The sequence below is a fragment of the Enterobacter sp. HK169 genome, from assembly GCF_001719105.1.
GTDB lineage: Bacteria > Pseudomonadota > Gammaproteobacteria > Enterobacterales > Enterobacteriaceae > Enterobacter > Enterobacter asburiae_B.
This window is the reverse complement of record NZ_CP017087.1, coordinates 2,167,694-2,223,554: the sequence shown is the minus strand read 5'-3', so window position 1 is coordinate 2,223,554 and position 55,861 is coordinate 2,167,694. Positions and strand designations below refer to the sequence as shown.

Sequence of the window (55,861 nt, the reverse complement as noted above, 5' to 3'; positions counted from 1 at the left end):
GAGCCTGGGGCTGGATAAGCCGCTGGTCACGCAGTACGTCCTGTGGCTGAAAAACGTCCTGCAGGGCGATCTCGGCTATTCGCTGATTTATCACCGCCCGGTGCTGGAGATGATCGGCGAACGCATTCCGGCCACGCTGGGGCTGATGGGCGCGTCGCTGATGATGGCGATCGTGCTGGCGATCCCGCTGGGCCTGCTGGCCGGGGCATTTAAGTACCGCTGGCTGGATCATCTGCTCAATTTATTCGCCTATATCGGCATTTCTGTTCCGATATTCTGGTTCGGCATCCTGCTCATCACCATTTTTGCCGTGCAGCTTAACTGGTTCCCCAGCATGGGGATGCGCACCATCGGCATGGAGGATAACGGGCTGGATCTGCTGCGTCACGGCGTGCTGCCGTGTATTGCCCTCACGTTCTACAACCTTTCCAGCTACGTGCGCTACATCCGCTCCAACACCATCTCTCAGCTCTCGGCCGACTACGTGCAGACCCAGCTTGCCTACGGCGCCACGCGTTCCAGTATTCTGTTCCGCCACGTGCTGAAAAACGTGCTGCTGCCGGTGATTACCCTGTTCGGCCTGTCGTTCGGAGAGCTGATTGTGGGGGCCTATGTGACGGAAAGCGTCTTCTCCTGGCCGGGGATGGGGCTGCTCGGGATCCAGTCGATCGCCTCGCTGGATTACCCGCTGATTATGGCGATCATCATGCTCTCGTCGATGATGCTGATCGTCGGAAACCTGATCGCCGACGTGCTTTATCGCTTCGCCGATCCCCGCATTCGTACGCTGAGGTAACCCGGATGAGCAGACGCTGGCAGCAGGTTCGTCACCAGCTGCGCCGCAACCGTCCGGCGCAGTTCTCTCTGTTTGTGCTTTTTATTTTCGTCGTCGCCGCGCTCTGTGCGGGGTTAAGCCCGTACGATCCGGATCGGATGTTGCTCGGCGCGCGCACGTTGCCGCCGGATGCCGCGCACTGGTTTGGCACCGACGAATACGGCCGCGACTACTTCACCCGCGCGCTGTATGGCGGCCAGATCTCCCTGATGGTCGGTTTTCTGGCGATGCTCTTTTCCACGCTTATCGGCACGGTGGTGGGAACGGTGAGCGGCTATTTTGGCGGCTGGCTGGATAACCTGATGATGCGCGCCGTGGATATCCTGATGGCCATTCCGGCCTTCTTCCTGCTGCTGGTGGTGAATGCTTACCTCAAGCCGGGCGTGGATAACATCATTCTGATTATCAGCCTACTGACGTGGATGAACATGTCGCGTCTGGTGCGTGCTGAAACCCTGTCGGTGAAAGAGCGCGAGTACGTGCTTTATGCCCGCGCGTCGGGAGAGCATCCGCTGCGCATCATCGTGCGCCACATTATTCCCGGCGTGCTGCCGACCATTATCGTGGCGGCCACGCTCAATATCGCCTCGGCCATTCTGATGGAGTCAACCCTCAGCTTCTTAGGGCTGGGCGTGCAGGCGCCCGCGGCGTCGTGGGGAAGCATGCTTAACAACGCGCAGTCTTATATTGGCGAAGCGTCGTGGCTGGCGATGTTCCCCGGCATTCTGATCCTGCTGACGGTGTTCAGCTTTAACGTGCTGGGCGATGTGTTCCGTACCGCCTTTGAGCCGGGAGCGAATCGCGATGAGTAACTTATTAGCGCTTGAGAACCTGCAAACCACGTTCCGCACCCGCGAGGGCGAGGTTCACGCGGTGCGCGGCGTGAGCTTTCAGGTTCAGCCGGGCGAACTCGTCGGCATCGTCGGCGAGTCGGGCTGCGGGAAAAGCGTCACCTGCAAGTCGATTATCCAGCTTCTGGGGAGCAACGGACGGATAACCGGCGGCAGCATCCGCTTCCAGAATGAGGATCTGGCGCAGAAAACGCCCGCGCAGATGCGCGCCATCCGCGGCAACGAGATCGCGATGATTTTTCAGGATCCGATGACCGCCCTGAACCCGGTGCTGACCATCGGCAAGCAGATGGCTGAGATCCTGATGCGCAACAAAGGACTCAGCAAAAAAGCGGCCAAAGCGGCGGCCATCGCCATGCTGGAACAGGTAGGCATTGCCGGGGCGGAACGGCGATACGACCAGTATCCCCACGAGTTCAGCGGCGGGATGCGACAGCGGGTGATGATCGCCATTGCGCTCTCCTGCAACCCTAAGCTGCTGATCGCCGATGAACCGACCACCGCGCTGGACGTGACCATTCAGGCGCAGATCCTGCGCCTGCTGAAAAGTCTGCAACAGCAGACCCGGACCGCGATTTTGCTGATCACCCACGATCTCGGCGTGGTGGCGCAGGTCTGCAGCCGCGTGGTGGTGATGTACGGCGGGCTGGTGATGGAGGAGGGGAGCGTAGAGGACATTTTTTATCGCCCTGCGCATCCTTACACCCAGGGGCTGCTGGCCTCGCTGCCGCGCCCGGATGAGGTCAATCAGCGTTTATCGTCGATCGAAGGTTCGCCGCCTGGCCTGCTTAACCCGCCGCCGGGCTGTCCGTTCGCGGAACGCTGCCCGAAACGCATGCCCCAGTGTGAAAGACAGCCCGCCTTTTACGCCGCCGGAGAGGGCCATCGCGCCGCCTGCTGGCTATGGGCCGACAAGGAGATTCAGGCATGAGTGAACAACTGGCGCCATTAGTGAGCGTGCGCGATCTGCGCAAACACTATCCGCTCAACGGCGGTTTGCTGCGTAAAGGCGTGGCCGTGAAGGCGGTTGACGGCGTGAGCTTTGATATCCAGCCCGGCGAGACGTTTGGCCTGGTGGGGGAGTCAGGCTGCGGAAAATCTACCCTCGGGCGCGCCATCCTGCGCCTTTTCGATATCACCTCGGGTGAGATCCACTTCGCCGGGCAGGCGATTGCCCACGCCCGTGAAAAAGAGCTTAAGCCGCTGCGTAAACGGATGCAGGCGATTTTTCAGGATCCTTACTCCTCGCTCAACCCCGGAATGACGGTGCGACAGCTGGTGGCCGAGCCGATGCAGATCCACGGCTACAGCCGCGAAGAACAGCGGGAACGTACGGAAACGCTGCTCTACAAAGTGGGGCTGAAGCACGAGCACCTTGAACGGTTCCCGCATGAGTTCAGCGGCGGCCAGCGTCAGCGCATCAGTATTGCCCGCGCGTTGTCCGTGCATCCTGAATTTGTGCTGTGCGATGAGCCGCTCTCGGCGCTGGACGTCTCGGTGCAGGCGCAGGTGGTGAATATTTTGCAGGATCTGCAGCAGGAGCTGGGGCTAACCTATCTGTTCATCGCCCACGATCTCTCCATGGTTCGCCATATCTCCAGCCGCATTGGGGTGATGTATCTCGGCAAACTGGTGGAGGTGGCCCCGGCGAATGAACTGTATCAACGTCCGGCGCACCCTTACACCCGCGCGCTGCTGGCGGCGGTTCCCCAGCCCGATCCGCGTATCCGCAATCTCGAAGACGCCACCCTGCGCGGCGACATTCCCGGCCCCACGTCCGCGCTGCCGGGCTGTAAGTTCTGCAGCCGCTGCCCGCACGCCATGCCGGTTTGCCAGACGCAGGAGCCTGCCATGCGGGAGATCGCGCCAGGGCATTTCGCGGCATGCTGGCTGTTTAACATGTAGTTAATGCGCCGCGCAGGTGTATGATAAATGTCCCTCTGTCAGGTTAATTACAACGTGCAGACGACGACAACCCTTAAAAAAATTGCCGCCTGCCTGTTTTAGGTTGGATACATGCGTAAAGGAAAGTTAAGCAGTGATGCGCCATTCGGGACATTGTTAGGCTATGCGCCCGGTGGCGTGGCGATTTACTCTTCAAATTACGGCAGTCTGGACCCGCGCAGCTACCCGCAAGATGCGGATTTTCGCAGCTATATCGGCAACGAATACATGGGCCACAAGTGGCAATGCGTTGAGTTTGCCCGCCGTTTCCTGTTTCTCAACTATGGCTTCGTGTTTACCGACGTCGGCATGGCGTGGGAAATCTTCTCCCTGCGCTTTTTGCGCCAGGTGGTGAACGATAACATTCTGCCTCTTCAGGCTTTTGCCAACGGCTCAAAACGCGCGCCGCGCGCCGGGGCGCTGCTGATCTGGCAAAAGGGCGGCGAGTTTCACGAGACCGGCCACGTGGCGGTGATCACCCAGCTTCTCGACGATAGGGTGCGAATTGCGGAGCAGAACGTGATTCACTCCCCGCTGCCGCTCGGGCAGCAGTGGACGCGCGAGCTGCGTCTGAGCGTGGAGAACGGGTGTTACACGATCCATGACACCTTCAATGACACGGAGATTCTCGGCTGGATGATCCAGACCGACGACGCGGAACACAGCATTCCCCAGCCGGAAATAGACGGCGAACTGCTGAAAATCAGCGGCGCGCGGCTGAAGAACAAACGTCAGTTCGACGGAAAATGGCTTAACGAAAATGATGCGCTGCAGCAGGCGTATATCCGCGCCAACGGCCATGTGATCAACAAAGATCCCTGCCAGTACTTCACCATTACCGAAAGCGCCGAGCAGGAGCTGATCAAGGCCACCAACGAACTGCACCTGATGTACCTGCACGCGACGGACAAGGTGCTGAAAGACGACAGCCTGCTGGCGCTTTTCGACATCCCGAAAATCCTCTGGCCGCGCCTGCGCCTCTCCTGGCAGTGGCGTCGCCACCATATGATCACCGGTCGTATGGATTTCTGCATGGATGAGCGCGGCATTAAGGTCTACGAGTACAACGCCGACTCCGCGTCCTGCCATACCGAGGGCGGGCTGATTCTCGAAGAGTGGGTGAAAAACGGCTATCGCGGCAACGGGCATAACCCGGCGGAAGGGCTGCTGGAAGAGCTGACCGGGGCGTGGAAGCACAGCCACGCGCGGCCGTTCGTCCACATCATGCAGGACAACGATGTCGAAGAGGATTACCACGCGCTCTTTATTCAGCGTTCGCTGATGCAGGCCGGGTTTGAAACCAAAATTCTGCACGGGCTCGAGGCGCTCAGCTGGGATGCTGCCGGACAGCTGATTGACGACGAAGGCCGTCACGTCAACTGCGTGTGGAAAACCTGGGCGTGGGAAACGGCGATAGAGCAGATCCGCGAAGTCAGCGAAACCGAATACGCCGCCGTGCCGATCCGCACCGGACATCCTAAGGGCGAGGTGCGCCTGATTGACGTCCTGCTGCGCCCGGAGGTGCTGGTCTTCGAACCGCTGTGGACCGTTATTCCCGGCAACAAGGCGATTCTCCCGGTTCTGTGGCAGCTGTTCCCGAATCACCGTTACCTGCTCGACACCGATTTTGAGGTTAACGATCTGCTGAAGCAGACCGGCTATGCCGTCAAGCCGATTGCTGGCCGCTGCGGCAGCAATATCGATCTCATCAGCGCCCAGGACGAACTGCTGGATAAATCCAGCGGCAAGTTTGTCGACCGTAAAAACATCTACCAGCAGCTGTGGTGCCTGCCGAAGGTCGACGGCAAGTACATACAGGTCTGTACCTTTACCGTGGGCGGGAACTACGGGGGAACCTGCCTGCGCGGCGATGACTCGCTGGTGGTGAAGAAAGAGAGCGATATAGAGCCGCTGATTGTAGTTAAAGATAAGTAGTTCACACCCGCCATAAAAAAGCCCCCGCAGAGTATCCTGCGGGGGCTTTTCGTTACTGTTCTTCCTCTTCCTGCTGCTCGTTGATCTTCAGATCGATGATGCGGCCAATCTGATCGTGGTACACCGTCAGCAGGTTGTACTGGCTCATCTCGGAGATGATCTGCGGTGAGACGTTAAAGCTGCGGGCCAGCTCCTCCTGGTGAAAATAGCCCGGCTGGCGCCGCCTCACGTTGGCGCGACGGCGGTTGTACTGATACCACAAAATCAGCAGCCAGCCGTTGATCGCGGCGAACAGCAGGTAGAGCAACACCGTATTAAAGGACGCGATAATCACGCCCCAGCGGTGGTCGCTCTCATCGGTTAGCTGCATCCACAGACGGGCATACAGGAAAAACAGAAATCCTCCCCACGCCACCAGCGTTAGCGCGGCATCAAAAAGACGCGGCAAGAGCCGATGCTCGGTCAAAATTAAGGTGTTTTCGTTCATTAAATGCTCCCTTTTCCCCGGTCCGGACTGATCCAGCGCGCGCGGGCGCGCTGGCGTTTAAGCATGACTTTTGGAAATGCGACGAGGGTGGTGAACAGGCCGATCATCCAGTACACCATCGGGAACCAGATCACCCAGAAAAGCGAGCTGGCCACTTTACGTTCATAGCGCCGCTCGATGTACAAGCTGACCAGGAACTGCAGCAGGCACATCACGCCCAGCAGCAGCCCGGTAAACTCCGGTGGAAAAAGGCTCTCCACGGTCAGCCTGGCGGGAACAGGCGCAACCTGGCTGAGGAGGAACAGCAGCACCGTCATCGCGTACGCGAAGGCCCACAGCGTTGACAGCGCGTACTCCATAAACAGCGGCCACATGCGGTGATGCTCCCAGCGGACAATCCTGCGAAGGTTGACCAGAAACACCTCCGCGCCCCCCTGGGCCCAGCGCAGACGCTGTTTCCACAGGCCCCTCAGCGTCTCCGGCATCAGGATCCAGCACAGCGCCCGCGGCTCAAAAAAGATATCCCAGTGGCGCAGCTGAAGCTTCCAGCTGATGTCGATGTCTTCGGTGATCATGTCCGGACTCCAGTACCCGACGTCCGCCAGCGCCTGTCGGCGAAACGCGGCGATGACGCCGGAGACGGTAAAGACCCGGCCATAGATCCGCTGCGTCCGCTTGATGAGCCCAATAATGGATGAGAACTCGCCCACCTGAATGCGGCCAATCAGCGTGGAGCGCGTGCGAATGCGCGGGTTCCCGGTAACCGCCCCGACGTGGGGGTACTGAATCAGCGGGGCCACCAGATAAGCGGCGGTATCGCGATCGAGCAGGGCGTCGCCGTCAATGCAGACCAGCAGATCGCCCCGCGCCGCCGCTGCCCCGGCTTTAAGCGCCAGCGCTTTCCCCTGATTTTCCGCGAGGTTAATCACCCGCAGGCGCGGCTGTTCCTGCGCCAGCGCCTGCAATACCTCCGCCGTGTTGTCAGACGAACCGTCGTTGATGGCGATAACTTCTATATTTTCATACCGCTGATCCAGCGCGGCGCTGATGGTCTCCCGGGCATTCCTTCCCTCGTTGAAGCAGGGGATAAGAATGGAGATGAGCGGCTCACCGGCGAGCGTCGGGGCGGGCGTGTCTTTATCCCACGACCAGTGGCGTTCAAGCTGAAACCAGAAATAGAGGCCGCCTGTTATCCAGAGTACCGACATGAACAGCGGCCAGAAGAACACGAAATCCAGAATCAGTTCGCCGGTAAAGAGGGCGGCCACGCCTAACGGCAACCCGAATACCAGACATAAAATAGAGAAGGCGATAATGCGATCAGTCATTGTCAGGGTACCAGTACGAAGAAAATTCAGGCCTGATGCGTGAGATATCAGGTTGATTGTTGAGGAAGTCGTCGGGGTAGTAACCGTAGTTTTTGACGCCGTTCAGCTGGAGCACGCGCATCCACTGCGCAAGCTGGCTGTCGGACACGGCGCGCTGCGGTTTCTGGTCCCAGTCCCTGGCCTGCAGCTCGAAAATGGTTTTATCAAGCGCGCCGGGGCGTGCGGCGACCGCGTTAACCAGACGCGTCAGCCAGGCATCGCTCTCGTCTGCCGGAACGGACTCCATCAGCGGCATGGCCATCGGCACCGTCCAGTCGTACTCCGCCAGAAAATCATCAAGATTCTGCGCGAACCACGCCTCGCTTTCGGGCTGCAGAATGGGTAGGGCGAACATATTGCGCGCGGTTTTTATCTGCGGGCCGCGGATATGCTTCACCGCCAGGCTCAGGGCGTGGGTAAACCCGATGAGAGTCTGGCTTTTCTGGCGCGTGGTGTTCTGACCGGCATCGTCCACGTCCGTCAGCGCCGCATCGTCATGGAACAAAACCCCGTTGAAGCTGGCATAGCGAGCCAGGTCTTCATAGATGTCCGTCACCTGCTGGCGCACCTGCGGGTCCCACGGGGAGAGCCGGATATAGGGCTCGGTGGCTTCGCGCCGCTGGCCGGTTTGACGATCCCGGCGCTGCACGCGCGGCAGGGAAGGATCGAGATCGAACGAGAGCACCGGCATCCACGCGAAGACTTTTACCCCGGCGCGGGTTTGCAGCTGCCAGGCGACAAAATTAAAGAGATCGGCCCGAACCGGCAGCCGACGGTTGGGGAAATAAAGCGCCGTGATCTTGCCGTCGCCCTGCGGGTCGGCAAACGCCTGCAGGAAAACATGGCTGATCTTCATGTCGTAAACCCGCTGGATCAGCCTGTTGATGTTTTGGGTCTGCTGGGCCGGATCGGGATCGTAAACGTAGTCGAGATCGACGTGCATGACGCGCACGGGATCGCGCTCCTGAACCTGGCTGACCGTGCTGGCAAACGCCTTGAGCGAGGGATTCCCGGCGATCAGCAGGCGGGGGATGTTGCCCAGATCCTGCACGTTCCCCAGCCCGTCCTCAAGGGTAAAGGCCAGCCGGTAACCCTGCTGTCTGGCGATAGCGAGCGAGGTACCGTTGGCGGCGCCGTAGGGCCAGACCCAGGCGCGCGGCGCCTTGCCCGTCACCTGCGTGATTTTTTCAGTCACTTTGCGAACGTCATCGCCGATCCGCTGGCTGAACTGCCGATCGGTTTCATAGCGGCCCGTCGCGCTGTCATACAAGCGGTTGGCGATGGCCGGCTCGCGGCTGCCCTGCGGGTTGGCCGGAATGCCGTAATGCGAGGCCCAGGTATGCGATCCGATCTCAATCAGCGGGGATTGGCTGAGCTCGCGCACCATGTCCCACGTTGCGAAGCGCTCGCGGGGCGTCATCAGGCCGCCAAAGTTAACTTTTTGATTTGCCGGCGTATCCACCCAGCTGCCCACCGGCGCCCACAGCGCAGGAACGTTCCATGCCTGAAGCAGCGGCCAGACGCGGGTGTAAAAGCTGCTGTAGCCGTCGTCAAAGCTGAGCAGAACGGCTTTTGGCGGCAGCGTTTTTTTCCCGTCATGCGCGTCAAGAATGTCCTGCACGCTGATGGCGTGGTAGCCGTTGTGCAGAAGCCAGCTAATCTGCTCGTTTAACGCGCTGGTGCGAACGGAGAGATAGCGCTGATCGGCGGCATCGTCTTCGACGTCGTGGTAGGCCAGGACCAGAAACTGGTTCTTCGGCCAGGGTTTACTCGCCTCCAGCTGCGGCCGATCTTTGGGCGCAATGAACGAGATCGCCTGCGCGCAGACATTTGCGCTGAGGCAGAGCCAGCTGAGGAGTATCAGGCTCACGGAAAAGCGTGTGTTCAGCATATTCATCCTTAAAAGCGTAAAGTCGCGTCAAACGTGACGGAGAGATTGCTCTCGCGTTTGCCGTCGTAAGGGCGTTTATCCCAGTTCAGCATCACGCCGGTATCAATGACGTTGTTCCACTGGACGCGCTGTCCGTAACCCAGCAGGGCGATGGCGCCAGCGGATTGATTTTTCTGCCAGTAGCTGCCGCCTCCCGCCACGAACTGCTGGCTCCAGAGGGTGTCGTAATGGCGGACCATTTCATGGTCAACGGCCAGGGCCGCCGTCACGGACAGATCCCGCGCCGGGTTGTAGTAGAGAGTGTCGCGCAGGCTGTTTTTACTGGCGGCGATCCCCGGCTCGAGATCCAGCGTCAGGGACGGGGTCTGCCAGAGACGCTCCTTGCCCGTGAGGGTGTATTCCTGGCGGCGGTTATGATCGGAGAAGCGGCTGAGGGCGGCGCTGAACTGGTACTCACGCCGCTCGTTTTGATACCAGCGCACTCCGCCTTCACCCCGGTTGGCGCTAATGCCGTTGCGTAACGCCCGAAGGGGCGTAGTGCGCGACAGGCGTTCCAGGCTGCCGCTGACCTGCCAGCTATCGTTCACAAAGTACGTTGTTGCGAGGCGAGCGCCCGGCTTGTTTTCGCCGTGATAGCGGTTGCTGGAAAGCTCGGCTTCGAGCTGGAGGTCGCGTGGTCGCCACTCGACGCCGCCCAAAAGGTGACGGCTGGTGCCTTTGCCTTCATCGAAATTACTCTGCGCGTAGCGGGTACCCGCAAACAGCCGCCAGCTGTCCGCTACGGGTGGGCCATAGATCGTGGCGTCCCAGCTCAGGTCGTGCGTCCCGCTGACGGGGCTATCGGAGTGCAAACCCTTGCTCGCGTTGAGGCGCAGCTCGGACATGTGGTGGACCGTCCTGAGCCTGTCGAGACGCCTGGCGCTGCGGTCGGCAGGCGCGCGGGCAAGCACGTCGTCGGCCAGTAAATCCATCTGTCGCCACTCCTGTAGATCCATTGCGACGTAAGCCTGCTGTTGCTCTAGCTCTGTATTGGACGGCTCCAGCGCCTCCGCCTTTTTCAGCGTTTGCTCGGCCGCACGCGGCAGGCCCCGCGCCTGAAGCAGGGTGGCGTAGTCAATCTGTAATCCCTGATTGCCCGGCGCCGTTGTCGCCAGACGGTGCGCCAGCGTTTCGGCTTCCGGCAGGGCATTCGTCGCCAGCAAATAGTTAAAGCGGAGCGACTGTCCGGTAAGCCATCGATCGTTCGGCTGAGGGGTTGGGGAGCCGAAATCGTAGCGGGTCCACGGGACGTTGCGGGTCTGGCGCTCAGCATATCGGCGGGCGGATTGATAATCTCCCGTATCCAGCCAGGCGTAGAAAAGCGCGTGCTCCTCGTCCTGCGGGTCGGAAGCGTATTGCGGATAGCGTTGCAGAAGCGCGAAGGCGGCGGCCGCGTTTTTCTCCTGAAGATATGCGGAGATGACCCAGCCGATTGCCCAGCCCGGCATCGGATGCTGCTCAGCCGTCAGCGCCTGATATTCACGGATGACCTGCGGGTAATCACCATGCGCATATAGCGCGCCAAGCCTGTCGATACGCGCCAGGACGACGTCTTCCGCCGCCTGCGGATCGTTTTGCCAGCGGGAAAGCAGGGCGTCGTAACGATTCAGCGCGGTTTGCGCAAGCTGCAGGCGCTCCTTTTCTGTTCTGCCGGGCACATCGGCGAGGCGAACCCGTTCGGCGGCGGCATTACGCTCAAGACGGCGACGCTCCGCGGGGGACAGCGTGACGCTTTGTGAAAGCTGCAGCGCGGGGGTGTTCACCCGGCTATCCGTTAGCGCGTCGATCAGCTCGCTGAGGAGCGCTTTATTCTCAGGTGCGATATTCAGCGCGCGCGTGTCTGCCAGAAGCCGATCCCAGCTTTTTCCCTGGCGTAACCAGACATACGAGAGCGTCTCAAGATGTGCCTGAGAAGGATTTTCCGCTACCAGCCGTTGGGCTTCCTGCAGGGCAAGCGTGTCCATGCGGGCATCGGCGAGAGTTTTTATGTAGCCGATACGATACTCGTCGTTGTCCGGCGCAAGGCTACGCGCCTCTTTCCAGCGCGCCAGGGCTGGCTGCCAGGCTTTTTTATTCCGCCAGGATTGCGCGACGGCAGCAACGCCGCGGGCGGGCAGCGGCATATAAATACCGTAACGCTGCCAGACCTGAATAACCTCGTCATCATGACCTGCCCAGGACGCAACCTGTAACCAGTCCGCAACGTGTTCTGGCGTCAGGGCATGCTGCTGCTGATAACGCTGAAGATAATCGAGAAACGGCGAGTAATTACCGTTACGCGCCTGTTGAATCTGTTGCTCATAAACGGATTCAGTCGCCTGAGCCAGAACAGGAAAGAGGAATAACAGAAACAATAATGTTGGGGCGCGATAAAAGAATAACGTATTGAAGCGAAGCGATCTTTCCATATCTATTTGCCATTTGTTTATCATGAATCCATTGCATAACACGGCCGCCTTTAAACTCAGGGTTAAAGGCCATAAATGAGAACATTAAATCTGAATGCAGTGATGTTACGGGATACTTACCTAAAGGTAATTATGGATCCTTATGTCAGTGGACTGGGTGAAAGCTAATGTACACCTGATATGTTGCCGGATAAATATGTTGAAATGGGGCTGTGTTGTTTTGAGATAATTCTGTATCGAGTGGTTTTTGGCGGTTTTATTGAAATGATTGTTTATTTGTAACTGATTGATGTATTGGTATTTTATTTATATTGTGACAGCTTTGTATATATTTTTAATGTGGTTTACCTGCCTCAATTAAAGTACTTTCTGGTGCATGTTTGGGAAGTTTCATGACAAAAACTCTTAATGTTTAGAGAAGTGACTTTTCTGCGATTGTTTTTTATTTATAATTAATGGCAGCCATTGAATGATAGTCTACAGGAAGTCTTACTCATCAATGTCTGTATTGAGGGATGTCCAAAGCCAGAATACATTTATCGTTAATATAACAGCGCTATAAAACGAAGGCGGACTTCTTTGCGAGGGATCGTGCTTGCTTTAATCTAAAAGGGATGGTTAGTGGCAACTTCAATTGTTTTAGTGACTCAGGATCGCTACCTTGTCAGAGGGATGCGGATATTTTTCCCGGATATTATCCTGCTCGACTCGATTGACAGAAACATATTTGATAACGGTGCAGATGAATATTCTGTATTGATTGATAGTCGTTCTCCGCTCCGTTTATATGATTACCTGATACGCCATCCGGCCAGAACGAAAAAAACAATCTGCTGCGTTATGCTCGATATGCGACACCGCGAGGAGAATCTGCTCAGTATGAAGTTATTTATGAACACGTCGCTGACCGCGCCGGATATGGCGTCGTTATTTAACCTGGTGCTCAATATGAAGGGCAGGCGCCTGACCACGAAGTGGCTGCTTAACTTACGGCTTAGCACGCACGAAGCGATCATGCTGCGGCTGCTGAGGGCAGGGATGCCGATGGAAGCCATTGCCGATGAGCTGAATACGTCGGTGAAAAGCCTCTATCGTAAACGAACGGCTCTCTCGGAACGCCTGGGGGCGGAGAACTTCAACGAGGCGTGTTTGTTTATCTTTAAAAACAAACTGCTGGACGCAGGTGGGAACGATCCCTGTGGTGGGGAGAAACCAAAAGCAAAAACCCGCCACGAGGGCGGGTTCTTTAAATAGTGGTGCCCGGACTCGGAATCGAACCAAGGACACGGGGATTTTCAATCCCCTGCTCTACCGACTGAGCTATCCGGGCAACGGGGCGCATTAAACCCGATCTGCCCCGTGGCGTCAACGAAAAATGTTGTTTTCGTTACAGACTGCGCAATCTCTCACCATTTCGCCGCATCCTTAAGCGAAAAAGTGCGTCCAGAGCGCGGAGAGCGGCATGGCGAGCAGCAGTGCGGGCAGCATGTTCACCACGGCAAACATCTTAATCCCACAGATGCGCAGCCCGGTCGCCAACAGCAGCAGGCCGCCGACGGCGGTAAAGTCTGCCATCATTGCCGGCGTGGTGAGCGGGAGAATCAACGTGGCGCAGGTGGCGAGCGCCAGCTGAATTAGCAGCATCGGCACGCAAATCGCGGCAACGGCAATGCCGAGCGTGGTGGCAAAAATAGTGGCCGTAAAGAAATCAAGAAACGCCTTCGCAATCAATATGCTTGGGTCGCCCGTCATCCCCTCCTGCATCGAACCGAAAATCCCGGTGCCGCTGGCGCAAAACAGAATAATGATGGCGACGTAGTTCTGAATAAACGACTCGTGCGTACCGTGTTTCGCCTTGCCGCCCGGTCGGGCAATCAGGTTTTTGGCTTTACTCACCGCGCTGTTAATGCCTTTTTCCAGATAGCAAAATTCGCCAATCAGCGCGCCGAGCAGGGTGGCCAGCACCATCACCGGCAGGTTGGCGCATTTGATCACTAAAAGAATACCGATCCCTAACGATGCCAGGCCGAATATTGAGGGCATGGAGGTGCGAATACGCTCCGGCAACCGCTGGCTCAGAACGGCGCCGAGTACGCCGCCCAGCAATACGGCGCCTGCGTTAATAAATGGCCCGATAACCAAAGTTAACTCCTGTTATTTAATCATTGATATTGCATTATTATGGCACGGCAGGGCTGCGCGGGCCTTAGCTTTGGTTGATTTCGTGCATACTGATTCCTTCTTGCACCTCAAAATAAAAGGTGACATTATTGCGCGAATTTTCTCCTCCCTGTCTCACCGCCCGGTGAGGGTAACTGCGCCTATGAAAACCATGAAAATTGCCGTCAGCCGCGAGCTGCTCTCCACTGTGTCTACGCTCCGCGAAAAGGTGACGCTGGACAGCACTGATTTTACCGATGTGGCGGCCGTCGTCATCACAACAGCTGAAAGTCGCAGCGGCATTCTTGCTCTGCTGAAACGCACGGGCTTTCATTTACCGGTGTTTATTTTCTCGCAGGAGCCAACGGACGTACCCGACGGCGCCACCGCGGTCATCTCGGGTAAAGCTCAGGAGTTTCTGGAACTGGAGAGCGCTGCCAGCCGCTACGAAGAGAACCTGCTGCCGCCTTTTTTCGACACCCTGAGCCAGTATGTGGAGATGGGCAACAGCACTTTCGCCTGTCCGGGCCACCAGCACGGGGCCTTTTTCAAAAAGCATCCGGCAGGGCGACAGTTCTATGATTTCTTCGGTGAAAACGTGTTTCGCGCCGATATGTGCAATGCCGACGTGAAGCTGGGCGATCTGCTGATCCACGAAGGGTCCGCCAAGCACGCGCAAAAGTTCGCGGCGAAAGTGTTCAACGCGGACAAAACCTACTTCGTACTGAACGGCACCTCAGCGGCCAATAAGGTGGTGACCAACGCGCTGCTGACCCGCGGCGACCTGGTGCTGTTCGATCGCAATAACCATAAGTCTAACCACCACGGGGCGCTGATCCAGGCGGGCGCCACGCCGGTTTATCTTGAGGCCGCGCGTAACCCGTTTGGCTTTATTGGCGGGATTGATGACCACTGCTTTGACGATGCCTATCTGCGGGATCTTATCCGCGAGGCGGCGCCGGAGAAGGCCGACGAGGCGCGCCCGTTCCGCCTGGCAATCATTCAGCTTGGCACCTACGACGGGACGATCTACAACGCCCGCCAGGTGATCGACAAGATCGGTCATCTCTGCGACTACATCCTCTTTGACTCCGCCTGGGTGGGTTACGAGCAGTTTATTCCGATGATGGCGGAAACGTCCCCGCTCTTGCTGGAATTGAACGAGAACGATCCGGGAATTTTCGTGACCCAGTCGGTGCATAAACAGCAGGCCGGGTTCTCGCAAACGTCGCAGATCCATAAAAAGGATAACCACATTCGCGGTCAGGCGCGTTTCTGCCCGCACAAGCGGTTGAACAACGCGTTTATGCTGCATGCCTCCACCAGCCCGTTTTATCCGCTGTTCGCAGCGCTGGATGTGAATGCCAAGATCCACGAAGGTGAAAGCGGACGCAGGCTGTGGGCGGAGTGCGTCGAGCTGGGGATTGAAGCGCGCAAGGCAATCATTGCGAATTGCCATATGATCAAACCGTTTATCCCACCGGTGGTGGCGGGCCGGCCGTGGCAGGATCATCCGACGCACGCCATCGCCAGCGAGCTGCGCTTCTTCAGCTTTGAGCCGGGGGCCAAATGGCACGGCTTTGAGGGCTATGCCCGCGAGCAGTACTTTGTCGACCCGTGCAAGCTCCTGCTGACCACGCCGGGTATCGATGCCGAAACCGGTGAGTACACGGATTTCGGGATCCCGGCGACGATTCTGGCGCACTACCTGCGCGAAAACGGCATCGTGCCGGAGAAATGCGACCTCAATTCGATCCTGTTCCTGCTGACGCCTGCCGAAAGCAGCGAGAAGCTGGCGCAGCTGGTGGCGATGCTGGGCCAGTTCGAACAGCATATTGAAGACGACACGCCGCTGGCGGACGTGCTGCCGACGATCTTCCAGAAATACCCGGTGCGCTACCGGGATTACACCCTTCGCCAGCTGTGTCAGGAGATGCACGATCTCTACGTCAGCTTTGACGTGAAGGATCTACAGAAGGCGATGTTCCGCAAGGAGAGCCTGCCGGAGGTGGTGATGAACCCGCAGGATGCGAACCGGGCCTATATTCGCGGTGACGTGGAGCTGGTTCGCATACGTGATGCCGCAGGGCGAATTGCTGCCGAAGGGGCGCTGCCCTATCCGCCGGGCGTGCTGTGCGTGGTGCCGGGTGAGGTCTGGGGCGGGGCGGTACAGCGTTACTTCCTCGCGCTGGAGGAGGGCATCAACCTGCTGCCGGGCTTCTCGCCGGAGCTGCAGGGGGTTTACAGCGAGAAGGATGCCGACGGGATTAAGCGGCTGTATGGGTATGTATTAAGGTAGCCCCCCTCACCCTAACCCTCTCCCCAAAGGGGAGAGGGGATTGTACGGGGCCGTCTTTTCACCCTCGCCCCTTTGGGGAGAGGGCCGGGGTGAGAGGGAACGTTTCATCAAACCGCACTACGCTTGTACATCCTCCTCGGATGCCCAATCTTGCCGTACAGCATCTCCACCGTCAGAAAACCCGCCTCCACGCAGTGCTCCAGATAGCGCCGGGTGGTGGTTTTGCTTAATCCGGTTTCGCTCACCACCTCATCCACGGTAAAGCAGTGCGTTGCCTTGTCGTTGAACAGCGTCTGCACCCGCGCCAGCGTATTTTCCTCAATGCCTTTACTGCCGTTGTCCAGGCGGTAGTTTTTCGCCTGGAGCTGATACAGCGAATCCACGTTCTGCTGGTCGACAATCTTCCAGACGCGCTGCTGTTCCGCAAACTGCACGAACCGCTCCAGCGACTGGCTGAGCCGCTTCCAGGAGACGGGTTTGAGGATGTAGTCGAACGCGCCGTTGCGAATCGCCTGGCTGCAGGTGTCCATATCGCTGGCGGCGGTAATAAAAATCACCGAGCAGTTGGCGCGGGCCAGCATGGGGTTATTGATAAGCGAGATGCCTTTGCCGTCCGGCAGATAGTTATCCAGCAGCATGAGCTGCGGCTGTTTGCTTTCAAGCTCTGCCTGGGCCGCAGCCAGCGACGAGGCAATGCCTACCAGCCTCAGACGCGGGTGTTTGCCTATCAGCTCCGCGTGCAGTTGCGCCAGTTCGTTCTCGTCTTCAACAATCAGTACGTCGATAAGTTCATGTTGCATAGTCGGTGTCTTCCAGTTGCCGGGCGATTCCCGTGGCCGGGATAAACAAGGAGAAAATGGCGCCGCGCGGGGTATTATCGGCAACTTCTATCGCGCCGCCAGCCTGTGTGACGTAGCTTTCGATCAGATACAGGCCAATCCCATGATCGCCGCGCGTTTTGGTGGTGATGCCGCGTTCAAAGATCCGGTCACGCATCTCCGGTGTAATGCCAACGCCCTGGTCGGCGACTTCAATAATCAGCTCCTGTTCGCTGAGCTTTATCAGCACTTCTACCGGCGCGTGGGGAAGCGGCGACCGCTGTGTTGCTTCGATGGCGTTATCCAGCAGGTTGCCAATAATCGAAATCAGCTCTTGCTCACCAAGGGGCAGGAACGGTCTGTCCAGCCGACAGCCCGGGTCGAAACACAGCTCGACGCCTTTCTCCCGCGCGCGGGCGGCTTTCCCCAGCAGCAGGCCGCACAGGGTCGGGGAACTGAAGCGCGAAGAGATAAAGTCCAGCAGCTCCTGGGCATGTTCCGACTGCGCCTGAATGTAGCCAATGGCTTCCTCATAGCGGCCCATGTGCAGCAGGCCGGAGAGGGTGGTCATCCTGTTTAACTGCTCGTGGCGCATAATGCGCAGGTTATCGACATAGCGTTTTACCTGGCTGAGCTGGGCGCTCAGCGAGTCGATCTCGTTGCGATCGCGGAAGGTGATCACCCAGCCCTGCAGCGACCCCTCAAGCATGATGTGCACCCGGCTGGCAATCACCGTGAGATCGTTAAAACGGCAAATCTCGTCATGGGTATCTTTCGCCAGCATCGTCTGCGTGTCGAAGAACGGGACCGGATCGATCACCTGGCTTATCAGCTGTCCGCGCAGCTCGCGGGCCGGCTGGCTCAGGCCCAGCAGCTTGCGCGCCGCCTGGTTGATGACTTCAATCCGCCGCCGATCGTCAATGGCAATCACCCCTTCATAGATAGATTCCATCATCGCCTTCTGCTGGCGCACCAGCAGGCCGATCTCGCGCGGCTCAAGGGAGAAGATCTGCTTCTTGATGCTGCGGGTAAAGAACCAGGAGAAGATAAAGAGAGCGATCAGCAGCAGCACGGCGGCAATCAGGATATTGACCACTTTGCTGACGGTAATGGTATCAAGGTAGCTGGTCAGATAGCCTACTGAAACAATGCCGACCACCTGTCCGGCGGCGTTGAAGATGGGAGCTTTACTGCGCAGCGAAATGCCCAGCCCGCCTTTGCGAATGGTGGTGGTGCTTTTACCCTGCAATACGGCTTCATTGTCTCCGCCAACCAGGGTTGTGCCCACTCTGTCGGCAAAGACAGAGTGAAAAAGATGCTGCCCCTTATTATCACCAATCACAATAAAGCTGGCGTCACTGTGCGCAGAAATCTTCTGCATAAAATCATGGATGGCGTTGATATTCTTTTGTTCAACTTCATTACGCAATGTCGGAATAAGCGCAATCTCTTCAGCCTGTATTTTGGCACGCGTACTCATTTCCTGATAAAGCTGTTTTCCGACGTCGGCATAATAATATCCGCCCAGCAGCGCGAAAAGCACCGAGAAAAAGGCAACCAGCGAAATAAACAGCTTAATCTGGAAAGAAACTTTCATAACTATCACGCGAGGTAGCAGCAAAGATCGCCAATATATCATCTTTTTTCGCGCTGACGCCCGCTTTGCCGAAAACTTGTGATCCCTTGCACAGCGGGCGCTGTAAAAGCGTTATGCTGAAGGCTAACGTGCTTCGGGCTTCCCGAATAAATGTTATTTGTTTGTTCAATTCGGAAAAGAAACCATAAAAACCACGGCAATAAATAAGGTATAAATCACATTAAATAAAAGAAACCATTAAAACCATAGCTGCCATTAAAACTTCGCTTTTAATATGCCATCCCTCACATAAAGTAAGCCTTTGTGACTCTAAGCTGAACGCACAAAATAACCAAGGGGCTTATTATGAGCACAACTGACGATTCTTTCTCTGTTACCCACGACCCGATTGAAATTCAGCGGCCTTCGCTCAAAGAGCGCTGGTGGCATATTATGGATACCTGGAAAGTTGGGATTATTCCTCTGCCGCTGTTCGTTCTGGCGGGCGCGCTGATTGCGATTGATTGCCTGGGCGGAAAACTGCCGAGCGATATCGTGGTCATGGTGGCAACGCTGGCTTTCTTCGGCTTTGCCTGCGGCGAGTTTGGCAAACGCCTGCCGATTGTCGGCAAGCTCGGCGCGGCGGCGATTTGCGCCACCTTTATCCCTTCCGCGCTGGTCTACTATGGCCTGCTGCCGGACGTGGTGGTCGAGTCCACCACCAAGTTCTACAAATCCACCAACATTCTCTATCTCTACATCTGCTGCATTATCGTCGGCAGCATCATGAGCATGAACCGCACTGTGCTGATTCAGGGCTTCCTGCGCATCTTCTTCCCGATGCTGTGCGGTGAAATCGTCGGCATGCTGGTGGGGATGGGCGTGGGCCTGGCGCTGGGTCTTGAGCCATTCCAGATCTTCTTCTTTATCATTCTGCCGATTATGGCGGGCGGCGTCGGGGAAGGGGCAATCCCGCTTTCCATCGGCTATGCCACCCTGCTGCACATGGACCAGGGCGTGGCGCTCGGCCGCGTGCTGCCGATGGTAATGCTCGGCGGTCTGACGGCAATCATCATCTCCGGCTGCCTGAACCAGCTCGGTAAACGCTTCCCGCACCTGACTGGTGAAGGTCAGCTGATGCCTAACCGTGCGAATGCCGATGCCACCGTCTCTCAGCCTGCATTTTCCGGCAAAGCGGACGTCACCACTATCGCCTCCGGCGCGCTGCTGGCGGTGCTGCTCTACATGCTGGGCATGCTCGGCCACAAGCTGATTGGCCTGCCTGCACCGGTCGGCATGCTGTTTATGGCGGTCCTGGTGAAGCTCTGCAACGGCGCCTCTCCGCGCCTGCTGGAGGGCTCTCAGGTGGTGTACAAATTCTTCCAGACCTCCGTGACCTACCCAATCCTCTTCGCCGTCGGCGTAGCTATCACCCCTTGGCATGAACTGGTGGCGGCGTTCACCGTCAGCAACCTGCTGGTGATTGTCAGCACCGTTTCCGCACTGGTGGCGACCGGCTTCTTCGTCGGCAAAAAGATTGGTATGCACCCGATTGATGTCGCCATCGTCTCCTGCTGCCAGAGCGGCCAGGGCGGTACCGGCGACGTGGCGATCCTGACCGCAGGCAACCGTATGAGCCTGATGCCGTTCGCCCAGATTGCTACCCGTATCGGCGGGGCGATTAACGTCTCTGTCTCACTGCTGATTCTGGGCAACTTCCTCGTTTAAGTTTTCAGGAAAGAACAATGAAACTCGCAAGCTTTTTATACCAGGGAAAACGCAGCTACGGCATCGTCCAGGCCGATGGCGTGATTGATTTAGGCCGCCGTCTCGGCGACCGCTACAGCGACCTCAAGGCGCTGCTGCAGGGCAACGGGCTGGCGCAGGCCACCCGCTACCTGAACGATGCCGTGGACGTGCCGATGAGCGCCATCACCTTCTTACCGGTGATTGAGCACCCGGAAAAAATCCTCTGCGTGGGCATGAACTATGCCGACAAGCGCAAGGAGTTTGACCAGCATAACCCGGCCCCGACGCTGTTTGTCCGCTTCCCGGATTCACAGACCGGCCACAACGAGCCGGTGCTGAAGCCGCGCCATTCAAGTGAATTCGACTATGAAGGCGAGCTGGCGGTGATCATCGGCAAAGGTGGGGAGAACATCAGCCGCGACGACGCCCTGCGCCACGTGGCTGGCTACAGCTGCTACATGGACGGCTCCGCCCGCGACTGGCAGCACACCTGGTTTACCGCCGGTAAAAACTGGCGCAAAACCGGCGCGTTTGGGCCGTGGATGGCGACGGCGGACGAGATCCCTGATCCGCACCAGCTTGCGATCCGCACCTGGCTGAACGGCCGCATGGTGCAGGAAGACAACACCAGCAGCATGATCCACAAGGTGGCGGAGCTGATCGAGTACATCAGCACCTTTACCCGCCTCAGTCCGGGCGACGTGATCATCACCGGATCCCCAGGCGGAGTGGGTAAAAAGCGCAATCCGCCGCTGTTTATGAAGGAAGGGGATCGCATTGAGGTGGAGATCGAGCATATCGGTCATCTGAGCAACGTGATCGTGGAAGCGCCAGCCGTCGGGCTTGCGGCAGCACATTAAGAAAGACGGCATGAACAGTCAACCCATCGATTTTCGCCACACGCTGGTGGCGAAACACCCGGAACGCTTAAGCCAGATCCGCTACCTGCTGGCAGACAGCGGCCTTGGCCTGGACAACGACATCACGCTGTTTGTCGAAGCCTGGTCCGGCTCGCAGCTGGTGGGTTGCGCAGGGCTTGCTGCCAACGTCATCAAATGCGTGGCGGTCAACGAGCAGCTTCGCGGCGAGAACCTCAGCGCGCGGCTGCTGGCAGAGGTGGAAAATGCGGCGCTGGAGTGCGGCCATTTTCACCTCTTCCTCTGCACCCGTCCGTGCAACCGGGAGCGCTTTGCCCGCAGCGGCTTCTGGCCGATTGCCCAGAGCGGAAACAACGCGGTGCTGATGGAGAACACCCCGCAGGGGATCGAACGCTACTGCCGTTCCCTGCGCGCGAAGCGCAAGTGCGGGGAGAACGTTGGCGCGATAGTGATGAACGCCAATCCGTTCACCCTCGGCCACCGCCATCTGGTGGAGCAGGCGGCGCAGCGGTGCGATGCCCTGCACCTGTTCGTGGTGCGTGAAGACGCCTCGTTCTTCCCGTTCAGCGCGCGCCTCGAGATGGTGCGCGCGGGCGTAGCGCATCTGCCGAACGTGTTGGTGCATGAAGGCTCGCAGTACATCATCTCCCGCGCCACCTTCCCGGCCTACTTCCTGAAGGAGACCGGCAAAGTGCAGCAGGCGTGGAGCGAGATCGACGTGCTGATCTTCCGGGACTTCATCGCCCCGGCGCTGGGCATTACGCACCGCTTCATCGGCTCGGAGCCGTTCTGCGATATCACCCGCCAGTACAACCAGACGCTGCACGACCTGCTGGCCTCGCATATCGAGGTGGTGGAAATGCCGCGCATCAAGGCCACCGGCAACGCTATTTCAGCGTCCGAAGTGCGCCGCTTACTGAAGACACAGCAGTTTTCCCGGATCCGGGAGATTGTCCCGGACTCCACCTTCGCGCATCTCGAAACGCATTACCGTGCGAGTGCGGAAGTCGCTTAACTACCAGGAATTTATCATGAAAATTGTAAGGGAGGCGCTGGCCGGAACGCAGGAGTCCAGCGACCTGATGGTGAAAATCGCTCCCGCTCACGGCGAGCTGGAGATAGTCATCCACAGTGAAGTGATTAAGCAGTTTGGCGAGCAAATTCGCCAGGTGGTCAACGACACGTTGCGCGCCATGAACGTGCACCAGGGATTAATCATTATTGAAGACAAAGGGGCGCTGGACTGTGTGATCCGCGCCCGCCTGCAAAGCGCGCTGATGCGTGCCGCCGATGAACAGGCCATCAACTGGGGGGCGCTGAAATGAGCAAACTCCGCCGCAGCATGCTGTTCCTGCCGGGCGCTAACGCCGCCATGCTTTCCACCGCCTTTATCTACCGTCCCGACTCCATCATGTTTGACCTTGAGGACGCCGTCGCCCTGCGCGAGAAGGATACCGCGCGCATGCTGGTGTTCCACGCCCTGCAGCACCCGATGTATCAGGATATCGAAACCGTAGTGCGTATTAACCCGCTCAGCACGCCATTTGGCCTGCTGGATCTGGAAGCCGCCGTGCGGGCCGGCGTGGACGTGATCCGCCTGCCGAAAACCGACACGCCGGACGATATCTACGAGCTGGAAAGCCATCTCGAGCGTATCGAGCAGGAGTGCGGCCGCGAGGTTGGCTCCACCCGCGTGATGGCGGCGATTGAATCGGCCATTGGCGTCATCAACGCCGTGGCGATTGCCCGCAGCTCTCCGCGCCTCATCGGGATTGCGCTGGCCGCCTTTGACTACGTGATGGACATGCAGACCGAGCGCGGCGACGGCACCGAGCTGTTCTACGCCCGCTGCGCCGTGCTGCACGCCGCCCGCGCGGCGGGCATCGACGCCTTCGACGTGGTGTGGTCAGACGTTAACGACGAGGCCGGGTTCCTGCGCGAGGTCGATCTGATCCGCAAGATGGGCTTTAACGGCAAATCGCTGATTAACCCGCGCCAGATTGACCTGCTGCACAACGCCTACGCCCCGACGCAGGAAGAGGTGGATCACGCCAAAAGGGTGATTGAGGCGGCAGAAGAGGGCGAGCGTAACGGCCTGGGCGTGGTGTCGCTCAACGGCAAAATGGTGGATGCACCGATTATTAACCACGCGCAGGTGGTGCTGGAGCGCGCGGCGGCCTCCGGCGTGCGTCGGTAAGGATAAAATAATGAATCAGACAGAACTTCTTCACGTGAATTTTCCCCATCTGCGGGACTTAAAACCCTTTGATACCGCCCACAGCGCCACGCCGTGGCTGGCGGACAGCGACGCGAAGCACAGCCGCAAGCTCTGCGCCTCTGTTGAAGAGGCGGTTAAGCGTTGCGGCCTGCAGGACGGGATGACCATCTCCTTCCACCACGCGTTTCGCGAAGGCGACCGGGTGATCAACACCGTCGTGGCGCTGCTTTCGCGAATGGGCTTCAAAAACCTGACGCTGGCCTCCAGCTCGCTAATGACCTGCAACGACGCGCTGATCGAGCATATTGAAAGCGGCGTCATCACCCGGATTTACACCTCGGGCATGCGCGGCAGGCTGGCGGACGCCATCTCCCACGGACTGATGGACGAGCCGGTGCAAATACACTCCCACGGCGGGCGCGTGAAGCTGCTTCAGGACGGCGAGCTGAGTATCGACGTAGCGTTCCTCGGCGTGCCGTGCAGCGATGAGTTTGGCAACGCCAACGGCACGCACGGTAAATCGTGCTGCGGGTCCCTGGGCTACGCCATGGTGGACGCGCACTTTGCCCGTAAAGTAGTGCTGCTGACTGAAGAACTGGTGCCGTTTCCGAATATGCCCGCCAGCCTGGTTCAGGACCAGGTGGACTACATCGTGCAGGTTGAAAGCGTGGGCGACCCGGCGAAAATCAGCGTCGGCGCTGCGCGCGTCACCAGCAACCCGCGCGAGCTGATGATCGCCCGCTATGCGGCGGACGTCATTGAACACTCCGGCTACTTCAAACCGGGCTTCTCGATGCAGACCGGCTCCGGCGCGGCGGCGACCGCCTGCACGCGCTTTATGGAAGAGAAGATGGAGCGCAGCGGCGTGAAGGCGCGCTTTGCGCTCGGCGGCATCACCGGCAGCCTGGTGGATTTACACGAGAAGGGACTCATCGAAAAGCTGCTCGATACCCAGTGCTTTGACGGCCAGGCGGCGGCCTCGCTGGCGCGCAACCCGAACCACGTGGAGATCTCCACCAACGTCTACGCCAACCCTGGCAGCAAGGCGGCAAGCTGCGACCAGCTCGACGTGGTGATCCTCAGCGCGCTGGAAATCGACGTTGATTTCAACGTCAACGTTATCACCGGCTCCGACGGGGTGATGCGCGGGGCGTCCGGCGGGCACTGCGACGTGGCCGCCGCGGCAAACCTGACCATCGTCGTCGCGCCGCTGCTGCGCAGCCGCATTCCAACGGTAGTGAAGCGCGTCACCACGCGCCTCACGCCGGGCGAAAGCATCGATGTGCTGGTCACCGACCACGGCATTGCGGTCAACCCGGCGCGCCCGGAGATCCGTGAGCGGCTGCTGGAAGCCGGGCTCAAAGTTGTGGATATCAGCGCGCTTTACGAGCGGGCGATTTCCCTGACGGGCGTACCGAAACCAATTGAATTTACCGACAAAATCGTCGGGGTGATCCGCTACCGCGACGGCAGCGTGATCGACACCGTGCGACAGGTAAAGGAGTAGTTATGACAATAGCGACACCCGTGCGTGCGGGTGTCAGCCTGGACGAACTGCTGGCGGCGAAAGAGCGCCGCGCAGCGCGCCAGGCTGACATGCTTGAGCACTATCAACAACCGGTGATTTCCCTCACGCTGGTCACCCCAGGGGTAATCAAAGACAGCCTGCGGTATCGCAATACCATGGGCGTGGCGCTGCAAATGTGCGACCAGCTGCTGTGGGAAAACCGCTGGCCGGTGCTGGACCGCCAGGTGCTGTGGCTCCCTACCGGGCCAGAAGCCCTGTGGTGCGTGGCCCATCCTGCGGTGGAAATCAAAGCACACTGCGCGGAGCTGGAGCAGACGCACCCGCTCGGCAGGCTGTGGGATCTGGACGTGATCTGCCCTCAGCACGGCCACGTCGGGCGTCAGTCGCTGGGGGCGAATCTCAGACGCTGCCTGATCTGCGACGAACCCGCTCATGCCTGTTCCCGTTCGCGCAATCACCCCCTTGAGCAGGTGGTTTCCCGCGTGGAGAAGACGATCGATGACTGGTTTGCTCGCGACTAAACCGCGCCCGGTTGACGTGCCCGCGCTTGCCGAGGCGGCGCTATGGCAGGAGCTGGAGCTGACGCCCAAGCCGGGGCTGGTGGACAAGCTCAATAACGGTTCCCATCGCGATATGGATCACGCGCTGTTCGTCCGCAGCATTGCGGCGATAACGCCGTGGTTTTCGCGCTTTGCCGAACTCGGTAACGCGCATGCGGATAAATCCGCTGACGCACAGCTCCGCATTATCCGCCCGATGGGGATGGCCTGCGAGCAGGCGATGTACGCCGCGACGAACGGAGTGAACACCCACAAGGGCGGGATTTTTGCCCTGGGTTTACTGTGCTTCGCTGCCGGACGTGTGAAAAATATCTCCGCAGACAGCCTCTGCTGTGAGGTGAGTAACATCTGCAGCGGGCTGGTGTCGCGGGAGCTGGCCGCGCGCAGCGGACAGGCGACGGCGGGCGAGCGGCAGTTTCATCTGTACGGCTTAACCGGCGCGCGCGGTGAGGCGGAAAGCGGCTTTGCGACGGCGCGTAGGGCGCTGGCGCAGTGGAGCGGACAGTCGCTTCACGGCCTGCTGTTGCGCCTGATGGCGGTTAATCAGGACAGTAATCTCGTCTCGCGCGGCGGCATTGAAGGGCTGCGCTACGTTCAGGGCTACGCGCGGGAATTACTGGCTAACGGCTGGGATCGCGAGGCGCTGCTTAAGATGGATAAGGCATTGATTGAACGCAATCTGAGCCCGGGCGGCAGCGCGGATTTACTGTCAGTGGGGTGGGTGCTCTCTGCAATAAAATAGCCGGGTGGCGGCTTCGCCTTACCCGGCCTACGGTCTGGTTTTGTAGGCCCGGTAAGCGCAGCGCCACCGGGCACAACAATCAATGCGCGATCGGCTGCGCACCGTGCGGCTCGCGCACGTGCTTGTACTTGAACAGCGCGATGAACGCGAAGAACAGCACCAGCGAGTACGCCGCGAAGATCAGCCACACAGGCTGCCAGTTGGTGATGCCGTTGGTGGTGTACATCTCAACCACTTTACCGCTTACCACGCCGCCCAGAATACAGCCGAAGCCGTTGGTCATCATCAGGAACATACCCTGCGCGCTGGCGCGGATTTCAGGCTTCACCTCTTTTTCCACAAACACCGAACCAGAGATGTTGAAGAAGTCGAAGGCGCAGCCGTAAACGATCATCGACAGCACCAGCAGCACGGTACCAAACGCGCTCGGGTCACCGTAGGCGAACAGGCCGAAGCGCAACATCCATGCCGCGATACTGATCAGCATGACGTTTTTGATGCCGTAGCGGCTCAGGAAGAACGGGATGGTCAGGATGAACAGCGTCTCAGAGATCTGAGAGATGGACATCATCACCGACGCATGTTCAACGATAAAGCTGCCGGAGAACAGCGGGTTGTTATCGAAGCTGTGCAGGAAGGTGTTGCCGAACATGTTGGTGATCTGCAGCTCCGCGCCCAGCAGCATGGAGAAGATAAAGAAGATCGCCATGCGTTTGTTTTTAAACAGCGCGAACGCGTCCAGGCCGAGCATGGTGCTCCAGCTCTGGTTTTTCTGCTGGTTAGAAACCGGAATGGTTGGCAGCGTCAGGGTGAAGATCGCCAGCACCACGGAGAGCGCCGCACCGATATAGAGCTGCATATGGCTCAGTTCGAAGCCTGCGAAGCTCACGCCCCACATCGCCATGATAAAGCCGATGGTGCCCCAGATACGGATTGGCGGGAAATCGGTCACGATATCCAAATCCGCGGATTTCAGGCGGTAGTAGGAGATGGTGTTGATCAGGCCAAGCGTTGGCATATAGGCCAGCGAGTTAAGCAGGATCACCATGAACATCGCCCCCGGCGTGGTCACCTGGGCTGCCATAAACAGCGTCCCCGCGCCCACCAGATGGCAAAGCATGTACAGCCATTTCGCACTCAACCATTTATCCGCCACGATGCCCAGCAGCGTTGGCATGAAGACAGCCGCAATACCGAGCGAGCTGTATACGGCACCGATTGACGCACCGTCGAACTTGAGCGTCACAAACATATAGGAGCCGAGTGTGGTCAGCCAGCTACCCCACAGGCAGAACTGCAGAAACGACAATATTTTAAGCTGCAGCTTAAGGTTCATGTTACTTTCCTCACAAGTGAGCGGGAGATATGTTGTTTTGGGAACATTCAGGGTTGTTATTTGATGCAATTCTATCAGTTGGCAACAATATGTTTTGTTACCTCCCGCAAAAAAATGCAATCCACATTAATTTGCAGTTTGGATTGTGATGCAAATAACATTTTCGTATGGGTGGGGTTGGATAGGTGCGGCCTGATGCCCTCATACTGACCCTCTCCCACAGGAAGAGGGGAAACAGAACACCTTCTCCCTGTGGGAAGAAGGTGTGCCGATCACCGGCGACGATAGTTCTTCTGCGCCGTATTCACCTTATACAGATAGCGACGGGATTCCGCAGACGGGTGACGAGTGGTGAGAGTGGAGTAGACATCCCCCGGCGCCATGCTGTTGATGATGTTCGCGGCCTGCACTTTGTCATTCGAGAAGACGCGCAGCACGCTGCCCGCGCCGCCGTTATAGGCGGTGATCACCGCATAGCGGCGCGACGTTGGGTTATCAATTCCGCCCAGGTACACATTGTTCAGCATCGCCAGATAGGCGGTGCCGGTATCAATGTTGCTCTGCGGATCGAACAGATAGCTGCGGCTCGGCGTGCCGGATTTCCCCTGCGCGCGGAAGACGTCTTTACCGGCGCTGTGCTGCACTACCTGCATCAGCCCCAGGGCGTCGGAACGGCTCACCGCGTATGGGTTAAACGAGGATTCGGTCTGCATAATCGCCAGAATCAGCGACTCATCCACGCCGTACTTGCGCGAGGCCTGACGCACCATCCCAATGTATTTATGCGCACGCTTGTCGAGGTGGTTCGGGACGAGGTTGATGGTGACGCTGTAGATAATCTTCAGACCGTTAGAGCGGCTTTTCAGGCGCGTCTGCAGCAGGTAGTCGGCAAATTTCGTGGCGCGACCTTCCCAGCGGATCGGCTGACCGGTCTGATCGACGACCTGGCCGTACAGGAACGGCTCTTTCGAGATAGTGATATCGTCGGCATCGGAGTAGAGATCGATAGAACCCGGATCGTCACCCATCAGCAGGGTTTTGACGATCGCCTGACGCAGTCGTGCCGCAGGGTCGGTGCCTGCGATGGTCTCAATCGTGATCGTACCCTCATCAAAGTTGATGTGGCTACGGGTCTGATAGGCGTCGGTGTACTTAACGTAGTCCTTAGGTCCGGCAATAAGAACTTCGTTAAATCCCCATATGTTCTCGATGTTGTGGGCAAACTGCCCCATCAAAATGTCAAAACCGTTGGTGTCCTTGATCCAGGCTTCGTTGTAATCTTCGCCTTTTTTTGACGAACACGAGACAAGCAACGGCGCAACAAGGGCTAGCGCTAAAAGTTTTTTCATCATTCCGGGAGTGCGTGTTGTGTTTGCTTTAACGGCGGGGTTTCCCCCGCACGCTGTTATTTTTCCGGTGGCGTATAGCCTTCGATGTGCACGTCTTTACCTTCGAACAGGAAGCTCACCATCTCCTGCTCCAGCAGCTTGCGGTGTTCCGGGTTCATCATGCTGAGTTTTTTCTCGTTGATCAGCATGGTCTGCTTTTTCTGCCACTGTCCCCAGGCTTCTTTGGAGATTTCATTGTAGATGCGTTTACCCAGGTCGCCCGGATAAAGCTGGAAATCCTGGCCTTCAGCGTCACGCTGCAGGAAAGTACAAAAAATCGTTCTGGCCATACTCATTCCTCTTTTTCTTGTCGATGCTAAACCATTGCACCGGCACGTAATTGCTGTAACAGGCGCTCCACGGGAGCCGCCAGTCCGACTGATGGCGGTTGCGCTAAGTTATACCAGAGAGCGGTGCCTTCATCCATGCACGAGGCAAATGACGACACGGGAAGCCACATGGGTACAATGTCCAGGTGGAAATGGCTGAACGTATGGCGAAACGCGGTCAGCTGCGTCAGGTTATCGGCAGCAATCCCGCGCTGTTTAAGCCATTCACGCAGCAAATCTTCATCTTCAAACTGTGGGAAGCAGTATAGACCACCCCACAGACCGCTCGGTGGACGCTGGGCGAGGAAGACCTCGTCGCCGTGCTGCATCAGCAGCATATAGCCGGTGCGCTCCGGCAGCGTCTGTTTGGGTTTCTTACCTGGATATTGCGCCCATGAATGGTTGGCATACGCCACGCAGAGATTATTCACCGGGCAGAGTTCGCATTTCGGTTTTGAGCGCGTGCAGACCAGCGCGCCGAGATCCATCATCGCCTGGTTGAAACGCTCGACGCCGTTGGCCGGGGTGACCGCTTCACTTATTTCCCAAAGGCGTTTTTCGACGTCCTTCTTCCCCGGCCAGCCGTCGACGGCATAGCAGCGTGCCAGCACGCGCTTCACGTTGCCGTCGAGGATCGGGAAATGCTTGCCTAAAGACAGGGAGAGAATGGCGCCTGCGGTTGAACGTCCGACGCCTGGAAGATCGGCCACCTCGTCGAAGGTTTCCGGGAATTTCCCATTGTGGCGCGTCGCGACCTGCTGTGCGGCCTTGTGAAGGTTACGCGCCCGGGCGTAATAGCCAAGACCGGTCCACAGGTGCAGGACCTCGTCCAGCGGGGCGTTGGCCAGATCGGTCACCGTCGGGAAGCGCGCCATAAAACGCTCGAAGTAAGGGATCACCGTGGCGACCTGCGTTTGTTGCAACATCACCTCGGAGAGCCATACTTTGTAAGGCGTTTTTTCAATTTGCCAGGGCAGGGTTTTACGCCCGTATTTGTCGTACCAGTCCAGCACCTGGGCTGAAAATTGAGAGGCTTGCATGGTCATCGATTCGCATAATCAGGGACGCAGATTGCAGCACAGCGTCAATCTGCTGTAAACCGGATCTTTCCCATGCTTGCATAGAAGCCTTAACTTTGGATAATGCCCGTTTCCCGAACATTCTCACAAGCAGACAACTCTTTTATGAAAAACGACGTCATTTCACCGGAATTTGATGAAAACGGTCGCCCGCTACGCCGTATTCGCAGCTTTGTCCGCCGTCAGGGCCGCCTGACAAAAGGGCAGCAACATGCGCTGGACAACTACTGGCCGGTGATGGGCGTTGAGTTCAGCGAGCAGCCTCTGGACTTTACCGAACTGTTCGGCCGCGAAGCACCCGTCACGCTGGAGATCGGGTTTGGTATGGGCACCTCGCTGGTGGCCATGGCGAAAGCGCGACCGGAGCAGAACTTCCTCGGTATCGAAGTCCACTCCCCGGGCGTGGGTGCATGCCTGGCAACGGCCCATGAAGAGGGCGTTGAGAACCTGCGCGTGATGTGTCACGACGCGGTGGAAGTGCTGCATAAAATGATTCCTGACAATTCTTTAACCATGGTTCAGCTCTTTTTCCCTGACCCGTGGCACAAAGCACGTCATAATAAACGCCGTATCGTTCAGGCGCCGTTTGCCGAGCTGGTGAAAAGTAAGCTGAAGCTGGGCGGTGTCTTCCATATGGCGACCGACTGGGAACCGTATGCGGAACATATGCTGGAAGTGATGTCGTCGCTGGACGGGTATAAAAACCAGTCTGAGAGTAACGACTATGTACCGCGTCCGGAATCGCGTCCGGTAACGAAATTTGAACAGCGTGGCCATCGTCTTGGTCACGGTGTATGGGACTTAATGTTCGAGAGGGTGAAATAATGGCAAAGAATCGTAGCCGTCGTCTGCGTAAAAAGATGCACATCGAAGAATTCCAGGAAGTGGGCTTCTCCGTTGCGTGGCGTTTCCCGGAAGGCACCAGTGTAGAACAGATCGATCAGGACGTGGATGCGTTCATCAATGACGTGATTGAGCCAAACAAGCTGGCCTTCGACGGTAGCGGCTACCTGGCCTGGGAAGGTCTGATCTGCACCCAGGAAGTGGGTAAATGCACTGAAGAACATCAGGCCCTGGTACGTAAATGGCTTGAAGACCACAAGCTCGAAGATGTCCGCGTCAGCGAACTTTTCGACGTTTGGTGGGACTAATAAAGCAGTAAGGGGCCAGCATTAGCTGGCCCATTTTGTCTGAGGGAGTGTTTAAGATGCGCAAAACGTTGCTGGCTGTTGCTTTGATGGCAACCGGATTCACCGCCCATGCGGATTATCAATGTAGCGTCACCCCGCGTGATGACGTGGTGTTAAGCCCGCAAACCGTGCAGGTCAAAGGCGAGAACGGCAATCTGGTGATTACGCCGCAGGGGAACGTCACCTTTAACGGCAAGCAGTACAACCTGACTGCCGCACAGCGTGAGCAGGCGAAAGACTATCAGGCCGATTTGCGTACCGCGCTGCCATGGGTTAATGAAGGCGCGCTGACCCGCGTTGAGAAAAGCCGCGTCGCGCTGGATAAGATCATCACCAAAGAGGTGGGTGAGAGCAGCAATATGCGCACCCGCCTGACGAAGCTGGACAAGCAGCTTAAAGAGCAGATGAACCGCATTATCGAGACGCGCTCCGACGGCCTGACGTTCCACTACAAGGCGATCGATCAGGTCCGTGCTGACGGGCAGCAGCTGGTGAACCAGGCGATGGGCGGCATCCTGCAGGACAGCATCAACGAGATGGGCGCCAAAGCCGTGCTGAAGGGCGGCGGTAATCCGCTGCAGGGCGTGCTGGGCAGCCTGGGCGGCTTGCAGACCTCCATTCAGAACGAGTGGAAGAACCAGGAAGATGATTTCCAGCAGTTCGGCAAAGACGTGTGTAAACGCGTGGTGTCGCTGGAAGATAGCCGGAAGGCGCTGGTGGGGACGCTTAAGTAATTTCCCCTCACCCTAACCCTCTCCCCAAAGGGGCGAGGGATGGTTTGCTCCCTCTCCCTTTCAGGGAGAGGGCCGGGGTGAGGGTCGCAGCATTTGCAGTGTTTCAAGGATCTTTTCTAACACCGCCTCTTCGTTATTCCAGAGTTCGTTGTTCCAGAATCGAATGACATGCCAGCCTTTCTCGTTAAGCCAGCACGTTCTTTGAAGATCGTATTCCTGCTTTTCATCATGTTGCCCACCATCCAGCTCAACAGCCAGATGAGCCGCGCAGCAGGCGAAATCCAGAATGTAGTGATCTACAGGATGTTGTCGACGAAATTTATAATTTTCGAAACGGCGGCTGCGCAGTAGATACCAAAGCCGTCTTTCTTCTTTTGTCAGCTCACGTCTGAGCTGTTTTGCATAAGAACGAGTAATTTTCATCCCCACACTCTGCCAGCCTTTCCCTCAGCCGGCAGAGCGGGATGCAAAATCCTGAATCAGCCTTCAGGATTCTTCGGCGAGGAACAGCTCAAGAAGGGAATTTAAGAACAGCTTGCCGTGCTCGGTGATCTGCCAGTATTCCTCACATTCCGTGAGATACCCCTGCGCCAGCGCCTCGTCAATCTGCGGGCGGATCACCGATTCCGGCAGCCCGGTGTAACGCGTAAATTCCGCGCGCGGCGCGGCTTCCAGCAGACGGAAGCGGTTCATAAAGAACTCAAACGGTTTATCCGCTGCCTCGACGTCGTGCTGACGCTCCAGGTAGCGGCCTTCCATATACCCGCGCGGGTGGCGGGTTTTAGCGGTGCGCAGAATGCGCCCGTCCGGGAAGGTCACCTTGCCGTGCGCGCCGCAGCCAATTCCCAGGTAGTCGCCAAAGCGCCAGTAGTTCAGGTTGTGCTGGCACTGGTAGCCCGGCTTCGCGTACGCGGACGTTTCATACTGCTGATAACCCGCAGCGGTTAGCAGCCTGTGACCCTGCTCGAAGATATCCCACAGCGCGTCGTCGTCCGGCAGCACCGGCGGGCGGGAACCGAACAGCGTATTCGGCTCGATGGTGAGCTGATACCACGACAGGTGTGGCGGGTTCAGTTCGATCGCCTGGCGCAGGTCGTTCAGCGCCTCTTCCAGCGACTGATCCGGCAGGCCGTGCATCAAATCCAGGTTAAAGCTGCGAAGGTTAAGCCCCGTTGCCAGGTGTGCCGCGCGCTTTGCCTCTTCCGGGCCGTGAATGCGCCCCAGACGTTTCAGCTTCGGCTCGCTAAAGCTCTGCACGCCGATGGAGATGCGGTTCACGCCCGCGCGCTGATAGTCGACAAAACGGTCGGCCTCAACGGTGCCGGGGTTGGCTTCCATCGTAATTTCAGCATCTGCCGCCAGGTTCAGGCGCGCACGCACGCCGTCCAGCAGCGTCTGCATTGCCGGGCCGGACAGCAGGCTCGGCGTACCGCCACCAATGAAAATGGTCTTAACTTCACGTCCCTGTGCGTAAGCGACATCGGCGTCCAGGTCGGCCAGCAGATGCGCAACGTAGTCATCGTGCGGCACTTCGCCCTTCAGCGCGTGCGAGTTGAAATCGCAGTACGGACATTTCTGCACGCACCACGGGATGTGAATATACAGACTCAGAGGCGGCAAATTAGCCATTACGCAGTGCTTCCAGTAACAGTTTCAGCGCGCGTCCACGGTGGGAAATCGCGCTTTTCTCTTCGCGGGTCAGTTCCGCAGCGGTTTTGCCCTCGGTCGGGACAAAGAAAATCGGGTCGTAGCCAAAGCCACCGTTGCCAGCCGCTTCACGGGTAATCACGCCCGGCCAGCTGCCGTGGCAGACAATCGGCGTCGGGTCTTCCGCGTGGCGCATATAGACCAGCACGCAGTGGAACTGCGCGGTGCGCTGTTCGTCCGGTACGTCTTTCAGGGCGACAAGCAGCTTTTCCAGATTCTGCTGGTCGGTGGCGTCAACGCCGGAATAGCGCGCAGAGTAAATCCCCGGCGCACCGCCGAGAAAATCCACGGCCAGGCCGGAGTCGTCGGCAATCGCGGGCAGGCCGGTAATCTGCGCGGCGTGGCGCGCTTTAATGATCGCGTTTTCGATAAACGTCAGCCCCGTCTCTTCGGCGGACTCCACGCCAAGAGCGGTCTGGGCGACCACGTCCAGCCCAAAATCATTTAATAGCGAGGCCAGCTCGCGCACTTTACCGGCGTTGCCGGTCGCGAGAACAACTTTCTGCATGGTTTAGTCCTGTTCTTTCAGAGCCGCGACTTCCGTCGGGATAGATTGCGGATTAAGGATTTTTACCTGTTTATGTCGCCCAAGTTCACCTTTTTCAATGATGACCTGGCTTTTGGCGACGCGAAACTGTTTTGCCAGATATTTGGTCAGATGCGCGTTCGCCTGGCCGTCAACCGGTGGGGCGGTGATGGCGACCTTTAACTCGTCGCCATGCAGCCCGACAATACCGTCACGGCTGGCTTTCGGCTGAATATACAGCCGCAAAACCAGCCCGTCAGCGCAGGTGCTTACGGCACTCATAGCGCCATCCACAGCCCCGGCAGCAGCATATCGCCCGTGGACTGTAACAGCTCAGCGATCCCCATATTAACCACGTAAAGCAGCAGAACCAGGATCATCGGCGAGAAATCAATACCGCCCATCGAAGGCAGCAGGCTGCGAATCGGGCGCAGCAGCGGTTCGGCCAGTTGGATCAGCGCATACTCCACCGGGCTACGCCCCTGGCTCACCCAGCTCATGATGGCCATGACCAGCAGCACCCAGAAAATCAGCAGGCCGATGGTTTTGATTAAAATCAGGACCGCAGCAATCCAGATAATCGGCTGGAAGGTGATGACCATAAACAGCACGATCGCTTTGATAACGCTCAGAATAAACGCCACCAGCAGAGACGAACTGTCGATGGGACCCATCGCCGGGATAATGCGGCGCAGCGGTCCGACAACAGGTTGCGTGATTTTCACGACAAACTGCGAGAACGGATTGTAAAAATCACAGCGGGCCCACTGCATCCAGACGCGCAGCAAAAGCGCCATCGTATACAGCTCAAGCACTGTTGAGAGCAGGAAAGTCAACGTCTTCATGGCGTTCCTCAGGTTTCCTTATTATTTTGAGTAGTCGCGCGCACCGAAAATTGCCGTGCCGATGCGCACCATAGTGCTGCCTGCCGCGATGGCGGCTTCCATATCATCCGACATGCCCAGTGAAAGCGTGTCTACCGTGTTATAGCGCGCTTTAAGCGCCTCAAATGCTACAGCCATTTGCTGTGCCACGGCAAACTGCCTTTCATAACTTGACTCAGGCGCAGGAATTGCCATCAGCCCGCGCAGGGTTAAGCGCGGCAGTTCGGCCACCTCGGCGGCCAGCGCGCCCAGCTCGCTCAGCGCAATGCCGGACTTGCTGTTTTCGTCGCTGATGTTGACCTGAATAAGCACGTTGAGTGCCGGCATTTCTGCCGGACGCTGGTCATTCAGACGGGTAGCAATACGCAGGCGGTCGATGGTGTGGCACCAGTCGAAGTGCTCTGCCACCAGACGGCTTTTGTTCGACTGCAGGGGGCCAATAAAGTGCCACTGCAGATCCGTATTTCCCTGTTCCTGGAAGTAGCGAATTTTATCCACGCCTTCCTGCACGTAGTTTTCACCAAACGCCCGCTGGCCTGCATCAATAGCTTCTGCGATGGCGCTCGCAGGCTTGGTTTTGCTGACTGCAAGCAGCGTAATTTCTTCTGAAGCACGGCCGCAACGCGCTGCGGCGGCTGAGATTTTGTCCCGGACCAGTGCCAGGTTATGCGCAATGTCGTTCATTTTCCGAGGAGTAGTCTATGGATGTGGAAGAAATTGTGGCCCTTAGTGTAAAGCATAACGTCTCCGATCTACACCTGTGCAGTGATTCGCCACCGCGCTGGCGCAGATTAGGTCGGCTTGAACCCGCTCCCTTTCCGCCTCCCGATGTCGGAGCGTTATTAAAAGCATGGCTCAACGATGAGCAGCAGGGGATATGGTGGGCAAAGGGGCAGGTGGATTTTGCCGCGACGGTAACGGGAGGCCAGCGGCTGCGCGGCAGTGCCTTTAAGCAGATGAGTGGTGTCTCTTTGACGCTGCGGCTGTTGCCGCGTAGCTGCCCACAGCTCTCTTCGCTGGGCGCGCCGCGGGCTATCCCGGAACTGTTGTCCAATGACGCCGGGCTGATTCTGGTCACGGGGGCGACCGGCAGCGGCAAATCCACTACGCTGGCGGCGATGGTCGATTTTCTCAATCACCATGCTGACGGCCATATCCTCACGCTTGAAGATCCGGTGGAGTTTATCTACCAGAGCGAACGTTGCCTGATCCAGCAGCGTGAGATAGGCCAGCACAGCCCGTCATTTGCCGAAGCGCTGCGCAGCGCCTTACGCCAGGATCCGGACGTTATTCTGCTGGGGGAGCTGCGCGACAGCGAAACGATCCGCCTGGCGCTGACGGCGGCGGAAACCGGCCATCTGGTGCTGGCGACGCTGCATACGCGCGGGGCATCGCAGGCGATTGAACGACTGGTCGATACGTTCCCGGCGCAGGAGAAAGATCCGGTGCGTAGCCAGCTGGCCGGCAGCCTGCGGGCGGTGCTGGCGCAGAGGCTGCTTCCCGATCTACAGGGCGGGCGCGTCGCGTTGTATGAACTGCTGGTGAACACTGCGGCGGCGGCGAATTTGATTCGTGAAGGGAAAACGTGGCAACTGCCCGGCATCATCCAGACCGGTCAGCAGGCAGGAATGCAGAACTTTGACCAGAGCCTGGCGGAGAGACGGGCGCAGGGGCGGCTGTAGGCCCCTGTGTTTAAAAGCCCTGGTCGAAATAGCTTTCGAGGATGATTACTGCTGAAGCGGAGTCCACGCTGCCTTTGTTGAGCGCCCGGAAGCCGCCGTGCTCAAACAGGCCCGCGCGCGCTTCGACGGTGCTAAGACGCTCGTCGTGAAGCTTCACGGAGACGCCAAAGCGGCCATGGATTTTATTGGCGAACTTACGCGCCCGGGCGGTAAGCGGCTGTTCTGTGCCGTCCATGTTCAGCGGGAGCCCAACAATCACGTCATCCGGCTGCCACTCTTTGAGCATACGCTCGATAAGATTCCAGTCTGGCGTGCCGTCGTTGGCCTTCAGGGCCGTAAGCGGACGCGCGGTACCGGTGATGCGCTGACCCACGGCGACGCCAATGCTTTTAGTACCAAAATCGAAGGCCAGAAGCGTTCCGCTCATCAGGCGTGCCCCGCTACGCCAGGCATGGTCAGGATATCAATGCCAATCAGCTTTGCCGCGTCACGCCAGCGATCGGCGATCGGGGTTTTAAACAGGATATTCATGTCCGCAGGCGCGGTAAGCCAGGCGTTATCGAGGATCTCTTGCTCAAGCTGGCCTTTCTCCCACGACGAATAGCCCAGCGCCACCAGCACTTCAGAAGGCTGCTCAGCGGTGCCCAGCGTTTCAAGCACGTCGCGCGAGGTCGTGATAACGGTGTTATCCGAAATTCGAATACTGGAAGAGAATACCGGCGGCGTATGCAGGATAAAGCCGCGATCTTCTGCAAGAGGTCCACCCAGCATCACGGGTTTATCAAGCCGGATTTCCGGCAGTCGCGCTTCAGCCGGTATTTTCAGCTTGTCCAGAATTCCTTCAACCTGAAGATTTTCCAGTGGTTTATTGATGATAATACCCATCGCGCCGTCTTCATTGTATTCACAAATATAAACCACGGCGCGGCGAAAAATCGGGTCCTGGAGAGCAGGCATGGCAATAAGAAAGTGATGCTGTAAATTCATTGTCAGAGGTACTGTTTCCTGGTTTAAAAAGCGACAGCGCCCAGTATGGGGACAAACACAGGCGCTGTCACTAATAGTATTGTTAGGTTATTTCTGTAAACGTTTTTCGATAGCGTCCATCAGCATTCCGGTGATCGAAATCGGGAATTCCGCTTCAATTTCACGAATGCAGGTCGGGCTGGTGACGTTCACTTCGGTCAGACGATCGCCGATGATATCCAGGCCAACGAAGATCAGGCCTTTGGCTTTCAGCGTCGGGCCAACGCGGCGGGCAATTTCCCAGTCGCTTTCGGTCAGCGGGCGCGGCTCACCGCGACCGCCGGCTGCCAGGTTCCCACGAGTTTCGCCACCCTGCGGGATACGCGCCAGGCAGTAAGGAACCGGTTCGCCATCCACCACCAGAACGCGCTTATCGCCGTCTTTGATCGCCGGAATATAGTTCTGTGCCATGCAGTAGCGCGTACCCAGCTCGGTCAGCGTTTCGGCAATCACGCCAATGTTCGGGTCGCTCTCTTTCACGCGGAAAATCGACGCGCCGCCCATGCCGTCCAGCGGCTTCATGATGATATCGCCGTGCTTCTGCCAGAATTCTTTCAGCTGCGCTTTGCTGCGGGTCACGAGGGTTTCCGGCGTCAGGTCAGAGAACCAGGCGGTGTAGAGCTTCTCGTTGCAGTCGCGCAGGCTCTGCGGCTTGTTGACGATCAGCGTGCCTTTCTCTTCTGCACGCTCAAGGATGTAGGTGCTGTAGATGTATTCGGTGTCGAACGGCGGATCTTTACGCATCAGGATGACGTTGAGATCGGCCAGGGCAATATCCTGCTCGGTGCCGAACTCGTACCATTTGTCGTAGTTCTGCTCGACGTTAACGATGCGGGTGCGCGCGCGGGCTTCACCGTTGATCAGGTAAAGATCGTTCATCTCCATATAGTGGAGTTCATAGCCGCGACGCTGCGCTTCCAGCAGCATGGCGAAGCTGGAATCTTTCTTGATGTTAATGTTTGCGATGGGGTCCATCACGATGCCGAGCTTGATCATGTTCTTCTCCGTTAATGCTTCAACCCAGATCGCCAAACCGTACCTGTAGCGCGGTAATGGCCGTGAGTGCCGTTGTCTCAGTGCGCAGAACGCGAGGTCCCAACAGAATATCAGTAAACTGGTAACGTGCCGTCATCGCAATTTCATCCGCCGACAGGCCGCCTTCGGGGCCAATCAGCAGGCGTACGCGCTCAACGGGCAGAGGCAGCGTATTGATGCTGGCGCTGGCGCGCGGATGAAGATTGAGCTTCAGCCCGCTCTCCTCTTCTGCACACCAGTCCTCCAGATCCATCGCTGGGCGGATCTCCGGAATACGGTTGCGGCCACTCTGTTCGCAAGCCGCAATGGCAATTTTCTGCCACTGCTGGATCTTTTTGTTCAGACGTTCCGCATCCAGTTTAACGCCACAGCGTTCAGAAAAAAGTGGCGTAATGAGGCTTACACCCAGTTCAATGGATTTCTGAATGGTGAACTCCATTTTCTCGCCGCGCGACATCACCTGGCCCAGATGGATGTGCAGCGGTGATTCCCGGTCATCCACTTCGCCACGCAGGACGTTAACGTGTACGTTTTTTTTATCAGACCGCGTGATTTCCGCGTCGAAAACCTGGTTCGAGCCGTCGAACAGCTGTATTGCCTGACCTGCGCCCATGCGCAGCACGCGGCCAACGTGGTTGGCGGCGTCATCAGACAGGGCGATTTCGCGGCCTGCGGTAATCAGTTCAGGATGGTAAATGCGGGGAATGCGCATAGTCAGAAATTCCATGTGTCATGCGATATAAGCGAATTGCCGTAGTGTAGGTTAGCTCTTTTGCGCCTGGCAAGCCCGCTGGACGTAAGGGTTGTGATTCCCCTGGACTCTGGCGATGCGTTCGTCGCGCTGGCATTCCCACTCCGTCACCGGGTACTGCTTGTCCCAGGCGTTGAACAGCTGCGTCTGCTGGCGGGAGAGGTTGAGTTCGTAACGGTCACGCATATAGAAGTAGGTGCGGGCAATGCTGCCGCGCGCGCGGGCAGGGGGCTCGGCGACTTTCTCTTTAAAATCAACCTTCATACCGCACTGGCCGTACTGGCCTTCGCCACCGTTCCACTGGCTGTACATGAAATTACCGCGGTCACCGTTCACTTCACCTACGGCAGGCTGCAGGTTATGCATATCGCTTTCCATCTGGCGATAAACCGGATCTTTGGCGCAGTTTTTACGTCCGCCATCCTGCCAGCACTGGCGCTGGTGGCCAAACTGCCAGGCCGGAACGACATGTTCCCATTCAATGCGGCTGGCGCGGTTTTCGTTTTTACGCACCTTATAGCCGCAGGACTCAAGGTCAACGACCCCTTTTTTACCCTGCCAGTTAATTTTACAGCCGCAGTAGAAATCGCCCGGCACATCGGCGTTTACCTTTACGCCTGCTGCCTTAGCCTGGGAAAAACTGTTGATACCGTCGGCCAGAGCATGGCCTGAGAGCGCCGTCGTCAGAAAGGCGACCGCGAGAGAAAAATTACGGGACATCTTACACTCCGTGTCAAAACGAGCCCGCAACGTAACGAATGTTGTTCCCGTATGCAATCAGTCAGATCAGGAAAGTTCCTGAAAGTTCAGATGATTATTCCGCAACCAGCGGCTCGCCGCATTTGACGCAGCGGTAGGTCGCCTCGCCGCGCACCACGCGATTATGGCGGCGGACGGTAAGCTGGTGCTGCTGACACTGGCAGCGGTAGGGGAAGGTATTGCGGCGCACCGATTCCAGCTCGAACTGATGGGTACGGCGTGCCGGAACGCCGAGCACCGCTTCCATCATCCACTTCCACTCCTTGCCGTGGGGCGCGACGCGTCCGAAGTGTTTCCACACCAGCAGATGCGCCAGCTCGTGCGGTACCACTTCCTCGATAAACGCCTGCTGGTTTTCCATCATCAGCACCGGGTTAAGGCGGATCTCATAGGGCTCGAGCCAGGCGGTACCCGCCGCGGTGCCGCGCTGCTGATATACGATCTTAGGTTCAGGGTAATTACGGCCGAGCTTCAGGTTCGCCTGGGCGAGTTTTTCCCGCAGGCAGCGCATAACGGCTTGCTGAAGGGCGATGGGGAGACGGGGTGCTTTCATAGGGGCAGAGCATAAAGCGCGAAGCGGGGAGGCGCAAGAGGCGCCTCCCGCATGAGGATTAGTCGTGGGCGCCGATTTCGCGCAGCGGACGACCTTTCATCAGGTTACGTTCAATATGTTCTAGAGAAACGTGTTTGGTTTCTGGAACCAGCCAGATAGTCAGCACAATAAAGAAGATGTTCAGACCAGCGTAGACCCAGAAGGTGTTCGCGTTGCCCAGGGTATTGAGCATGGTCAGGAACGTTGCGCCGACGATCATGTTGGCAATCCAGTTGGTTGCGGTAGAGCAGGTGATACCAAAATCACGCCCTTTCAGCGGCTGGATCTCAGAGCACAGCACCCAAATCAGCGGGCCGGCGCTCATCGCAAACCCGACGATAAACATCAGCAGCATGCCGACCGCAAAGTACTGGGCGGTTGATGAGTGAATGCCCACATGCATCATGGTACCGAGGACACCCATACCGGCCGCCATCACCAGGAAGCCCAGCGTCAGGGTTGGCTTACGTCCCCAGCGGTCCACCAGGCCGATGGCGATAAAGGTCGCCAGCACGTTGGTCAGACCCACGATGACGGTTCCCCACATCTGTTCGGTGGTGTTGGTATAGCCCGCCAGCTCAAAGATTTTTGGCGCGTAATACATGATGACGTTCATCCCGGTGAACTGCTGCATGACCTGAAGCAGGACGCCGAGGAACACCGCGCGGCGGAAGTTGCTGTTCTCTTTAAACAGCGCCCAGCCGGACTGTTTGACCTTCAGGCTTTCGCGGATCTCTTCCAGCTCGTTTTTCGCTTCGGCGCTGGTGTCGCGCAGGCGCATCAGTACGCGTTCGGCATCGTGGAATCGGCGTTTGGCGGCGAACCAGCGCGGGCTGTCCGGCAGGAAGAAGACGCCAATCAGCAGCAGAATGGCCGGGATGATGATCACGCCGAGCATCCAGCGCCATGCGCCGCTGTAGCTAAACGCGGTATCGGAAAGGTACGCGCCCAAAATACCGATGGTGATCATGAGCTGGTACATCGAAATCATACTGCCGCGGATTTTCTCCGGCGCGATTTCAGACAGGTAAAGCGGGGCGGTATAGGACGCCACGCCCACGGCCAGGCCGAGCAGCACGCGGGAAACCAGCAGAACCTCAACGTTAGGCGCAGCGGCAGAGAAGAGTGAACCGGCAACGAACAGGATCGCGCCGATCATCAGGCTCTTTTTACGCCCGAGCTTGAAGGAGAGCCAGCCGCTGCCGACGGCACCCACTGCGGCGCCAAACATCATGGAGCTGACCACCCACTCCTGGGTGTGAGCGCTGATCTGGAACTCGTCAGTGATGAAAGGTAATGCACCGGCAATCACGCCGATATCCAGGCCAAAAAGTAATCCTGCCAGGGCGGCGAGGAAACAGACGAAGAATGTCATCGCCTTGTTGGACGTACGCCCCTGATTTTTATTGTCAGGCATTATGCCCTCCAGTTGGGTTATCAGTTTTATTGATGTAAAGGGTAGGTGAGTGACCCGTAAAAATATGTGAGATTAATCACATAGGTGTAATCGGTTACACTAGCGTGCAACCGTAAAAATAATTAAAGCTTTGAAAATATAGAGGTAAACGAGGTGATATGCATCGCGAAAGAACACATTTCAGACTTAACTGAAAGGCGATGTAACAGCAGAAGAAAGGCGATCATGCAAAGAGAATATTCTGAAAGCGAGGCGCATCCGGTGCGGTGTAATCGGTACCATATGTGCACCTTTGCGGCGCCACCTACAAAAAAAGGCCAGCCCGAAGGCTGGCCTTTTATCACGCAGATGTCAGTCGATTACTTCAGACCGGCAGCTTCACGCAGCAGGGCGGCTTTGTCGGTTTTTTCCCATGGGAAATGTTCACGACCAAAGTGACCGTATGCCGCGGTTTCTTTGTAGATTGGGTGCAGCAGATCCAGCATCTGAATCAGGCCGTATGGACGCAGGTCGAAGAACTCGCGCACCAGCAGCGTCAGCTGTTCTGAAGGCACTTTCTCGGTACCGAAGGTTTCAACCATGATGGAGGTTGGCTCAGCTACGCCGATCGCGTAGGAAACCTGGATCTCACAGCGGTCAGCCAGGCCGGCTGCAACAATGTTTTTCGCCACATAACGTGCTGCGTACGCCGCAGAACGGTCAACTTTAGACGGATCTTTACCAGAGAACGCACCGCCACCGTGACGCGCCATGCCGCCGTAGGTATCAACGATGATTTTACGACCGGTCAGACCGCAGTCACCCATTGGGCCGCCGATAACGAAGCGTCCGGTTGGGTTGATGAAGAATTTGGTCGCAGAGCTCAGCCATTCGGTCGGCAGAACCGGCTTGATGATCTCTTCCATCACTGCTTCCTGCAGGGATTTCTGATCGATATCTTCGGAATGCTGGGTAGAAAGCACTACCGCGTCAATCCCAACGATTTTGCCGTCGTCATACTGGAAGGTGACCTGGCTTTTCGCATCCGGGCGCAGCCACGGCAGGGTGCCGTTTTTACGCACTTCAGCCTGACGCTGCACCAGACGGTGTGCGTAGGTGACCGGTGCTGGCATCAGCACGTCGGTTTCGTTGGTTGCATAGCCAAACATCAGGCCCTGGTCGCCCGCGCCCTGTTCCAGCGGATCGGCACGGTCAACGCCCTGGTTGATGTCTGGAGACTGTTTGCCAATCGCGCTCAGAACCGCGCAGGAGTTGGCATCAAAGCCCATATCAGAATGCACATAGCCGATCTCACGCACCGTGTTACGGGTGATCTCTTCGATATCAACCCATGCGCTGGTGGTGATCTCACCACCAACCAGAACCATGCCGGTTTTGACATAGGTTTCGCACGCTACGCGCGCTTTAGGATCCTGCGCCAGGATCGCATCCAGCACCGCATCGGAGATTTGGTCAGCAATTTTATCAGGATGTCCTTCTGATACGGACTCGGACGTAAACAGGTGTTTTGCCATGTTTTATTTCACCTAAGAGGAATTTGGTTAGCTCAAGCTGCTGTGCGGAATAGCCAAAGGAGATAATTCTACCAAGGCCTGCAGGTTTTTGACACTGGCAGTATGAGTGTTAATCAGTATAGATGGATTAACATCTGGACGGCTATTTTAGGTCACTTCTTCGCCCGATTTCCAGTTTTTTTTGATTCATCTCTCACTGCGTTGAAATGGCGGCTGGAAATTTTTCCTGACGCTGCTGGCAGCTCGCGCATTTTTGTTTTGCTTTTTAGCCCCCTTCTCGGTATAAAACGCGGCGCGCGGCTCATATAAAATAAGCGCTCGATGAACTCATCGTGTCGCCACTTCCAGCCGGGTTAAGCAGTGAACTTTTAGCTTTGGCTTGTGGTCCGTTTCAACAGAGGCGGCCGTGGAGGTGATACGAGATAATGAACCATCGTTTTCCGCACATTCAGCGCAGCCGTTCTGGCGCGTATTTGATTCCCGCAACCCGCATTTCTAGTCTGCAAACCTGCCGATGTTATACCCATCTCGGCGCTTCTCAGGATTCCAGGGCCGGTCACGCTTTGTGAAAACTGAACAAGGGCGCTCTTGTTAATACAAGAGTTTTCTCGTGGTTTCGCCGAACCTTGTCATACAGAGTTCGGATACGTGTTTTACAATGATATGAATAAGAAACCGGTCGCACGGTCTGGTTTTCAGCATACTCTGCTGGGAAACGGAGCCGTTTATGGGTTGTTATCGCCGTATAACGCTGCGATAGTAGTCAACTGTTTTACACTTATTACAAAGAGTTGAGGTTCGCTATGTCTGACGACATGTCTTCTTTTTCGCCTTCGTCAGCGGGCGAACAGGGTGTACTACGTTCTATGCAGGAGGTTGCGATGAGCTCCGAGGAAGCCAGCAAGATGCTGCGCACTTACAATATTGCCTGGTGGGGCAATAACTACTACGACGTCAACGAACTGGGCCACATCAGCGTCTGCCCGGATCCGGACGTCCCTGAAGCGCGCGTGGATCTCGCGAAACTGGTGAAAGCCCGTGAGGCTCAGGGCCAGCGTTTGCCTGCACTGTTCTGCTTCCCGCAGATCCTGCAACATCGCCTGCGTTCTATTAACGCCGCGTTCAAGCGCGCGCGTGAGTCCTACGGCTATAAAGGCGACTATTTCCTGGTTTACCCGATCAAGGTGAACCAGCACCGCCGCGTGATTGAATCCCTGATCCACTCCGGCGAGCCGCTGGGCCTGGAAGCAGGCTCCAAAGCGGAGCTGATGGCGGTTCTGGCCCATGCGGGCATGACCCGTTCAGTGATCGTCTGTAACGGCTATAAAGACCGTGAATACATTCGTCTGGCGCTGATTGGCGAGAAGATGGGCCACAAGGTCTATCTGGTTATCGAAAAGATGACCGAAATCGCCATCGTGCTGGAAGAGGCCGAACGTCTGAACGTGGTGCCGCGCCTTGGCGTGCGTGCGCGTCTGGCGTCACAAGGTTCCGGTAAATGGCAGTCCTCCGGCGGCGAGAAATCCAAGTTCGGCCTGGCGGCAAACCAGGTGCTGCAGCTGGTGGAAATCCTGCGCGAGCGCGGTCGTCTGGACAGCATTCAGCTGCTGCACTTCCACCTCGGCTCGCAGATGGCCAATATTCGCGACATCGCCACCGGCGTGCGTGAGTCAGCGCGTTTCTACGTTGAGCTGCACAAGCTCGGCGTGAATATTCAGTGCTTCGACGTGGGCGGTGGCCTCGGCGTGGACTACGAAGGGACCCGCTCGCAGTCTGACTGCTCGGTGAACTACGGCCTGAACGAATACGCGAACAATATCATCTGGGCGATCGGTGATGCCTGTGAAGAGAACGGCCTGCCGCACCCGACGGTGATCACCGAATCAGGTCGCGCGGTGACCGCGCACCATACGGTGCTGGTCTCTAACATCATCGGCGTTGAGCGTAGCGAAATCAGCGAAGCGACGCCTCCGGCAGACGATGCTCCGCGTTCCCTGCAAAGCATGTGGGAAACCTGGCAGGAAATGCACGAGCCGGGCACGCGTCGTTCCCTGCGCGAATGGCTGCACGACAGCCAGATGGATCTGCATGACATTCACGTGGGTTATTCTTCAGGCACCTTCAGCCTGCAGGAGCGCGCGTGGGCGGAGCAACTCTATCTGAACATGTGCCATGAAGTGCAGAAACAGCTCGACCCGAGCAACCGCGCGCACCGTCCGATTATCGACGAGCTGCAGGAGCGTATGGCGGATAAGATTTACGTTAACTTCTCGCTGTTCCAGTCGATGCCGGATGCCTGGGGTATCGACCAGCTGTTCCCGGTTCTGCCGCTGGAAGGGCTGAACCACGCGCCGGAACGCCGTGCGGTGCTGCTGGACATCACCTGTGACTCCGACGGTGCCATCGACCACTACGTTGACGGCGACGGTATCGCAACGACGATGCCAATGCCGGAATACGACCCGGAGAACCCGCCGATGCTGGGCTTCTTTATGGTCGGCGCGTATCAGGAGATCCTCGGCAACATGCACAACCTGTTCGGTGATACCGAAGCGGTGGACGTGTTCGTGTTCCCTGACGGCAATGTGGAAATTGAGCTGTCCGATGAAGGGGACACCGTGGCGGACATGCTGGAATACGTTCAGTTGGATCCGAAAAAACTGCTCACTCAGTTCCGCGACCAGGTGAAAAACACCGGTCTGGACGATGCGCTCCAGCAGCAGTTCCTGGAAGAGTTTGAAGCGGGCCTGTACGGGTACACCTACCTGGAAGACGAGTAGGAAAACGCCCTCTCCCACAGGGAGAGGGCGGGGTGAGGGCATCAGACCGCACAATGCCCTATACTCACTTGAACCCGTATGCATTACCGGCGATAATTCGCCCCAATAAGCGATTTACGAATCAATCCCTTCCTCGTCGGGTTTAACGACGCGGAGGGGATTTTTTTTCATCTGTTTTTAATGTATCGACTTTAAAAGAGGTCAGGACATGAGCACTTTAGGTCATCAGTACGATAACTCTCTGGTATCTAACGCGTTTGGTTTTTTACGCCTTCCGATGAACTTCCAGCCGTACGACAGCGACGCTGACTGGGTGATCACCGGCGTGCCGTTCGATATGGCAACATCTGGCCGCGCGGGTGGTCGTCACGGCCCGGCTGCGATTCGTCAGGTTTCCACTAACCTGGCCTGGGAGCATAACCGCTTCCCGTGGAACTTCGACATGCGCGAGCGCCTGAACGTGGTGGACTGCGGTGACCTGGTGTACGCCTTCGGCGACGCGCGTGAGATGAGCGAGAAGCTGCAGGCGCACGCCGAGAAGCTGCTGGCTGCCGGTAAGCGCATGCTCTCCTTCGGCGGCGACCACTTCGTGACCCTGCCGCTGCTGCGCGCCCATGCGAAGCACTTCGGTAAAATGGCGCTGGTGCACTTCGATGCACATACCGACACCTACGCGAACGGCTGCGAGTTTGACCACGGCACCATGTTCTTCACCGCGCCGAACGAAGGTCTGATCGATCCGAACCACTCCGTGCAGATCGGTATTCGCACCGAGTTCGACAAAGACAACGGTTTCACCGTGCTGGATGCGGGCCAGGTTAACGATCGCGGCGTGGACGACATCATCGCGCAGGTGAAGCAGATCGTGGGTGATATGCCCGTGTATCTGACCTTCGACATCGACTGTCTGGATCCGGCATTTGCACCGGGTACCGGTACGCCGGTCATCGGCGGTTTGACCTCAGATCGTGCCATCAAGCTGGTGCGCGGCCTGAAGGATCTGAACATTGTCGGGATGGACGTGGTGGAAGTGGCGCCTGCGTATGACCAGTCCGAGATCACCGCGCTGGCCGCAGCGACTCTGGCGCTGGAAATGCTCTATATTCAGGCAGCCAAAAAAGGCGAATAAGCCTCGCCTTGCGTGAAAAAAAACCTCTCTCTTGAGAGGTTTTTTATTGCCTTCAGAACACGTTAAACGGGTATTCCACATAAGCCCGGATCTCGTCCCCGCCCACGTTGTACTCGCTGGCGTTGCCGGAGACGCGCAGTACGGAGTAGCGCAGTTTAAGCTTCAGATCCTTCGCCGGACCATCCTGCACCTGGTACTGGATCTGGTTAAACCACTCGTGCTCTTTGCCGTTGCTGGTTTCAGAGGTTTTAATATTATCCCCACGTACGTAGGCAGTGGTCCAGCTCAGGCCCGGTAAGCCAAGACCGCCAAAGTCCAGACCGTAGGATGCCTGCCAGGAACGTTCGTCTTCGCCATTAAAATCAGACCAGTAGGAGTTCGCCAGCCAGATGGTGTTTCCGCCGTCACCCACGCCGCCCTTGTCGCGATAGCCGCCGTAGTTGTAGCCGGTGCTGCCGCTGCTCTGCTGGTACGCCACTTTGAACGTGTGAATATCCCAGATGTAGCTCGCCGCCAGGCTCCAGATGGTGTTGCTGCGGCCCGTGTCGAGGCTGTCCGCGTAACCCTGATCCAGACGGGAGTTATAGCCGTTGAAGTCGAGCACCAGCTGCTGCCCGGTGCTGAACGGCTGTTTGAAGTTCATGCCTAGGTACTGCTTGTTCATCACCTCTTCATTATGAGAGGCGTACAGCGCGCCGCTGAACTGGTCGTTAAACTGATAGCTCGCACCGCCGAAGGAGAGGCTCTTCAGCCCGCTGTCGTGGCGGTCATCGCTTTTACGCTGCTCGTCGGTGAAGTAACCGGCGTTGATTTCCAGACCGTCGATCTCTTTCGAGGTCAGCATGGTGCCGGTGTAGCTTTCAAACAGCAGGCGGGAGCTGTCGGCATTCACGATGGGCAGCTCAGGGCGCTGATTTCCGTAGCTCAGTACGGTATTCGAGATGCGCATTTTGGCGGTTGCGCCAAACTTTGCCAGATCGGATTTTGCCCGGCCGTCGTCTTCCTGTTTAAAGAAGTCGATGCCGCCTGCGCCGCTTTTGCCACGGCTGCCGTCCAGGCGCACGCCGTATTGAGCAATACCGTCCACGCCAAAGCCCACCAGCCCTTCGGTATAGCCGGATGCAAACGTGGCGATGATCCCCTGACCCCACTCGGCTTTGTCCTGCTTGCCCTGATGGTAGTCGCGGCTGATATACGCATTGCGTAAAAACAGATCCAGATGGCTGTCGTCAATAAAACCCTGGCTGTTGGATTGCTGGCTTGCAGTGGCAGGTAATGCAGCAAATAAGCTTAAAGCAATTAATGATAATTCTTTTTTCACGGAGGGAACGTCTCTGTCTGGATATAGTAATTTGAATAACTGCGGGGGTGATAATTACCGGAAAAAGTGACCTTTGCAATAATTATGTGACCAGACATTTCAAGGTGATAAGGCAGATTTGGCGCCGCTTTCAGGGGTGTTATCGATATGTGCTGTTAAGTTAACAATTTATGCGAAATAAAAAGGAGGCAAAATTGCCTCCTTCTGAAATTATTTAATTCCGTCTGTGGCCATACGGTCGCGAATATGCTGTGCGCGTTCTTCTGAGGCCGGGTGATCGTCAAACATGGAGCTTTGGCGTCCGGCTTCCAGCTTGGCCAGTTTTTCGAAGCTGGTGGCTAAGCCTGATGGATTAATGCCGCGTTTGCGCAACAGATCGTAGGAGTAGTCATCCGCCTCGGACTCCTGACGCTGTGAGAACTGAGAGTTAACCAGCTTTTCACCCACGTCGCCAAGCTGTGACTGCGACAGGCTACCAACGATACCGCCCGCCGAGGCCGCCGCTGCGCGGATGGCGTTGGTGCCCAGGGCAACCTGCATCCCTTTCTTCACGTGGCCCAGGGCAACGTGGCCCATTTCGTGGCCGATGACCGCTTCCACTTCGTTGTCGGTCATCATGTCCATCAGCCCGCTGTAGACACGGATACAGCCGTTCGCCATCGCGAAGGCGTTGACATCTTTCGCCATGTACACCTTGTAGTTCACCGGCTGGCCGTTGATGTTGTCGCCCAGCGCGGAAGCAATCTTATTCAGACGCTGCGTGTAGGTACTGTTAGCCGGCGCAAGCGTGGCTTTTCCGTCCATATCTTTACAGGCCTGGTCGCTCAGCGCTTTCACCTGCGCATCGCTCAGGGAATAGGCCTGAAAGGCCTCTGCGCCTGACGTCATCAGACCGTTAGAATCCATATTCTGACAGCCGCTCAGCAGGAGCGTTGTACCCAGGGTCAGCACTATTGCACGCATTTTCATGAGGTTGCTTCCGTACTCGTTAAACTGAATAAAATCCGAAAAGGGCACCGTCAGCGAAGCCGGTGTCGGGCTAAGTATAAGGAATATCTACAGGGCCGGGCGAGCAGATTGCGCAACATGCGAGCATGATCCAGAGATTTCTTAACAAGCAAAAGAATGCTCCATGTACATGACTTGCGGCTTGGGTTACATTGTTGGCACTTTTTTCCGGCGTAGCCCAAAACGCGCTGTCGTCAAGGGCATGGCCTTTAACAGTCCGATCTGGAGTTAAAATGTCCTCACGTAAAGAGCTTGCTAATGCTATTCGTGCGCTGAGCATGGACGCAGTACAGAAAGCCAAATCCGGCCACCCAGGGGCTCCTATGGGTATGGCTGATATCGCCGAAGTCCTGTGGCGTGATTTCCTGAACCACAACCCGCAGAACCCGTCATGGGCTGACCGCGACCGCTTCGTGCTGTCCAACGGCCACGGCTCTATGCTGATCTATAGCCTGCTGCACCTCACCGGCTACGATCTGCCTATCGAAGAGCTGAAAAACTTCCGTCAGCTGCACTCTAAAACTCCAGGTCACCCGGAAGTGGGTTACACCGCTGGCGTAGAAACCACCACCGGTCCGCTGGGTCAGGGTATTGCTAACGCTGTGGGTATGGCGATTGCCGAGAAGACGCTGGCGGCGCAGTTCAACCGTCCTGGTCACGACATCGTAGACCACTTCACCTACGCGTTCATGGGCGACGGCTGCATGATGGAAGGCATTTCTCACGAAGTGTGCTCCCTGGCAGGTACCCTGAAGCTGGGCAAACTGGTTGCGTTCTATGACGACAACGGTATCTCCATCGACGGTCACGTTGAAGGCTGGTTCACCGACGACACCGCAGCACGTTTCGAAGCCTACGGCTGGCACGTAGTGCGTGGCGTTGATGGTCACGATGCTGACTCGATTAAACGTGCAGTAGAAGAAGCGCGCGCGGTGACGGACAAACCGTCCCTGCTGATGTGCAAAACCATCATCGGCTTCGGCTCCCCGAACAAAGCGGGTACTCACGACTCCCACGGCGCGCCTCTGGGTGATGCGGAAATCGCACTGACCCGCGAAGCGCTGGGCTGGAAACACCCTGCATTCGAAATCCCATCTGAAATCTACGCTCAGTGGGATGCAAAAGAAGTAGGCCAGGCGAAAGAAGCGGCCTGGAACGAGAAATTCGCTGCCTATGCGAAAGCGTTCCCGCAGGAAGCGGCTGAATTCACCCGTCGTATGAAAGGTGAAATGCCGTCTGACTTCGACGCGAAAGCGAACGAATTCATCGCTAAGCTGCAGGCGAACCCGTCTAAAATCGCGAGCCGTAAAGCGTCTCAGAATGCGATTGAAGCGTTCGGCCCTTGGCTTCCAGAATTCCTGGGTGGCTCCGCTGACCTGGCGCCATCTAACCTGACTCTGTGGTCTGGTTCTAAGCCAATCAACGAAGATACTGCCGGTAACTACATCCATTACGGTGTACGTGAATTCGGTATGACTGCGATTGCCAACGGTATCTCCCTGCACGGTGGTTTCCTGCCGTACACCTCTACCTTCCTGATGTTTGTCGAATATGCACGTAACGCCGTGCGTATGGCCGCGCTGATGAAACAGCGTCAGGTGATGGTCTACACCCACGACTCCATCGGTCTGGGCGAAGATGGTCCAACTCACCAGCCGGTAGAGCAGGTGGCTTCCCTGCGCGTGACCCCGAACATGAGCACATGGCGTCCATGTGACCAGGTGGAATCCGCGGTGGCGTGGAAATACGGCGTTGAGCGTCAGGACGGTCCAACCGCGCTGATCCTCTCCCGTCAGAACCTGGCACAGCAGGAGCGTACGCCTGAGCAGCTGGCAAACATCGCTCGCGGTGGTTACGTGCTGAAAGATTGCGCGGGCCAGCCAGAGCTGATCTTCATCGCCACCGGTTCGGAAGTTGAACTGGCGGTTGCAGCGTGGGAAAAACTGACTGCCGAAGGCGTGAAAGCGCGCGTGGTCTCCATGCCGTCTACCGATGCGTTCGACAAACAGGATGCTGCTTACCGCGAATCCGTCCTGCCTAAAGCGGTTTCCGCTCGCGTGGCAGTGGAAGCAGGCATCGCAGACTACTGGTTCAAATACGTGGGCCTGAACGGCGCTATCGTCGGTATGACCACCTTCGGTGAATCTGCTCCGGCAGAGCTGCTGTTCGAAGAGTTCGGCTTCACCGTTGAGAACGTTGTCGCGAAAGCTAAAGAACTGCTGTAATCGTTTGTACGGTGCGGGCTGATGCCCTTACCCCAACCCTCTCCCACGGGGAGAGGGTGCATACACTAAAAAACGGTAACCTCTCGGTTACCGTTTTGCTTTTACCTTGCCGGCATTATTCCACCTAAAATGTGACGCAAGTCATATAGCGCGCTTATTCATCTGGACAGACATTCCTTTTATTCCCCGATTCGCTTATTCTTGCTGAAGCGTTTCAGTCGATTAAATGTTCGACAATTGACCAATCAATCGCAGTTTGTGACAGCAAGGATTCCCCTTCGGGCGTAGCTGGATTACTCTTTCAGCCACCTCAAACTCAGGGATTGCTTTGCAGGAGATCTATGACCGTACGCGTAGCGATTAATGGCTTCGGTCGCATCGGACGTAACGTGGTTCGTGCTTTATATGAATCCGGACGTCGGGCGGAAATAACCGTGGTGGCAATCAATGAACTGGCGGATGCTACGGGCATGGCGCATTTGTTGAAATATGACACCAGCCACGGACGCTTTGCCTGGGACGTACGCCAGGAAAGAGAACAACTGTTTGTGGGCGACGACGCTATTCGTGTGCTGCATGAGAACAGTATCTCCGGGCTACCCTGGCGTGAACTGGGTGTGGATGTGGTGCTTGACTGTACCGGCGTGTACGGCAACCGCGAACATGGCGAAGCGCATCTGGCAGCAGGCGCGAAAAAAGTCCTGTTTTCTCATCCCGGCAGTAACGACCTCGACGCAACCGTCGTGTTTGGCGTCAACCAGCATGAGCTGCAGGCCGAACACCGCATTGTTTCCAACGCCTCCTGTACCACTAACTGCATTATTCCGGTCATCAAACTGTTAGACGATGCGTATGGCATTGAATCCGGCACCGTGACCACGATTCACTCCGCCATGCACGATCAGCAGGTTATCGACGCCTACCATCCGGACTTACGACGCACTCGCGCAGCGAGCCAGTCAATCATTCCGGTGGACACGAAACTGGCTGCAGGGATCACCCGAATTTTTCCGCAGTTTAATGACCGATTTGAAGCGATTGCCGTGCGTGTTCCGACGATTAACGTCACCGCAATCGACCTTAGCGTGACGGTGAAAAAACCGGTAAAAGCCTGTGAAGTCAACCTGTTGCTGCAAAAAGCGGCACAGGGGGCATTTCATGGTATAGTTGACTATACGGAATTACCGTTGGTCTCAGTAGATTTTAACCACGACCCGCACAGCGCCATCGTCGATGGCACGCAAACGAGAGTCAGTGGCGCACACCTTATCAAGACGCTGGTCTGGTGTGATAACGAATGGGGCTTTGCTAACCGAATGCTCGACACCACGTTAGCAATGGCCGCTCAAGGTTTCAGGTAAGACGCATTGTGCGTCTGCAAAACTTTAAGAATCAACGAGAGGATTCACCATGTCTGTAATTAAGATGACCGATCTGGATCTGGCTGGTAAACGCGTTTTCATCCGTGCCGATCTGAACGTACCGGTTAAAGATGGCAAAGTGACCAGCGACGCGCGTATCCGTGCATCTCTGCCAACCATCGAACTGGCTCTGAAGCAGGGCGCGAAAGTGATGGTCACCTCCCACCTGGGTCGTCCAACTGAAGGCGAGTACAACGAAGAGTTCTCTCTGCTGCCAGTGGTTAATTACCTGAAAGACAAACTGTCCAACCCGGTTCGCCTGGTGAAAGATTACCTGGACGGCGTTGAAGTTGCAGCCGGTGAACTGGTTGTTCTGGAAAACGTTCGCTTTAACAAAGGCGAAAAGAAAGACGACGAAACTCTGTCCAAAAAATACGCTGCACTGTGCGACGTGTTCGTGATGGATGCATTCGGTACGGCTCACCGTGCTCAGGCGTCAACCCACGGTATCGGTAAATTCGCAGACGTAGCGTGTGCCGGTCCTCTGCTGGCTGACGAACTGGAAGCGCTGGGTAAAGCACTGAAAGAACCTGCTCGTCCAATGGTGGCTATCGTTGGTGGTTCTAAAGTTTCTACCAAACTGACCGTTCTGGATTCCCTGTCTAAAATCGCTGACCAGCTGATCGTTGGCGGTGGTATCGCGAACACCTTCGTTGCCGCTCAGGGCCACAACGTGGGCAAATCCCTGTACGAAGCAGACCTGGTTGACGAAGCCAAACGCCTGCTGAGCACCTGCGATATCCCGGTTCCAACTGACGTTCGCGTAGCGACCGAGTTCTCCGAAACCGCAACCGCGACCCTGAAATCTGTTAACGACATCAAAGATGAAGAGCAGATTCTGGACCTGGGCGACGTTTCTGCACAGAAACTGGCTGAAATCCTCAAAAACGCAAAAACTATCCTGTGGAACGGTCCTGTTGGCGTGTTCGAATTCCCGAACTTCCGCAAAGGTACTGAAATCGTTGCTAACGCTATCGCAGACAGCGAAGCGTTTTCTATCGCAGGCGGTGGTGACACCCTGGCGGCAATCGACCTGTTCGGTATCGCTGACAAGATCTCCTACATCTCCACTGGTGGCGGCGCATTCCTCGAATTCGTGGAAGGCAAAGTACTGCCAGCAGTAGCAATGCTCGAAGAGCGCGCTAAGAAGTAAGCCATTCAAGGGCAGGGAAACCTGCCCAATTTTCAGCGCGCTTTTAAGAGCTCGCACCTTTTCTAACGGCCGAAGATACAGGACTAAGCAACATGTCTAAAATTTTTGATTTCGTAAAACCTGGCGTTATCACTGGTGATGACGTACAGAAAGTGTTCCAGGTAGCTAAAGAAAACAACTTCGCTCTGCCAGCAGTTAACTGCGTGGGTACCGACTCCATCAACGCCGTACTGGAAACTGCTGCTAAAGTTAAAGCGCCAGTTATCGTTCAGTTCTCTAACGGCGGCGCTGCGTTCATCGCAGGTAAAGGCGTGAAAACTGACATTCCTCAGGGTGCTGCAATCCTGGGCGCTATCTCTGGTGCGCACCACGTACACCAGATGGCTGAGCACTACGGTGTTCCAGTTATCCTGCACACTGACCACTGCGCGAAGAAACTGCTGCCGTGGATCGACGGTCTGCTGGACGCGGGTGAAAAACACTTCGCGGCTACCGGTAAGCCACTGTTCTCTTCTCACATGATCGACCTGTCTGAAGAGTCACTGCACGAAAACATCGAAATCTGCTCCAAATACCTGGCGCGCATGGCC

Annotated in this window: 54 protein-coding genes and 1 tRNA gene (2 of these 55 cut by a window edge); 27 read left to right on the top strand and 28 right to left on the bottom strand. The window is 57.1% G+C overall.

The window, feature by feature from the left end; genetic code table 11:
• The 5 genes from EnteroDNA1_RS10440 to gss all read left to right on the top strand — a co-directional run.
• Positions 1–796, top strand: the 3' portion of a protein-coding gene (locus EnteroDNA1_RS10440; RefSeq protein ID WP_083239552.1) for an ABC transporter permease. 158 nt of this gene lie to the left of the window's left edge; 796 of the gene's 954 nt are visible here — the last part of the coding sequence; the start codon falls outside the window, past its left edge; it ends in the stop codon at positions 794–796.
• A 5-nt stretch (positions 797–801) separates the two neighbouring features.
• The gene (locus EnteroDNA1_RS10435) at positions 802–1,647 is read left to right on the top strand and encodes an ABC transporter permease (RefSeq protein WP_069303304.1); all 846 of its coding nucleotides are present in this window, start codon (positions 802–804) and stop codon (positions 1,645–1,647) included.
• Positions 1,640–2,617, top strand: coding sequence for an ABC transporter ATP-binding protein (locus EnteroDNA1_RS10430; RefSeq protein WP_069303303.1), 978 nt, complete (start codon positions 1,640–1,642; stop codon positions 2,615–2,617). Before EnteroDNA1_RS10435 ends, EnteroDNA1_RS10430 begins: the two co-directional genes overlap by 8 nt.
• Positions 2,614–3,591, top strand: coding sequence for an ABC transporter ATP-binding protein (locus tag EnteroDNA1_RS10425; RefSeq protein ID WP_069303302.1), 978 nt, complete (start codon positions 2,614–2,616; stop codon positions 3,589–3,591). Before EnteroDNA1_RS10430 ends, EnteroDNA1_RS10425 begins: the two co-directional genes overlap by 4 nt.
• A gap of 111 nt (positions 3,592–3,702) precedes the next feature.
• Entirely contained in the window at positions 3,703–5,565 is a 1,863-nt protein-coding gene (gene gss, locus EnteroDNA1_RS10420) for a bifunctional glutathionylspermidine amidase/synthase (protein WP_069303301.1), read from the top strand.
• Between the two features lie 52 nt (positions 5,566–5,617).
• Here the strand turns inward: gss and pgaD are convergent, their stop codons facing one another.
• From pgaD to pgaA, 4 genes are read right to left on the bottom strand one after another with little or no spacing between them, the layout of a single operon-like run.
• Complete coding sequence (gene pgaD, locus EnteroDNA1_RS10415) at positions 5,618–6,052, bottom strand: poly-beta-1,6-N-acetyl-D-glucosamine biosynthesis protein PgaD (protein WP_069303300.1); 435 nt, start codon at positions 6,050–6,052, stop codon at positions 5,618–5,620.
• Positions 6,052–7,380, bottom strand: coding sequence for a poly-beta-1,6-N-acetyl-D-glucosamine synthase (gene pgaC, locus EnteroDNA1_RS10410; RefSeq protein WP_069303299.1), 1,329 nt, complete (start codon positions 7,378–7,380; stop codon positions 6,052–6,054). Before pgaC ends, pgaD begins: the two co-directional genes overlap by 1 nt.
• Positions 7,373–9,310, bottom strand: coding sequence for a poly-beta-1,6-N-acetyl-D-glucosamine N-deacetylase PgaB (gene pgaB / locus EnteroDNA1_RS10405; RefSeq protein WP_069303298.1), 1,938 nt, complete (start codon positions 9,308–9,310; stop codon positions 7,373–7,375). The genes pgaC and pgaB overlap by 8 nt, the downstream gene beginning before the upstream one ends.
• 8 nt (positions 9,311–9,318) lie before the next feature.
• The gene (gene pgaA, locus EnteroDNA1_RS10400) at positions 9,319–11,757 is read right to left on the bottom strand and encodes a poly-beta-1,6 N-acetyl-D-glucosamine export porin PgaA (protein WP_069303297.1); all 2,439 of its coding nucleotides are present in this window, start codon (positions 11,755–11,757) and stop codon (positions 9,319–9,321) included.
• A 672-nt stretch (positions 11,758–12,429) separates the two neighbouring features.
• Between pgaA and EnteroDNA1_RS10395 the strand changes: the two genes are divergently transcribed.
• A complete protein-coding gene (locus tag EnteroDNA1_RS10395; protein WP_069303296.1) occupies positions 12,430–13,011 on the top strand; it encodes a helix-turn-helix transcriptional regulator in 582 nt (193 codons plus the stop codon).
• Here EnteroDNA1_RS10395 and EnteroDNA1_RS10390 read toward each other — a convergent pair.
• Positions 13,012–13,087 (bottom strand) — tRNA-Phe (locus tag EnteroDNA1_RS10390).
• A 95-nt stretch (positions 13,088–13,182) separates the two neighbouring features.
• On the bottom strand, positions 13,183–13,899 hold the full coding sequence (locus tag EnteroDNA1_RS10385; protein WP_029740735.1) for a DUF554 domain-containing protein: 717 nt from the start codon (positions 13,897–13,899) through the stop codon (positions 13,183–13,185).
• A gap of 181 nt (positions 13,900–14,080) precedes the next feature.
• On the opposite strand from EnteroDNA1_RS10385, the gene EnteroDNA1_RS10380 reads away from it, so the two are divergent.
• Positions 14,081–16,216: an ornithine decarboxylase gene (locus EnteroDNA1_RS10380; protein ID WP_069303295.1), complete on the top strand. Its 2,136-nt coding sequence runs from the start codon at positions 14,081–14,083 to the stop codon at positions 16,214–16,216.
• A gap of 107 nt (positions 16,217–16,323) precedes the next feature.
• Here the strand turns inward: EnteroDNA1_RS10380 and EnteroDNA1_RS10375 are convergent, their stop codons facing one another.
• Together EnteroDNA1_RS10375 and EnteroDNA1_RS10370 are read right to left on the bottom strand one after the other, a co-directional pair.
• On the bottom strand, positions 16,324–17,016 hold the full coding sequence (locus EnteroDNA1_RS10375) for a response regulator (RefSeq protein ID WP_023309148.1): 693 nt from the start codon (positions 17,014–17,016) through the stop codon (positions 16,324–16,326).
• Positions 17,006–18,631: an ATP-binding protein gene (locus EnteroDNA1_RS10370; protein WP_047060407.1), complete on the bottom strand. Its 1,626-nt coding sequence runs from the start codon at positions 18,629–18,631 to the stop codon at positions 17,006–17,008. Before EnteroDNA1_RS10370 ends, EnteroDNA1_RS10375 begins: the two co-directional genes overlap by 11 nt.
• Before the next feature lie 345 nt (positions 18,632–18,976).
• On the opposite strand from EnteroDNA1_RS10370, the gene EnteroDNA1_RS10365 reads away from it, so the two are divergent.
• Genes EnteroDNA1_RS10365 through citG form a run of 8 tightly spaced genes read left to right on the top strand, consistent with a single transcriptional unit; the run spans position 18,977 to position 26,285 of the window.
• Positions 18,977–20,338 carry a 2-hydroxycarboxylate transporter family protein gene (locus EnteroDNA1_RS10365; RefSeq protein WP_029740738.1) on the top strand — a complete coding sequence of 454 codons (1,362 nt, stop codon included), beginning with the start codon at positions 18,977–18,979 and terminating at the stop codon, positions 20,336–20,338.
• A 17-nt stretch (positions 20,339–20,355) separates the two neighbouring features.
• Positions 20,356–21,219: a fumarylacetoacetate hydrolase family protein gene (locus tag EnteroDNA1_RS10360; protein ID WP_069303294.1), complete on the top strand. Its 864-nt coding sequence runs from the start codon at positions 20,356–20,358 to the stop codon at positions 21,217–21,219.
• Between the two features lie 10 nt (positions 21,220–21,229).
• The gene (gene citC / locus EnteroDNA1_RS10355; protein WP_033146620.1) at positions 21,230–22,252 is read left to right on the top strand and encodes a [citrate (pro-3S)-lyase] ligase; all 1,023 of its coding nucleotides are present in this window, start codon (positions 21,230–21,232) and stop codon (positions 22,250–22,252) included.
• A gap of 16 nt (positions 22,253–22,268) precedes the next feature.
• Complete coding sequence (gene citD, locus EnteroDNA1_RS10350) at positions 22,269–22,562, top strand: citrate lyase acyl carrier protein (protein ID WP_008499773.1); 294 nt, start codon at positions 22,269–22,271, stop codon at positions 22,560–22,562.
• Positions 22,559–23,434 (top strand): citrate (pro-3S)-lyase subunit beta, encoded by an 876-nt coding sequence (gene citE, locus EnteroDNA1_RS10345; RefSeq protein WP_069303293.1) that lies wholly within the window; start codon positions 22,559–22,561, stop codon positions 23,432–23,434. Before citD ends, citE begins: the two co-directional genes overlap by 4 nt.
• Before the next feature lie 10 nt (positions 23,435–23,444).
• Positions 23,445–24,962 carry a citrate lyase subunit alpha gene (gene citF / locus EnteroDNA1_RS10340; RefSeq protein ID WP_069303292.1) on the top strand — a complete coding sequence of 506 codons (1,518 nt, stop codon included), beginning with the start codon at positions 23,445–23,447 and terminating at the stop codon, positions 24,960–24,962.
• 2 nt (positions 24,963–24,964) lie between these two features.
• A complete protein-coding gene (gene citX / locus EnteroDNA1_RS10335; RefSeq protein WP_069303291.1) occupies positions 24,965–25,504 on the top strand; it encodes a citrate lyase holo-[acyl-carrier protein] synthase in 540 nt (179 codons plus the stop codon).
• A complete protein-coding gene (citG, locus tag EnteroDNA1_RS10330; RefSeq protein ID WP_069303290.1) occupies positions 25,482–26,285 on the top strand; it encodes a triphosphoribosyl-dephospho-CoA synthase CitG in 804 nt (267 codons plus the stop codon). Before citX ends, citG begins: the two co-directional genes overlap by 23 nt.
• Before the next feature lie 79 nt (positions 26,286–26,364).
• On the opposite strand, the gene EnteroDNA1_RS10325 is transcribed toward citG, so the two are convergent.
• The 4 genes from EnteroDNA1_RS10325 to mutY all read right to left on the bottom strand — a co-directional run bounded on the left by EnteroDNA1_RS10325 (position 26,365) and on the right by mutY (position 30,378).
• Positions 26,365–27,621 carry a nucleoside permease gene (locus tag EnteroDNA1_RS10325; RefSeq protein ID WP_029740744.1) on the bottom strand — a complete coding sequence of 419 codons (1,257 nt, stop codon included), beginning with the start codon at positions 27,619–27,621 and terminating at the stop codon, positions 26,365–26,367.
• Positions 27,622–27,893: 272 nt separating this feature from the next.
• Complete coding sequence (gene mltC / locus EnteroDNA1_RS10320; protein WP_033146615.1) at positions 27,894–28,970, bottom strand: membrane-bound lytic murein transglycosylase MltC; 1,077 nt, start codon at positions 28,968–28,970, stop codon at positions 27,894–27,896.
• A gap of 56 nt (positions 28,971–29,026) precedes the next feature.
• Positions 29,027–29,299, bottom strand: a complete 273-nt coding sequence (locus EnteroDNA1_RS10315) for an oxidative damage protection protein (protein WP_023309138.1) — start codon at positions 29,297–29,299, stop codon at positions 29,027–29,029.
• A gap of 26 nt (positions 29,300–29,325) precedes the next feature.
• The gene (gene mutY, locus EnteroDNA1_RS10310) at positions 29,326–30,378 is read right to left on the bottom strand and encodes an A/G-specific adenine glycosylase (protein ID WP_170864501.1); all 1,053 of its coding nucleotides are present in this window, start codon (positions 30,376–30,378) and stop codon (positions 29,326–29,328) included.
• 144 nt (positions 30,379–30,522) lie between these two features.
• Here mutY and trmB point away from each other — a divergent pair, with 144 nt between their 5' ends.
• The 3 genes from trmB to EnteroDNA1_RS10295 are packed head-to-tail and all read left to right on the top strand — an operon-like array spanning position 30,523 to position 32,341.
• Positions 30,523–31,242 carry a tRNA (guanosine(46)-N7)-methyltransferase TrmB gene (trmB, locus tag EnteroDNA1_RS10305; protein WP_033146613.1) on the top strand — a complete coding sequence of 240 codons (720 nt, stop codon included), beginning with the start codon at positions 30,523–30,525 and terminating at the stop codon, positions 31,240–31,242.
• Positions 31,242–31,568, top strand: a complete 327-nt coding sequence (locus tag EnteroDNA1_RS10300; protein ID WP_014885198.1) for a YggL family protein — start codon at positions 31,242–31,244, stop codon at positions 31,566–31,568. The genes trmB and EnteroDNA1_RS10300 overlap by 1 nt, the downstream gene beginning before the upstream one ends.
• A 56-nt stretch (positions 31,569–31,624) precedes the next feature.
• Positions 31,625–32,341 carry a DUF2884 domain-containing protein gene (locus tag EnteroDNA1_RS10295; protein ID WP_069303288.1) on the top strand — a complete coding sequence of 239 codons (717 nt, stop codon included), beginning with the start codon at positions 31,625–31,627 and terminating at the stop codon, positions 32,339–32,341.
• A gap of 60 nt (positions 32,342–32,401) precedes the next feature.
• Here EnteroDNA1_RS10295 and EnteroDNA1_RS21830 read toward each other — a convergent pair whose 3' ends face one another.
• From EnteroDNA1_RS21830 to EnteroDNA1_RS10265, 6 genes are all read right to left on the bottom strand, one after another.
• A complete protein-coding gene (locus EnteroDNA1_RS21830; protein WP_071891574.1) occupies positions 32,402–32,764 on the bottom strand; it encodes an endonuclease domain-containing protein in 363 nt (120 codons plus the stop codon).
• A gap of 63 nt (positions 32,765–32,827) precedes the next feature.
• Entirely contained in the window at positions 32,828–33,970 is a 1,143-nt protein-coding gene (gene hemW / locus EnteroDNA1_RS10285) for a radical SAM family heme chaperone HemW (RefSeq protein WP_064673282.1), read from the bottom strand.
• Positions 33,963–34,556, bottom strand: coding sequence for an XTP/dITP diphosphatase (locus EnteroDNA1_RS10280; RefSeq protein WP_064673281.1), 594 nt, complete (start codon positions 34,554–34,556; stop codon positions 33,963–33,965). Before EnteroDNA1_RS10280 ends, hemW begins: the two co-directional genes overlap by 8 nt.
• A gap of 3 nt (positions 34,557–34,559) precedes the next feature.
• The gene (gene yggU / locus EnteroDNA1_RS10275) at positions 34,560–34,856 is read right to left on the bottom strand and encodes a DUF167 family protein YggU (RefSeq protein WP_023309131.1); all 297 of its coding nucleotides are present in this window, start codon (positions 34,854–34,856) and stop codon (positions 34,560–34,562) included.
• Complete coding sequence (locus EnteroDNA1_RS10270) at positions 34,853–35,419, bottom strand: YggT family protein (protein WP_033146608.1); 567 nt, start codon at positions 35,417–35,419, stop codon at positions 34,853–34,855. The genes yggU and EnteroDNA1_RS10270 overlap by 4 nt, the downstream gene beginning before the upstream one ends.
• A 21-nt stretch (positions 35,420–35,440) precedes the next feature.
• The gene (locus EnteroDNA1_RS10265) at positions 35,441–36,142 is read right to left on the bottom strand and encodes a YggS family pyridoxal phosphate-dependent enzyme (protein ID WP_069303287.1); all 702 of its coding nucleotides are present in this window, start codon (positions 36,140–36,142) and stop codon (positions 35,441–35,443) included.
• A 17-nt stretch (positions 36,143–36,159) separates the two neighbouring features.
• On the opposite strand from EnteroDNA1_RS10265, the gene EnteroDNA1_RS10260 reads away from it, so the two are divergent.
• Entirely contained in the window at positions 36,160–37,140 is a 981-nt protein-coding gene (locus tag EnteroDNA1_RS10260; RefSeq protein ID WP_069303286.1) for a type IV pilus twitching motility protein PilT, read from the top strand.
• Between the two features lie 10 nt (positions 37,141–37,150).
• Here the strand turns inward: EnteroDNA1_RS10260 and ruvX are convergent, their stop codons facing one another.
• From ruvX to metK, 8 genes are all read right to left on the bottom strand, one after another.
• The gene (gene ruvX / locus EnteroDNA1_RS10255; RefSeq protein WP_069303285.1) at positions 37,151–37,567 is read right to left on the bottom strand and encodes a Holliday junction resolvase RuvX; all 417 of its coding nucleotides are present in this window, start codon (positions 37,565–37,567) and stop codon (positions 37,151–37,153) included.
• The gene (locus EnteroDNA1_RS10250; RefSeq protein WP_008499752.1) at positions 37,567–38,127 is read right to left on the bottom strand and encodes a YqgE/AlgH family protein; all 561 of its coding nucleotides are present in this window, start codon (positions 38,125–38,127) and stop codon (positions 37,567–37,569) included. Before EnteroDNA1_RS10250 ends, ruvX begins: the two co-directional genes overlap by 1 nt.
• Positions 38,128–38,214: 87 nt before the next feature.
• On the bottom strand, positions 38,215–39,162 hold the full coding sequence (gene gshB / locus EnteroDNA1_RS10245; RefSeq protein ID WP_029739222.1) for a glutathione synthase: 948 nt from the start codon (positions 39,160–39,162) through the stop codon (positions 38,215–38,217).
• A gap of 19 nt (positions 39,163–39,181) precedes the next feature.
• A complete protein-coding gene (gene rsmE / locus EnteroDNA1_RS10240; protein WP_058841908.1) occupies positions 39,182–39,913 on the bottom strand; it encodes a 16S rRNA (uracil(1498)-N(3))-methyltransferase in 732 nt (243 codons plus the stop codon).
• A gap of 51 nt (positions 39,914–39,964) precedes the next feature.
• Positions 39,965–40,672: a deoxyribonuclease I gene (gene endA, locus EnteroDNA1_RS10235; RefSeq protein ID WP_063439816.1), complete on the bottom strand. Its 708-nt coding sequence runs from the start codon at positions 40,670–40,672 to the stop codon at positions 39,965–39,967.
• 94 nt (positions 40,673–40,766) lie between these two features.
• A complete protein-coding gene (locus EnteroDNA1_RS10230) occupies positions 40,767–41,264 on the bottom strand; it encodes a SprT family zinc-dependent metalloprotease (protein WP_045888327.1) in 498 nt (165 codons plus the stop codon).
• 58 nt (positions 41,265–41,322) lie between these two features.
• Positions 41,323–42,720 carry a galactose/proton symporter gene (galP, locus tag EnteroDNA1_RS10225; protein ID WP_069303284.1) on the bottom strand — a complete coding sequence of 466 codons (1,398 nt, stop codon included), beginning with the start codon at positions 42,718–42,720 and terminating at the stop codon, positions 41,323–41,325.
• A 359-nt stretch (positions 42,721–43,079) separates the two neighbouring features.
• A complete protein-coding gene (gene metK / locus EnteroDNA1_RS10220; RefSeq protein ID WP_010435443.1) occupies positions 43,080–44,234 on the bottom strand; it encodes a methionine adenosyltransferase in 1,155 nt (384 codons plus the stop codon).
• Positions 44,235–44,659: 425 nt separating this feature from the next.
• On the opposite strand from metK, the gene EnteroDNA1_RS22700 reads away from it, so the two are divergent.
• The 4 genes from EnteroDNA1_RS22700 (at position 44,660) to speB (ending at position 48,143) form a co-directional block, all read left to right on the top strand.
• Complete coding sequence (locus EnteroDNA1_RS22700; RefSeq protein ID WP_419095317.1) at positions 44,660–44,803, top strand: hypothetical protein; 144 nt, start codon at positions 44,660–44,662, stop codon at positions 44,801–44,803.
• Between the two features lie 94 nt (positions 44,804–44,897).
• Positions 44,898–45,029 carry an acid stress response protein YqgB gene (yqgB, locus tag EnteroDNA1_RS22645; protein WP_127341063.1) on the top strand — a complete coding sequence of 44 codons (132 nt, stop codon included), beginning with the start codon at positions 44,898–44,900 and terminating at the stop codon, positions 45,027–45,029.
• An 8-nt stretch (positions 45,030–45,037) separates the two neighbouring features.
• Positions 45,038–47,014: a biosynthetic arginine decarboxylase gene (gene speA, locus EnteroDNA1_RS10210; RefSeq protein ID WP_023309121.1), complete on the top strand. Its 1,977-nt coding sequence runs from the start codon at positions 45,038–45,040 to the stop codon at positions 47,012–47,014.
• A 208-nt stretch (positions 47,015–47,222) separates the two neighbouring features.
• Entirely contained in the window at positions 47,223–48,143 is a 921-nt protein-coding gene (gene speB / locus EnteroDNA1_RS10205) for an agmatinase (protein ID WP_014071686.1), read from the top strand.
• A 52-nt stretch (positions 48,144–48,195) separates the two neighbouring features.
• Here speB and EnteroDNA1_RS10200 read toward each other — a convergent pair whose 3' ends face one another.
• Both EnteroDNA1_RS10200 and EnteroDNA1_RS10195 read right to left on the bottom strand, forming a co-directional pair.
• Positions 48,196–49,464: an OprD family porin gene (locus tag EnteroDNA1_RS10200; protein ID WP_069303282.1), complete on the bottom strand. Its 1,269-nt coding sequence runs from the start codon at positions 49,462–49,464 to the stop codon at positions 48,196–48,198.
• Positions 49,465–49,674: 210 nt separating this feature from the next.
• Positions 49,675–50,433 carry a M48 family metallopeptidase gene (locus EnteroDNA1_RS10195; RefSeq protein ID WP_069303281.1) on the bottom strand — a complete coding sequence of 253 codons (759 nt, stop codon included), beginning with the start codon at positions 50,431–50,433 and terminating at the stop codon, positions 49,675–49,677.
• Positions 50,434–50,705: 272 nt separating this feature from the next.
• Between EnteroDNA1_RS10195 and tkt the strand changes: the two genes are divergently transcribed.
• The 4 genes from tkt to fbaA form a co-directional block, all read left to right on the top strand.
• Positions 50,706–52,697, top strand: coding sequence for a transketolase (gene tkt, locus EnteroDNA1_RS10190; protein WP_033146601.1), 1,992 nt, complete (start codon positions 50,706–50,708; stop codon positions 52,695–52,697).
• A 341-nt stretch (positions 52,698–53,038) separates the two neighbouring features.
• Positions 53,039–54,058, top strand: coding sequence for an erythrose-4-phosphate dehydrogenase (gene epd, locus EnteroDNA1_RS10185; RefSeq protein ID WP_039262970.1), 1,020 nt, complete (start codon positions 53,039–53,041; stop codon positions 54,056–54,058).
• 49 nt (positions 54,059–54,107) lie between these two features.
• The gene (pgk, locus tag EnteroDNA1_RS10180; RefSeq protein ID WP_023333323.1) at positions 54,108–55,271 is read left to right on the top strand and encodes a phosphoglycerate kinase; all 1,164 of its coding nucleotides are present in this window, start codon (positions 54,108–54,110) and stop codon (positions 55,269–55,271) included.
• 92 nt (positions 55,272–55,363) lie between these two features.
• Positions 55,364–55,861 carry the start of a class II fructose-bisphosphate aldolase gene (fbaA, locus tag EnteroDNA1_RS10175; protein ID WP_032660076.1) on the top strand. The gene runs 582 nt beyond the window's last position, so 498 of the gene's 1,080 nt are visible here — the first part of the coding sequence; it begins with the start codon at positions 55,364–55,366; its stop codon lies beyond the right edge, outside the window.

What these genes read in the sequence shown, in the direction of transcription:
- EnteroDNA1_RS10435 (WP_069303304.1), top strand. Translation starts at nt 802, where the DNA reads ATGAGCAGACGCTGGCAGCAGGTTCGTCACCAGCTGCGCCGCAACCGT.
- EnteroDNA1_RS10365 (WP_029740738.1), top strand. Translation starts at nt 18,977, where the DNA reads ATGAGCACAACTGACGATTCTTTCTCTGTTACCCACGACCCGATTGAA.
- metK (WP_010435443.1), bottom strand. Translation starts at nt 44,234, where the DNA reads ATGGCAAAACACCTGTTTACGTCCGAGTCCGTATCAGAAGGACATCCT.
- EnteroDNA1_RS10370 (WP_047060407.1), bottom strand. Translation starts at nt 18,631, where the DNA reads ATGAAAGTTTCTTTCCAGATTAAGCTGTTTATTTCGCTGGTTGCCTTT.
- EnteroDNA1_RS22700 (WP_419095317.1), top strand. Translation starts at nt 44,660, where the DNA reads ATGAACCATCGTTTTCCGCACATTCAGCGCAGCCGTTCTGGCGCGTAT.
- EnteroDNA1_RS10375 (WP_023309148.1), bottom strand. Translation starts at nt 17,016, where the DNA reads ATGCAACATGAACTTATCGACGTACTGATTGTTGAAGACGAGAACGAA.
- EnteroDNA1_RS10395 (WP_069303296.1), top strand. Translation starts at nt 12,430, where the DNA reads ATGCGGATATTTTTCCCGGATATTATCCTGCTCGACTCGATTGACAGA.
- speA (WP_023309121.1), top strand. Translation starts at nt 45,038, where the DNA reads ATGTCTGACGACATGTCTTCTTTTTCGCCTTCGTCAGCGGGCGAACAG.
- EnteroDNA1_RS10380 (WP_069303295.1), top strand. Translation starts at nt 14,081, where the DNA reads ATGAAAACCATGAAAATTGCCGTCAGCCGCGAGCTGCTCTCCACTGTG.
- EnteroDNA1_RS10265 (WP_069303287.1), bottom strand. Translation starts at nt 36,142, where the DNA reads ATGAACGACATTGCGCATAACCTGGCACTGGTCCGGGACAAAATCTCA.
- citE (WP_069303293.1), top strand. Translation starts at nt 22,559, where the DNA reads ATGAGCAAACTCCGCCGCAGCATGCTGTTCCTGCCGGGCGCTAACGCC.
- yggU (WP_023309131.1), bottom strand. Translation starts at nt 34,856, where the DNA reads ATGAGTGCCGTAAGCACCTGCGCTGACGGGCTGGTTTTGCGGCTGTAT.
- citD (WP_008499773.1), top strand. Translation starts at nt 22,269, where the DNA reads ATGAAAATTGTAAGGGAGGCGCTGGCCGGAACGCAGGAGTCCAGCGAC.
- pgk (WP_023333323.1), top strand. Translation starts at nt 54,108, where the DNA reads ATGTCTGTAATTAAGATGACCGATCTGGATCTGGCTGGTAAACGCGTT.
- EnteroDNA1_RS10270 (WP_033146608.1), bottom strand. Translation starts at nt 35,419, where the DNA reads ATGAAGACGTTGACTTTCCTGCTCTCAACAGTGCTTGAGCTGTATACG.
- EnteroDNA1_RS21830 (WP_071891574.1), bottom strand. Translation starts at nt 32,764, where the DNA reads ATGAAAATTACTCGTTCTTATGCAAAACAGCTCAGACGTGAGCTGACA.
- EnteroDNA1_RS10360 (WP_069303294.1), top strand. Translation starts at nt 20,356, where the DNA reads ATGAAACTCGCAAGCTTTTTATACCAGGGAAAACGCAGCTACGGCATC.
- gshB (WP_029739222.1), bottom strand. Translation starts at nt 39,162, where the DNA reads ATGATCAAGCTCGGCATCGTGATGGACCCCATCGCAAACATTAACATC.
- EnteroDNA1_RS10230 (WP_045888327.1), bottom strand. Translation starts at nt 41,264, where the DNA reads ATGAAAGCACCCCGTCTCCCCATCGCCCTTCAGCAAGCCGTTATGCGC.
- ruvX (WP_069303285.1), bottom strand. Translation starts at nt 37,567, where the DNA reads ATGAGCGGAACGCTTCTGGCCTTCGATTTTGGTACTAAAAGCATTGGC.
- EnteroDNA1_RS10280 (WP_064673281.1), bottom strand. Translation starts at nt 34,556, where the DNA reads ATGCAGAAAGTTGTTCTCGCGACCGGCAACGCCGGTAAAGTGCGCGAG.
- EnteroDNA1_RS10430 (WP_069303303.1), top strand. Translation starts at nt 1,640, where the DNA reads ATGAGTAACTTATTAGCGCTTGAGAACCTGCAAACCACGTTCCGCACC.
- mltC (WP_033146615.1), bottom strand. Translation starts at nt 28,970, where the DNA reads ATGAAAAAACTTTTAGCGCTAGCCCTTGTTGCGCCGTTGCTTGTCTCG.
- pgaB (WP_069303298.1), bottom strand. Translation starts at nt 9,310, where the DNA reads ATGCTGAACACACGCTTTTCCGTGAGCCTGATACTCCTCAGCTGGCTC.
- citX (WP_069303291.1), top strand. Translation starts at nt 24,965, where the DNA reads ATGACAATAGCGACACCCGTGCGTGCGGGTGTCAGCCTGGACGAACTG.
- EnteroDNA1_RS10425 (WP_069303302.1), top strand. Translation starts at nt 2,614, where the DNA reads ATGAGTGAACAACTGGCGCCATTAGTGAGCGTGCGCGATCTGCGCAAA.
- EnteroDNA1_RS10195 (WP_069303281.1), bottom strand. Translation starts at nt 50,433, where the DNA reads ATGAAAATGCGTGCAATAGTGCTGACCCTGGGTACAACGCTCCTGCTG.
- EnteroDNA1_RS10325 (WP_029740744.1), bottom strand. Translation starts at nt 27,621, where the DNA reads ATGAACCTTAAGCTGCAGCTTAAAATATTGTCGTTTCTGCAGTTCTGC.
- gss (WP_069303301.1), top strand. Translation starts at nt 3,703, where the DNA reads ATGCGTAAAGGAAAGTTAAGCAGTGATGCGCCATTCGGGACATTGTTA.
- epd (WP_039262970.1), top strand. Translation starts at nt 53,039, where the DNA reads ATGACCGTACGCGTAGCGATTAATGGCTTCGGTCGCATCGGACGTAAC.
- citF (WP_069303292.1), top strand. Translation starts at nt 23,445, where the DNA reads ATGAATCAGACAGAACTTCTTCACGTGAATTTTCCCCATCTGCGGGAC.
- citG (WP_069303290.1), top strand. Translation starts at nt 25,482, where the DNA reads ATGACTGGTTTGCTCGCGACTAAACCGCGCCCGGTTGACGTGCCCGCG.
- EnteroDNA1_RS10315 (WP_023309138.1), bottom strand. Translation starts at nt 29,299, where the DNA reads ATGGCCAGAACGATTTTTTGTACTTTCCTGCAGCGTGACGCTGAAGGC.
- mutY (WP_170864501.1), bottom strand. Translation starts at nt 30,378, where the DNA reads ATGCAAGCCTCTCAATTTTCAGCCCAGGTGCTGGACTGGTACGACAAA.
- galP (WP_069303284.1), bottom strand. Translation starts at nt 42,720, where the DNA reads ATGCCTGACAATAAAAATCAGGGGCGTACGTCCAACAAGGCGATGACA.
- speB (WP_014071686.1), top strand. Translation starts at nt 47,223, where the DNA reads ATGAGCACTTTAGGTCATCAGTACGATAACTCTCTGGTATCTAACGCG.
- hemW (WP_064673282.1), bottom strand. Translation starts at nt 33,970, where the DNA reads ATGGCTAATTTGCCGCCTCTGAGTCTGTATATTCACATCCCGTGGTGC.
- EnteroDNA1_RS10300 (WP_014885198.1), top strand. Translation starts at nt 31,242, where the DNA reads ATGGCAAAGAATCGTAGCCGTCGTCTGCGTAAAAAGATGCACATCGAA.
- EnteroDNA1_RS10250 (WP_008499752.1), bottom strand. Translation starts at nt 38,127, where the DNA reads ATGAATTTACAGCATCACTTTCTTATTGCCATGCCTGCTCTCCAGGAC.
- EnteroDNA1_RS10260 (WP_069303286.1), top strand. Translation starts at nt 36,160, where the DNA reads ATGGATGTGGAAGAAATTGTGGCCCTTAGTGTAAAGCATAACGTCTCC.
- yqgB (WP_127341063.1), top strand. Translation starts at nt 44,898, where the DNA reads ATGAATAAGAAACCGGTCGCACGGTCTGGTTTTCAGCATACTCTGCTG.
- trmB (WP_033146613.1), top strand. Translation starts at nt 30,523, where the DNA reads ATGAAAAACGACGTCATTTCACCGGAATTTGATGAAAACGGTCGCCCG.
- pgaD (WP_069303300.1), bottom strand. Translation starts at nt 6,052, where the DNA reads ATGAACGAAAACACCTTAATTTTGACCGAGCATCGGCTCTTGCCGCGT.
- citC (WP_033146620.1), top strand. Translation starts at nt 21,230, where the DNA reads ATGAACAGTCAACCCATCGATTTTCGCCACACGCTGGTGGCGAAACAC.
- pgaA (WP_069303297.1), bottom strand. Translation starts at nt 11,757, where the DNA reads ATGGAAAGATCGCTTCGCTTCAATACGTTATTCTTTTATCGCGCCCCA.
- pgaC (WP_069303299.1), bottom strand. Translation starts at nt 7,380, where the DNA reads ATGACTGATCGCATTATCGCCTTCTCTATTTTATGTCTGGTATTCGGG.
- EnteroDNA1_RS10295 (WP_069303288.1), top strand. Translation starts at nt 31,625, where the DNA reads ATGCGCAAAACGTTGCTGGCTGTTGCTTTGATGGCAACCGGATTCACC.
- tkt (WP_033146601.1), top strand. Translation starts at nt 50,706, where the DNA reads ATGTCCTCACGTAAAGAGCTTGCTAATGCTATTCGTGCGCTGAGCATG.
- rsmE (WP_058841908.1), bottom strand. Translation starts at nt 39,913, where the DNA reads ATGCGCATTCCCCGCATTTACCATCCTGAACTGATTACCGCAGGCCGC.
- endA (WP_063439816.1), bottom strand. Translation starts at nt 40,672, where the DNA reads ATGTCCCGTAATTTTTCTCTCGCGGTCGCCTTTCTGACGACGGCGCTC.